The organism is Bacillus salipaludis, assembly GCF_004358205.1.
Genome location: NZ_SMYO01000004.1, coordinates 402882 through 460552 on the forward strand (window position 1 = coordinate 402882; position 57671 = coordinate 460552).

The 57671-nt window shown below is 37.1% G+C and carries 57 protein-coding genes and 1 riboswitch (2 of these 58 cut by a window edge); of the genes, 40 read left to right on the top strand and 17 right to left on the bottom strand.

The genetic code is table 11. From position 1 onward, the window contains the following. The 6 genes from E2K98_RS10085 to E2K98_RS10105 form a co-directional block, all read left to right on the top strand. Positions 1-482, top strand: the 3' portion of a protein-coding gene (locus E2K98_RS10085) for a class I SAM-dependent methyltransferase (protein ID WP_133334107.1). 298 nt of this gene lie to the left of the window's left edge; 482 of the gene's 780 nt are visible here — the last part of the coding sequence; the start codon falls outside the window, past its left edge; its stop codon occupies positions 480-482. Between the two features lie 126 nt (positions 483-608). Then, positions 609-1874: a S8 family peptidase gene (locus E2K98_RS10090; protein WP_133334108.1), complete on the top strand. Its 1266-nt coding sequence runs from the start codon at positions 609-611 to the stop codon at positions 1872-1874. 52 nt (positions 1875-1926) lie between these two features. After that, the gene (locus tag E2K98_RS30895) at positions 1927-2094 is read left to right on the top strand and encodes a hypothetical protein (protein WP_208025346.1); all 168 of its coding nucleotides are present in this window, start codon (positions 1927-1929) and stop codon (positions 2092-2094) included. Between the two features lie 178 nt (positions 2095-2272). Next, positions 2273-3757, top strand: coding sequence for an aldehyde dehydrogenase family protein (locus E2K98_RS10095; RefSeq protein WP_133334109.1), 1485 nt, complete (start codon positions 2273-2275; stop codon positions 3755-3757). A 123-nt stretch (positions 3758-3880) separates the two neighbouring features. Continuing rightward, a complete protein-coding gene (locus E2K98_RS10100; RefSeq protein WP_133334110.1) occupies positions 3881-4270 on the top strand; it encodes a hypothetical protein in 390 nt (129 codons plus the stop codon). A gap of 66 nt (positions 4271-4336) precedes the next feature. Further along, on the top strand, positions 4337-4732 hold the full coding sequence (locus E2K98_RS10105; protein WP_133334111.1) for a cytosolic protein: 396 nt from the start codon (positions 4337-4339) through the stop codon (positions 4730-4732). Positions 4733-4841: 109 nt separating this feature from the next. Here the strand turns inward: E2K98_RS10105 and E2K98_RS10110 are convergent, their stop codons facing one another. Continuing rightward, a complete protein-coding gene (locus E2K98_RS10110) occupies positions 4842-5816 on the bottom strand; it encodes a nuclease-related domain-containing protein (protein ID WP_165976236.1) in 975 nt (324 codons plus the stop codon). Between the two features lie 294 nt (positions 5817-6110). On the opposite strand from E2K98_RS10110, the gene E2K98_RS10115 reads away from it, so the two are divergent. Further along, positions 6111-6941: a pirin family protein gene (locus E2K98_RS10115; protein WP_133334113.1), complete on the top strand. Its 831-nt coding sequence runs from the start codon at positions 6111-6113 to the stop codon at positions 6939-6941. 56 nt (positions 6942-6997) lie between these two features. Here the strand turns inward: E2K98_RS10115 and E2K98_RS10120 are convergent, their stop codons facing one another. Both E2K98_RS10120 and E2K98_RS10125 read right to left on the bottom strand, forming a co-directional pair. Continuing rightward, positions 6998-7240 carry a hypothetical protein gene (locus tag E2K98_RS10120; protein ID WP_133334114.1) on the bottom strand — a complete coding sequence of 81 codons (243 nt, stop codon included), beginning with the start codon at positions 7238-7240 and terminating at the stop codon, positions 6998-7000. Between the two features lie 129 nt (positions 7241-7369). After that, positions 7370-8881 carry an MDR family MFS transporter gene (locus tag E2K98_RS10125; RefSeq protein WP_133334115.1) on the bottom strand — a complete coding sequence of 504 codons (1512 nt, stop codon included), beginning with the start codon at positions 8879-8881 and terminating at the stop codon, positions 7370-7372. Positions 8882-9023: 142 nt separating this feature from the next. On the opposite strand from E2K98_RS10125, the gene E2K98_RS10130 reads away from it, so the two are divergent. Continuing rightward, entirely contained in the window at positions 9024-9512 is a 489-nt protein-coding gene (locus E2K98_RS10130; protein WP_133334217.1) for a MarR family winged helix-turn-helix transcriptional regulator, read from the top strand. An 18-nt stretch (positions 9513-9530) separates the two neighbouring features. Here E2K98_RS10130 and E2K98_RS10135 read toward each other — a convergent pair whose 3' ends face one another. The 9 genes from E2K98_RS10135 to E2K98_RS10175 all read right to left on the bottom strand — a co-directional run bounded on the left by E2K98_RS10135 (position 9531) and on the right by E2K98_RS10175 (position 20260). After that, on the bottom strand, positions 9531-9914 hold the full coding sequence (locus E2K98_RS10135; RefSeq protein ID WP_133334116.1) for a VOC family protein: 384 nt from the start codon (positions 9912-9914) through the stop codon (positions 9531-9533). Positions 9915-9933: 19 nt separating this feature from the next. Further along, positions 9934-10497, bottom strand: coding sequence for an FAD-dependent oxidoreductase (locus E2K98_RS10140; RefSeq protein WP_133334117.1), 564 nt, complete (start codon positions 10495-10497; stop codon positions 9934-9936). Between the two features lie 93 nt (positions 10498-10590). After that, a complete protein-coding gene (locus E2K98_RS10145) occupies positions 10591-10812 on the bottom strand; it encodes a hypothetical protein (RefSeq protein WP_133334118.1) in 222 nt (73 codons plus the stop codon). A gap of 64 nt (positions 10813-10876) precedes the next feature. Then, entirely contained in the window at positions 10877-12076 is a 1200-nt protein-coding gene (locus E2K98_RS10150) for an MFS transporter (RefSeq protein WP_133334119.1), read from the bottom strand. Between the two features lie 7 nt (positions 12077-12083). After that, positions 12084-12503: a MarR family winged helix-turn-helix transcriptional regulator gene (locus E2K98_RS10155; RefSeq protein WP_133334120.1), complete on the bottom strand. Its 420-nt coding sequence runs from the start codon at positions 12501-12503 to the stop codon at positions 12084-12086. A 160-nt stretch (positions 12504-12663) separates the two neighbouring features. After that, a complete protein-coding gene (gene metH, locus E2K98_RS10160; RefSeq protein ID WP_133334121.1) occupies positions 12664-16116 on the bottom strand; it encodes a methionine synthase in 3453 nt (1150 codons plus the stop codon). Next, on the bottom strand, positions 16094-17959 hold the full coding sequence (locus E2K98_RS10165; protein ID WP_133334122.1) for a bifunctional homocysteine S-methyltransferase/methylenetetrahydrofolate reductase: 1866 nt from the start codon (positions 17957-17959) through the stop codon (positions 16094-16096). Before E2K98_RS10165 ends, metH begins: the two co-directional genes overlap by 23 nt. Before the next feature lie 2 nt (positions 17960-17961). Then, the gene (gene metC, locus E2K98_RS10170) at positions 17962-19149 is read right to left on the bottom strand and encodes a cystathionine beta-lyase (protein WP_133334123.1); all 1188 of its coding nucleotides are present in this window, start codon (positions 19147-19149) and stop codon (positions 17962-17964) included. After that, positions 19139-20260, bottom strand: a complete 1122-nt coding sequence (locus E2K98_RS10175; protein ID WP_133334124.1) for a methionine biosynthesis PLP-dependent protein — start codon at positions 20258-20260, stop codon at positions 19139-19141. The genes metC and E2K98_RS10175 overlap by 11 nt, the downstream gene beginning before the upstream one ends. A gap of 228 nt (positions 20261-20488) precedes the next feature. Next, positions 20489-20607: riboswitch (SAM riboswitch) on the bottom strand. A 189-nt stretch (positions 20608-20796) separates the two neighbouring features. Here E2K98_RS10175 and E2K98_RS30900 point away from each other — a divergent pair. From E2K98_RS30900 to E2K98_RS10270, 20 genes are all read left to right on the top strand, one after another. Continuing rightward, complete coding sequence (locus tag E2K98_RS30900; protein WP_165976237.1) at positions 20797-20955, top strand: hypothetical protein; 159 nt, start codon at positions 20797-20799, stop codon at positions 20953-20955. A 145-nt stretch (positions 20956-21100) separates the two neighbouring features. Continuing rightward, positions 21101-21454 (top strand): helix-turn-helix domain-containing protein, encoded by a 354-nt coding sequence (locus E2K98_RS10180; protein WP_133334125.1) that lies wholly within the window; start codon positions 21101-21103, stop codon positions 21452-21454. Between the two features lie 168 nt (positions 21455-21622). After that, positions 21623-22618, top strand: a complete 996-nt coding sequence (locus E2K98_RS10185) for a pectate lyase family protein (RefSeq protein WP_133334126.1) — start codon at positions 21623-21625, stop codon at positions 22616-22618. An 84-nt stretch (positions 22619-22702) separates the two neighbouring features. Next, positions 22703-23458, top strand: coding sequence for a YveK family protein (locus E2K98_RS10190; RefSeq protein WP_165976238.1), 756 nt, complete (start codon positions 22703-22705; stop codon positions 23456-23458). Beyond that, positions 23445-24083, top strand: a complete 639-nt coding sequence (locus E2K98_RS10195; protein WP_235824783.1) for a CpsD/CapB family tyrosine-protein kinase — start codon at positions 23445-23447, stop codon at positions 24081-24083. Before E2K98_RS10190 ends, E2K98_RS10195 begins: the two co-directional genes overlap by 14 nt. A 45-nt stretch (positions 24084-24128) precedes the next feature. Further along, on the top strand, positions 24129-25586 hold the full coding sequence (locus tag E2K98_RS10200; RefSeq protein WP_133334129.1) for an oligosaccharide flippase family protein: 1458 nt from the start codon (positions 24129-24131) through the stop codon (positions 25584-25586). A gap of 1 nt (position 25587) precedes the next feature. Further along, on the top strand, positions 25588-26904 hold the full coding sequence (locus tag E2K98_RS10205; RefSeq protein ID WP_235824774.1) for an O-antigen ligase family protein: 1317 nt from the start codon (positions 25588-25590) through the stop codon (positions 26902-26904). Beyond that, entirely contained in the window at positions 26879-27931 is a 1053-nt protein-coding gene (locus E2K98_RS10210; protein ID WP_133334130.1) for a glycosyltransferase family 4 protein, read from the top strand. Before E2K98_RS10205 ends, E2K98_RS10210 begins: the two co-directional genes overlap by 26 nt. Before the next feature lie 142 nt (positions 27932-28073). Beyond that, on the top strand, positions 28074-29474 hold the full coding sequence (locus E2K98_RS10215) for a sugar transferase (RefSeq protein ID WP_133334131.1): 1401 nt from the start codon (positions 28074-28076) through the stop codon (positions 29472-29474). A gap of 76 nt (positions 29475-29550) precedes the next feature. Then, positions 29551-30321, top strand: a complete 771-nt coding sequence (locus E2K98_RS10220; RefSeq protein WP_133334132.1) for a glycosyltransferase family 2 protein — start codon at positions 29551-29553, stop codon at positions 30319-30321. 15 nt (positions 30322-30336) lie between these two features. Next, entirely contained in the window at positions 30337-30858 is a 522-nt protein-coding gene (locus E2K98_RS10225; protein WP_133334133.1) for an acyltransferase family protein, read from the top strand. Positions 30859-30884: 26 nt separating this feature from the next. Beyond that, the gene (locus E2K98_RS32305; RefSeq protein ID WP_407921209.1) at positions 30885-31421 is read left to right on the top strand and encodes an acyltransferase family protein; all 537 of its coding nucleotides are present in this window, start codon (positions 30885-30887) and stop codon (positions 31419-31421) included. A 71-nt stretch (positions 31422-31492) separates the two neighbouring features. Further along, a complete protein-coding gene (locus E2K98_RS10235; protein WP_133334134.1) occupies positions 31493-32113 on the top strand; it encodes a sugar transferase in 621 nt (206 codons plus the stop codon). Positions 32114-32121: 8 nt separating this feature from the next. Further along, positions 32122-32886, top strand: a complete 765-nt coding sequence (locus E2K98_RS10240; RefSeq protein ID WP_133334135.1) for a GNAT family N-acetyltransferase — start codon at positions 32122-32124, stop codon at positions 32884-32886. Between the two features lie 78 nt (positions 32887-32964). Further along, positions 32965-34053, top strand: coding sequence for a GNAT family N-acetyltransferase (locus E2K98_RS10245; protein WP_133334136.1), 1089 nt, complete (start codon positions 32965-32967; stop codon positions 34051-34053). 49 nt (positions 34054-34102) lie between these two features. Beyond that, positions 34103-35284, top strand: a complete 1182-nt coding sequence (locus tag E2K98_RS10250) for an aminotransferase class I/II-fold pyridoxal phosphate-dependent enzyme (RefSeq protein WP_133334137.1) — start codon at positions 34103-34105, stop codon at positions 35282-35284. An 85-nt stretch (positions 35285-35369) separates the two neighbouring features. After that, positions 35370-37187, top strand: a complete 1818-nt coding sequence (locus E2K98_RS10255; protein ID WP_133334138.1) for a polysaccharide biosynthesis protein — start codon at positions 35370-35372, stop codon at positions 37185-37187. 39 nt (positions 37188-37226) lie between these two features. Beyond that, positions 37227-38456 carry a glycosyltransferase family 4 protein gene (locus E2K98_RS10260; protein ID WP_165976239.1) on the top strand — a complete coding sequence of 410 codons (1230 nt, stop codon included), beginning with the start codon at positions 37227-37229 and terminating at the stop codon, positions 38454-38456. A gap of 15 nt (positions 38457-38471) precedes the next feature. Further along, the gene (locus E2K98_RS10265) at positions 38472-39116 is read left to right on the top strand and encodes a YdcF family protein (protein ID WP_133334140.1); all 645 of its coding nucleotides are present in this window, start codon (positions 38472-38474) and stop codon (positions 39114-39116) included. 35 nt (positions 39117-39151) lie between these two features. Then, positions 39152-40273, top strand: a complete 1122-nt coding sequence (locus E2K98_RS10270) for an acyltransferase family protein (RefSeq protein ID WP_133334141.1) — start codon at positions 39152-39154, stop codon at positions 40271-40273. A 120-nt stretch (positions 40274-40393) separates the two neighbouring features. On the opposite strand, the gene E2K98_RS10275 is transcribed toward E2K98_RS10270, so the two are convergent. After that, positions 40394-41257, bottom strand: a complete 864-nt coding sequence (locus tag E2K98_RS10275; RefSeq protein WP_235824775.1) for a hypothetical protein — start codon at positions 41255-41257, stop codon at positions 40394-40396. Between the two features lie 190 nt (positions 41258-41447). Beyond that, positions 41448-42152, bottom strand: a complete 705-nt coding sequence (locus tag E2K98_RS10280; RefSeq protein WP_208025347.1) for a DUF421 domain-containing protein — start codon at positions 42150-42152, stop codon at positions 41448-41450. A 290-nt stretch (positions 42153-42442) separates the two neighbouring features. On the opposite strand from E2K98_RS10280, the gene E2K98_RS10285 reads away from it, so the two are divergent. Continuing rightward, entirely contained in the window at positions 42443-42562 is a 120-nt protein-coding gene (locus E2K98_RS10285; RefSeq protein ID WP_133334142.1) for an anti-repressor SinI family protein, read from the top strand. Between the two features lie 66 nt (positions 42563-42628). On the opposite strand, the gene E2K98_RS10290 is transcribed toward E2K98_RS10285, so the two are convergent. Together E2K98_RS10290 and E2K98_RS10295 are read right to left on the bottom strand one after the other, a co-directional pair. Then, positions 42629-43690 carry a lactonase family protein gene (locus E2K98_RS10290; RefSeq protein WP_133334143.1) on the bottom strand — a complete coding sequence of 354 codons (1062 nt, stop codon included), beginning with the start codon at positions 43688-43690 and terminating at the stop codon, positions 42629-42631. Positions 43691-43791: 101 nt separating this feature from the next. Continuing rightward, positions 43792-44115 (bottom strand): winged helix-turn-helix transcriptional regulator, encoded by a 324-nt coding sequence (locus E2K98_RS10295; protein ID WP_133334144.1) that lies wholly within the window; start codon positions 44113-44115, stop codon positions 43792-43794. A 124-nt stretch (positions 44116-44239) separates the two neighbouring features. On the opposite strand from E2K98_RS10295, the gene E2K98_RS10300 reads away from it, so the two are divergent. From E2K98_RS10300 to E2K98_RS10335, 7 genes are all read left to right on the top strand, one after another. Beyond that, positions 44240-45007 (top strand): DODA-type extradiol aromatic ring-opening family dioxygenase, encoded by a 768-nt coding sequence (locus tag E2K98_RS10300; RefSeq protein WP_133334145.1) that lies wholly within the window; start codon positions 44240-44242, stop codon positions 45005-45007. Between the two features lie 370 nt (positions 45008-45377). After that, the gene (locus tag E2K98_RS10305; RefSeq protein ID WP_133334146.1) at positions 45378-46088 is read left to right on the top strand and encodes a DsbA family protein; all 711 of its coding nucleotides are present in this window, start codon (positions 45378-45380) and stop codon (positions 46086-46088) included. A gap of 4 nt (positions 46089-46092) precedes the next feature. Then, complete coding sequence (locus E2K98_RS10310) at positions 46093-46509, top strand: disulfide oxidoreductase (RefSeq protein WP_133334147.1); 417 nt, start codon at positions 46093-46095, stop codon at positions 46507-46509. Between the two features lie 412 nt (positions 46510-46921). Next, a complete protein-coding gene (locus tag E2K98_RS10320; RefSeq protein WP_133334149.1) occupies positions 46922-48088 on the top strand; it encodes an ankyrin repeat domain-containing protein in 1167 nt (388 codons plus the stop codon). Between the two features lie 246 nt (positions 48089-48334). Continuing rightward, positions 48335-49300, top strand: a complete 966-nt coding sequence (locus E2K98_RS10325; RefSeq protein WP_133334150.1) for a DUF4822 domain-containing protein — start codon at positions 48335-48337, stop codon at positions 49298-49300. Between the two features lie 112 nt (positions 49301-49412). Beyond that, positions 49413-50870: a sensor histidine kinase gene (locus E2K98_RS10330; protein ID WP_133334151.1), complete on the top strand. Its 1458-nt coding sequence runs from the start codon at positions 49413-49415 to the stop codon at positions 50868-50870. 4 nt (positions 50871-50874) lie between these two features. Beyond that, positions 50875-51573 (top strand): response regulator transcription factor, encoded by a 699-nt coding sequence (locus E2K98_RS10335; protein WP_133334222.1) that lies wholly within the window; start codon positions 50875-50877, stop codon positions 51571-51573. Between the two features lie 61 nt (positions 51574-51634). Here the strand turns inward: E2K98_RS10335 and E2K98_RS10340 are convergent, their stop codons facing one another. Then, positions 51635-52354: a response regulator transcription factor gene (locus tag E2K98_RS10340; protein WP_133334152.1), complete on the bottom strand. Its 720-nt coding sequence runs from the start codon at positions 52352-52354 to the stop codon at positions 51635-51637. A 515-nt stretch (positions 52355-52869) separates the two neighbouring features. On the opposite strand from E2K98_RS10340, the gene E2K98_RS10350 reads away from it, so the two are divergent. The 4 genes from E2K98_RS10350 to E2K98_RS10365 all read left to right on the top strand — a co-directional run. After that, positions 52870-54345: an amidohydrolase family protein gene (locus tag E2K98_RS10350; protein ID WP_133334223.1), complete on the top strand. Its 1476-nt coding sequence runs from the start codon at positions 52870-52872 to the stop codon at positions 54343-54345. Further along, positions 54342-55811, top strand: coding sequence for an amidohydrolase family protein (locus tag E2K98_RS10355; RefSeq protein WP_133334154.1), 1470 nt, complete (start codon positions 54342-54344; stop codon positions 55809-55811). Before E2K98_RS10350 ends, E2K98_RS10355 begins: the two co-directional genes overlap by 4 nt. A gap of 117 nt (positions 55812-55928) precedes the next feature. After that, a complete protein-coding gene (locus E2K98_RS10360) occupies positions 55929-57494 on the top strand; it encodes a glutathione ABC transporter substrate-binding protein (RefSeq protein WP_133334155.1) in 1566 nt (521 codons plus the stop codon). Positions 57495-57566: 72 nt separating this feature from the next. Beyond that, positions 57567-57671, top strand: partial view of an amidohydrolase gene (locus tag E2K98_RS10365; protein ID WP_133334156.1) — the 5' portion only. Its footprint extends 1119 nt past the window's final position; 105 of the gene's 1224 nt are visible here — the first part of the coding sequence; its start codon is at positions 57567-57569; the stop codon falls past the right edge of the window.

A 57671-nucleotide genomic window follows, 5' to 3' on the forward strand; every position in this document is an offset into this window, starting at 1 on the left:
CAGATGTGCTGCTGGAGCGTGCGTTAATCCATCATTTAAAGAATCATCAATTACCGGAATGTTTCGCGGAGGCTAAGCGAATTTTAAATGAAAACGGTGTATTCATCGTTCAGGACCGGACAATTGAGGATTGCTCGTTAGCTGGAAGTAATGAGCATATTCGTGGTTTCTTTTTTGAACAATATCCGGAATTGCTGAAAAAGGATATTGCTAGAAGGCATTCAGCTGACACAATTAATTCTTATTTAACAGAGGCAGGTTTTCAGCATGTTGAGGTTCTGTCTTTTTGGGAAAATCGCAAAATTTATAATACGCTTGATGAATTGAAGCAGGAGATCACTTTGCGTAAAGGCCGTTCGATTTTGTTTGAATTAAATGATGAACAGGTTCAGCTTCTAGCTAACGGTATTGGAGAACGAGTAACGAAATCTTTTCCGTTGGTTGAAAAAGAAAGATGGACGATATGGTTTGCAAGGGCATAGACAAAATTTTGTCTATGCCTTTTTTCGTCCCTTTTTTAGGAGAATGGACTGATTATATTAAATTAATGTTCTGAATAGTTTAGATAAGCAGCGGTGTGCTGTAAATAGAAGGGGTGAGGTGTGCGAGTGAAAACGAGAAGAGTAATCGGTTCAGTAGTACTTAGCGTGGCAATGGGGGTATCCATGTTTGCAACAGCGGCATTTGGGCAGCAAACCAGCAGCCAAAGTCGGGATTCCTACCGAGTTTTAATTAATGGACCGGCCTCTGAAAAAGCGAGGGCAAAAGACAGCTACGGAAAACGTTGGGATTTTGGTAGCAAAGGATTTACTACAACGGTTAATGATCATCAGTATCAGGCGTTATTGAAAAATAAAAACTTAACAATTGAAAAAGTTCCGGAAATTCAGATGGAGAAAATTGTGGACCAAAAAGGTAAGCCTGGGGGCATTGCTAGCAGCGTTCCAAGTGATCGGACACCATGGGGAATTCAGGCAATCTATCATGATTCTGCTATAACAAAAACAACAGGCGGCAGTGGAATTAAAGTAGCAGTTTTGGACACGGGAGTTTTGAAAACGCATAAGGATTTAACTGCAAATGTCGAGCAATGTAAAGACTTTTCGCAAAGGAAAACCGCATTGGTTGAGGGCAGCTGTGCGGACGGCAATGGACATGGAACACATGTATCAGGAACTGTTTTGGCAAATGGCGGAAGTGGTAGTGGGATTTATGGAGTTGCTCCGGAAGCAAAGCTTTGGTCCTATAAAGTATTAAACGATCGAGGTTCGGGTTACTCGGATGATATTGCTGCGGCGATCAGAAGGGTTGCCGATGAATCCGTTGCGAATAAAGTTCATGTCATTATTTCGATGTCACTTGGTTCCAGCACGAAGGACTCACTAATTTCAAGTGCCGTTGATTATGCATATGGTAAGGGTGTACTTATTGTGGCGGCTGCCGGAAATGATGGTCCGGGAACAAATACTATTGGGTATCCAGGTGCATTAATGAATGTGGTGGCGGTTGCTGCTTTAGAAAATGTTCAAGCAAATGGAACTTATCGTGTTGCAGATTTCTCTTCCCGCGGGAATCCGGCAACCGATGGTGATTATATAATTCAAGAACGAGATGTTGAGGTTTCTGCACCAGGTAGAGCAATTGAATCCACTTGGAATGACGGCTCTTATAATACGATAAGCGGTACATCAATGGCCACACCGCATATATCCGGTCTAGCCGCAAAAATTTGGGCTTCTAATTTATCATGGTCCAATACTCAGCTTCGGACAGAACTGCAAAATAGAGCAAGAACTAATGATATTTTAGGCGGAACTGGCGCTGCAGCAGGAGATGACTATGCATCAGGATTTGGTTTTCCACGAGTAAATTAGCTCTTCTTGTATATAATAGAAAAAATAAAAATACAAGAGGAGGATGAATAAGATGAAAGAAAAAGAACCCCAATTTCAAAGTGGCGAAGAAATAGAACAACTGGCAAAAGGCCTCTACGGACTAGACCCAGAAATGAGCCTACTATCCGTCAACTTTGCAACCACAGAAAATCCTCTATTAAATGAACATTATCAAGAGGATCCAAAAGAAGACGATTGATTCGACAAAATTCGGGTGGTGCCTGTCACCACCCGAATTTTGTCGATAATATTTTGAATTTTCCGGTGGTTTTTGGTTGATTACTAGATTTTAACAATGATACTATAAAACTCGAGGGTTGAAAGCGTATACAAATTGCTTTTATTCTCAGAATCTTGTACATAGGGAGGAATTACATTTGAGTCAAGTAACAGTCGGTCTAAAAGAAAAGGTAGAAAAATTTCTATTAGGGAAAAAGAAACTGTATATTGATGGTCAATTTGTTGAAAGTCTCTCTCAAAAAACATTCGATACGTATAATCCTGCAACGGGTGAAGTGCTTGCTGCAGTTTATGAAGCCGGTCCGGAGGATATTGACCGTGCAGTAAAAGCTGCTAGGAAAGCCTTTGATGAAGGTCCCTGGTCGAAAATGAGTGCAGCTGCACGCAGCCGCTTAATGTACAAGTTAGCGGATTTAATGGAGCAAAATCAAGAAGAGCTTGCCCAATTAGAAACACTTGATAACGGAAAGCCAATACGGGAAACGTCTAATGCGGACATTCCGCTTGCCGTTGAACATATGCGCTACTATGCCGGCTGGTCAACAAAAATTGTTGGGCAAACCATTCCGGTAAACGGACCATTCCTTAACTATACACGCCATGAAGCGGTTGGAGTCGTCGGACAGATTATTCCATGGAACTTCCCGCTGTTAATGGCAATGTGGAAGCTGGGTGCAGCCCTTGCCACAGGCTGTACGGTTGTATTAAAACCTGCAGAACAGACTCCGCTGTCTGTTTTATATCTGGCTGAACTAGTTCAAGAAGCAGGATTCCCAGATGGGGTAATCAATATTGTCCCTGGTTTCGGTGAAACAGCCGGCCAGCCGCTTGTTGATCATCCGTTAGTTGATAAAATTGCTTTCACAGGCTCTACTGAAGTTGGTAAATCCATTATGGAGAAAGCTTCAAAGACGCTTAAACGCGTAACACTTGAGCTTGGCGGCAAGTCACCAAATATTATTTTACCGGACGCGGACTTAACAAAAGCTATCCCTGGTGCCTTAAATGGAGTTATGTTCAACCAAGGCCAGGTTTGCTGTGCTGGGTCCCGCGTATTCATTCAAAAGAAACAATTTGATAATGTTGTTGCCGATATGGTAAGCCATGCAAAAAAAATTAAGCAGGGAGCAGGTTTACATGCTGACACGGAAATCGGACCGCTTGTATCTGATGAGCAGCAGAAACGCGTGCTTGGATATATTGAAAAAGGTTTGAAGGAAGGTGCCGAATTGTTAGTGGGCGGAGATAAGCCATATGAACAAGGCTACTTTGTTTCTCCGACCATTTTCGCTGATGTCCGTGATGAAATGACGATTGCTAAAGAAGAAATTTTTGGGCCAGTTATTTCCGCAATGCCATATGAGGACCTGGATGAATTGATTAATCGCGCAAATAATAGTGAATATGGCTTAGCCGCAGGGGTTTGGACGAAGGATGTAGCTAAGGCACATTATATTGCAGGGCGACTCCGTGCTGGTACTGTATGGGTAAACTGCTACAATGCTTTTGACGCAGCATCACCATTCGGAGGCTACAAACAATCCGGAATTGGCCGTGAAATGGGTTCATATGCATTGAACAACTATACGGAAGTCAAGAGCGTCTGGGTTTCGTTAAAATAATAAACTGACTTATAAGCTAGCAAAAACGTTTATGCGTTTTTGCTAGCTTATTTTTATTGGACACCGTTTTTTAGAAATTTGAATAAAGTATTGGAAGCAGACTTCTTTTGAGGGAGTGTCTTCATGAGTAATAAGAATGGAAATTTTTCAGAGTTGGAACAAAAGAGGCTAAATATTGAAAAACAAATTTCACTTGGTATTTGGATTCAGGTGATTGGGGCAACAATCGAATTCTTAGGGATTGCAAAGTTAAGGGAGATTAGCGATAATCCAGATTCGATCCCTGAAAAAGAAGTACTAACTGGTGCCGGCATTCAAGCACTCGGAACATTTTTTGAAGCGATTGGGGTTTCCGGACAGATTACTGGAAACGACAATAAACTTAAATTAGACGCCCAAAAATTAGCAATAACAGGTGATTGGCTCCAGTCGATCGGTGCGGCCTTAGAAGCTGCCGGTGGAACTGGGGAGTTTTTGGAGGAACAAGAAAAGGCAAATTTATTTGTTCCATAAGGTAGGATTAAATGGTAAAAATGGGCATGCTAACTGTATGTGTTGATTAAATTGTAGGAGGTTATTATGCAATCATTTATCGTTAGTTTCCATCAGGAAGACAATGTAGATAGCATGCAAATACAAAAACTAAACCAACAGGATTTTGAAAAAGCAACCGAAGGTGGAACAAGACATTTATTTGATTTAGATACTAACGTTGGCTTTTTTGTCTTTTTTGATTCAGAAGATGTCGACGGCGTTGTCTCTTATTTAATGCTTCAATATGAAGAAGACAATGAAGAACCTGTTGGCTGTTACTCTTTCCGACTAGAGGATTTTTATGAATTCACGGCGCTTTACCTAAACGACCTGGAATTTAATGAAGAAACTGAGGAAGAGGAAGAAGAGTACGGACCGATACACCATTTAGCACATTTATTGTTCCATATTGTTGAAGAAGGTAAGGACATTGAGGTGTAGTTTTGGACTTATTGTTGAATCGGGCGCTTTCGAGAGCGCCCTTTTGATTGTTATCAGCGAATTTTTGCAGTTTATCAGCGAATTGGACCACTTATCAGCGAATCCATTTTTACCAAGGAATTGTCTTAGGAAAATAAGTACGATTTTTGTTCGCCCCGGAAAACTTAAGATTTGAAGCCTGTAATAATCTTTTAGCTGTATCAATTGATTTAATATGCATAAACTCCCGAAACTCTCGATTTGTTATTTTCATATCAATCAATAAAAAATAGTCTTTAAGTGCACCAATATGAGCATCTATTGAATAATGCTGACATTTAGCACAAAACCATTTCTGTTTCTTTCGAATCATAGGGAGATATTTACAGTAGGGGCATTGCACGCCAGTTAATAACTCTAACCTTTGAATACCGAATTTCTGAAGAAGATATCCTGTTGGTGGAGTGTTCATTTTCAATAGAAGGCGAGAAAGCTTACGGAGGTCTTTTGCTGTTAGAATGGGGGTAGTATAAATACCTTCAAGATCTTGAATTCTTTTTAACATCACATCCCCTTTACATACTTTTGGTTTTACTTTATAAGCATTTTTTCCCGTAATGACATACGAAGCATAACTATTGCTTATAACAACTAAATAAACAACTGGAACAGGGGGAAAATGATTCGCAGCCAATAGCTTCTTTATATATTCTTGATGCCTTTCTGCCTGCGTAATTGGATAGGAATACCCTTTTTCTTCCTCACCTTTAATTTGGATAAATTGCTCATTTTCCGTATCAAATATTAATTTTCCGGCCATATTTTTCACATCAATTATTAGGATAAATTCAGGTGTTAAGAGAAGAGTATCAATTTGGCAGTTGTAGTCACCATCTGGAAGGTTTAGATCGTGGAAAATCAGGTATTTCAGTTTGGGGAGTTCACGATAATAAAAATCTAGAGATTGTTCGCCCTCATATCCAGCTTGTCTTCTGCCTAATTCATCTGAAATTTGCTGGTATCTAGCATGACTCAAGGGAATACGCCGTAAAATAGCGGATAAAATGAGAATTTTTAATGGGATTGTTCTTTCTTTTACTAACAAAATGATCACTCCTTTTATTTTTTCTTCTTAAAATTAGCATATAAGTTCTCCAGAAAACTAAATGATTTGTAAAATCTTTATGAACAAATACCTTATCAGCGAATCACGAAGATTTATTAGCGAATCTGATACATTTATCAGCGAATCTGATACATTTACCAGCGGATTAAACCAATTTATCAGCGAATCCAAATCCCCAGAAGAATCCACCAGCATATTAATTGAAAAACCACCTATACAACGTTATAATTACCTCGAATTCAAAATAAATTCTCCACGAACGGAGGTAAGGAAATGTTACAAAGAGAAATACAACGAACCTGGACCGTGCAACATCATCAGCAAAGCCCAATCCATGCGGCAGGAATGGTGCTCGATCCGACTAACATGCATGAATTTGATCCATTTCTTTTCCTGGCCGAAGATTTTTTCAAAAAAGGTACCTTCGATTTTCATCCCCATCGCGGGATTGAGACTGTAACCTATGTCATCGAAGGAAAACTTGAACATAATGACAATAAAGCGGGCAAAGGAGAGCTAGGACCTGGCGATGTTCAATGGATGACGGCAGGAAGAGGCGTCATTCACATTGAAGACCCAGCAGAAGGCGACACCGTTCATTCCTTACAGCTATGGGTTAACCTTCCTCGTGAACACAAAATGACCGAGCCGTGCTATCAAAACCTTCGAGGTCAAGACATGCCAGTCCGCGAAGAACAGGGTGTGCTGGTTCGTATTTTTTCCGGGTCATCGGGCGGAATAAAGTCCTCGACGAAAAACTATGTTCCAGTGACATTTGTTGAAATCAATCTCGAAGCCGGAGCAACCATCTCCCAGGACTTACCTGGAGATTACAGCGGTTTTATGTATGTTCTTGATGGAAGCGGACTTTTCGGGAAAAATAAGGTAGAAGCCGAAAAAGGCCAGGCATTGCAATTAGGCAAGGGTGTAGAAGGGGACGCGAGCGAAGTGACCATTCAGGCGAAAGAAAAACTGCAAGTATTGCTCTATGCGGGAAAACCTCTAAACGAACCAATCGTTGCCCGGGGGCCATTCGTAATGAATACAGAGGAAGAAATTCGCCAAGCTTACCGCGATTATATGGACGGAAAGTTTGGAGAGTAACTAATATTAAGGATGGGAAAAAAGGTTTGGCAGATTACCAAACCTTTTACTAAATTTTAAAAACGATTCATCATTTCTTTAGAATTTGTCTCGCTCATCATACCACCGTTTCCATGACAGGTCTTGTACATGTTTTTCAACTCTTCTTTAGATGAATTAGGATGCATTTTTTCCATAAAAGGCAACATTTTTTCGAAGTTTAGACCATTACCAGAGTTGCCGTTTCCTGCTGCAAAAACTGCTGTACCTGCGCCAAGAATTAGTGCTGCACTAAAAATACTCATTGCAATTTTTTTCATTATAAACAACTCCTTTCATATCTTACCTTCATCATAAAGCAAGAATTTGCAGAAAAGATGGATAGGGAATGACGAATTCGTGAAGTTTTAAAAAAGCACTGGTTCTCTAAGAGACCAGTGCTAAGCCAGTTATCCTTTTTTCGCCACGACAACCCTTGCTTTCCCCATGAAAAAGATGGTTACAGCTGCGATTGCAATTGGAATTAATGTAAGTAAAAACGTATGTGTAATGGAATCAGACATAGCGTGAACAATTTTATCCAAGATAAAACTAGGAATTTTCGCGCGTTCACTAGCTTCGAAGATTTGACGCGGGTCCATGTTAGACATAGAAGGAGCTCCGCCTGCTCCCTGCATCCCCTTAAAAGCTTCTTTCAAGTTATCAGTAAATTCATTCGTTTGAATCGAGCCGAAAATCGTTACTCCAAGCGTCATTCCGAATGAGCGAAGGAAGGAGTTGGTGGAATTGGCCGTTCCCCGGTATTGCGGCTCCAAGTTGTGAATCGATGCAGTTGGTAAAAGGGAAAAAGAAAACCCAACGCCAAATCCGACAAGAATCATATAAAGAGTTAACATCCAGCGTGCGGTATCCGTTGTCAGATTTCCAAGCAAAATCATCCCGGCTAAATAGGAAATGATGGAGATCACCATTAAATTACGATATGAAGTTTTGGTTAAGAAAATACCACCGACAGAACTTCCTGCAACTGACCCTAACATCATAGGAGTCAAAATTAACCCTGCATTCTTAGCTGAGCCGCCATAAACAGCCTGAACAAAAATCGGAATAAACACCGTTAATATTATAAATGTACCGCCATATAAAAACGCAAGAATTTGCGAGGTGGCAAATAATCGTCTTTTAAAGAGCCAAAGTGGCAATATCGGCTCTGCTGCTTTAAATTCAGCAATAAAAAAGGCCACGAAGAAGACGAAGAAGCTAGCAAACAAGCCAATAATTTGAGCTGAATCCCAGTCATATTCCTTGCCGCCAAGCTCAAGAGCAAACATTAAACTAACGACCGAAATAACAAGTGTGATGGCACCGACCCAGTCAATTTTTTGCTTAGAGTGCTGAAGGGATTCATGGTAGAAACGAACAATTAAGAAAAGCGAAACGATTCCAATTGGGACATTGACATAAAAAACCCAATGCCAGCTAATATAGTCGGTAATATAAGCCCCTAATAATGGACCCAATACACTCGAAGCGCCAAAAACGGCACCAAGTAATCCAGTCATTTTTCCACGGTTTTCCTGTGGGAAAATATCAAAAACGATGGTAAAAGCAATCGGCATTAATGCTCCACCGCCAATCCCCTGGATGGCACGGTAAATGCTTAACTGAATAATACTTTGGGCAATTCCGCAAAGGGCAGAACCAGCTAAAAAGATGACTAAACCAAAAATAAAGAAGCGTTTGCGCCCGTACATATCAGATAGTTTGCCGAAAATCGGCATTCCGGCCATAACCGCTACCATATAGGCAGAAGTCACCCAAATAAATTTGTCGAAGCCTCCAAGATCTGAAACAATGGTAGCCATCGCCGTTGCGACAATTGTATTATCCATGGCAGCCATTAAAATAGCTAATAAAATTCCAGCCACAACAAATTTAAGATTATTATCTTTTTTAATCATGAAATGTCTCCTTCTTTTGTATGGTCTTCCTAGATCTTCTTTCATAGGGTAAAAAAGTTTGATAAGATGAAATATACTAAGGAAACCTATTATCTTGATTATCAAGATAAAGTAATTTTAAAAGGAAGGATGAAACATGTCAATGGATTTATTTAATCATCCTGATACAATAAAGAATCTAATAAAAAATTTGCGGAAACTGAGCACAAGAATGGTTCTTTTTCAACAAACTGCAGCCCATTCAATCGGCTTGGTTCATACTGATTTTAAAACAGCGGACATTCTCAATGAAGCAGGCCCGCTTACGGCAGGGGAATTAAGTAAGGTAACCGGTCTGAGTACGGGGTCTGTTACTGCTCTTATTGATCGACTCGAGCATGCGGGGTATGCCAGGAGGGAGAAAGATCCGAACGACCGCCGACGGGTCATTATTGTACCAGTAAAAGAAAATCAATGCTCCATTAAAGAGCATTTCTTACCTTTAAACAAATCGATGACTGAGCTCTGTTCTCATTATAATGAAGAGCAGCTGGCATTAATCAGCGGCTTTTTAGAAAAAACAATTGCCATCCATGAAAAAGAAATTCAGGCGGCAAGCCGATACGAAGTTAAAAAAGAGGAGCTCCAATAAAGAGCCCCTCTTAATAAATCATCTTTGAAAAAACTCAACCCATTCACCATCATGTCCGTGAAAAAAGAAATAGCGGTACCCGTTTGGAAGTGTTGTGATTTCTTCATCGATCAATTTCACATCTAATCCTTTTATAAGATTGAATTCTGCTTCAATATCATCGACCAACACAGCAAAATGATGCACTTTGCCTTCTTGAGGGAGATTATCATTATAGCCTTGAATTAACTCTAGTTCGGTTTCATCGGAGCCATTGAAACCGAGAAAGGCCAAGGTCATCGACTCATCAGAATGAATGAATTTATCCTTCAGCTCCATTCCCACAATTTCTTGATAGAATTTGATAGATGCATCGATGTCTTTTACCATAATCCCCACATGGTCAATTTTCTTTCCAGGCATTTTCGGTTTCTCCCTTAGATTATGATTTTAAGACATCATGGTCAACGTAGCGTTCGCCGTTTAATTCGCTAATTACATTGATGGCAACCTTTGCTCCGTCACCAGCAGTTATGATCGTATGTACACTCACACCAGCAACTGTTCCAGCTGCCCAAATTCCATCTAGATTTGTTTTTCCTTCAGCAGTTACATCTAGAACCGTTTTAATTCTTGGCTCTGTACCTGGCTTGGTTTTTAAGCCAACTGTTTCAGCAAGAGTAACTAACGCGCCAGTAGCAATGATAACATGCTTGGTTTCATAACTTTCACCATCAGTTTCCACTTTATAGCCATTATCTGTTTTAACGATATTGTTTACTGTACCCTGAACTAGTTCAGCGCCAAATTTACTTGCTTGCTTTTTACCAATTTCAATTAAATCTGGACCTGTGATTTCTGCTACACCATAATGATTTTCAATCCAAGCACGTTTTGTCATGCTTTTGTCATTGTCAACAACCAATGTTTTCTTTCCAGCTTTTGCGGTAAATAAAGCAGCACTTGCTCCAGCTGCACCTGCGCCAACGATCACTACATCAAACATACACATACCTCCAATTTTAATTATAATAATTCTTATTTAGATTAACTTAAATCCAAAATATTGTAAAATAAACTGCTCTATATTCGAAATCTTTCAATAGCAGTATGTCCATTTCCGAATAAAATAAAAAGAACCATCTTTTCCTTCTGTGGAATAATGGTTCTTGTACTTGTTTTTGTATAAACAATCTTTTTTCGTTTTGGTTGTTCGTGTTCTCATATCTGCGAAAACAAAGACGCTCCGTTTTAGATCAGGCTTCAGCTTTCCTTCGCGTTCCATTTTTTCGCGCAGCTTTTTGGCTTTTGATTTTGCCATTTTCATCACCTCATATATAAAGAGTAATACCATTATATAATACTCCTATATAGAGGTGAATAGATTATTGTTCCTGACTTTTTAATTTCGATGAAGTTTCGCGTTTCTTTGCATGATGAAAGAAGTAATAGAGTACAGCACCAATTAAAACATAGAATGCACATAAGAAATATAGAGAGCTATAAGACATTTTTGCAGCAACTAATCCGATGAAAAATGAACCAAGAGCAATACCGGTATCGTAGATTGATAGAAAGGTAGCCGTAGCCAATCCACGTTTATTCGGAGCAGCATCTTGAATCGCAATTGTTTGGAAGGTTGGAAATAATGTTCCCCATCCTAACCCGATTAAAGCGGCTGAAAGGAGGAAGGTAAACGCTCCATCAGCTTTACTTAATACCAAAAGCCCGATCGCAAAAAGGATAATACATGGATAGAAAAGAACGTTTGATCCATATTGATCCAACCATTTTCCGGTAAAAGGTCTTGAAAGCAAAAGGAAAGCAGCGTAGACCACAAAGAATAGACTTGCTACATTTGCCAAGTGTATTTCGCTCGCATAAACGGATACAAAGGAAAGAAGCGCCGAATAGACGATGGCTAAGAAGCCGCCAACAATCGAGATGGGTACCGCAGATGCTTCGAATAAATTCCGTACAGAAAAGGAAGATTGTACTGTCGGCTCAACTTTCTGTTCTTTTTTCGGAAGTTTAATACTAAGACCGGTAAGAAGGGCAGCAATTGCAACTACTAGTGTTAAAGTAAACAACCAACTAGAGCCCCATTGCTGAACGGCGAGCAATCCTAGAAACGGCCCTAATACCATCGCCATGTTGATTGACATCACAAAGTAGCCCATTCCTTCGCCCCTGCGCGAGGAAGGTATTAGATCAGCCACAATCGTCCCAGCTGCTGTTGTTGCTATGCCGAAGCCAACTCCATGTAATAACCGAATGATGAGAAAGCCGGTGATTGATTTTGGAAAAAAGTAAAAGAGGGAGGCACCTGCAAAAATGATTAAAGCAGTTAACAATACCTTTCTACTCCCTGCCCGTTCTAGCCATTGCCCTGCCAGCGGACGCGAAATGATGGCGGAGAGCAAAAATACAGTGGTCATTAAACCTGCTTGTGAAGCACTGCTGTGGAATTCCTTTAACGCAAATATAGGAAGAGTCACTAGCAAAATATAAAAAGTTAAAAACAGAAAAAAGTTACTTAGGGATATACTAATAAAATCCTTTGTCCACAATTTCGGTTTCGACATGTGGAAATCACTCCTTTAAAAGTTTATGTAGCCAGTCAATTTGAATCGTGCATAGTTCTTTCTGGGATGTTTCAGGAAGATGCTTTAATAACAATTTGTTTTGTTCCGTTACGGCCCGTTCCCAGTTTGGATATTCATTTAAAGCTGCATCCGTTAATTGGATATGTTTTTCGCGTTTGTCTTTACCCGGAACCTGTCTTACATACCCTTGCTTGACAAGCCTTTGGATCGTGCGAGTCATTGGAGGGGCTTCAACGAATAAATAATCACATAGTTCTTTCTGGGTTAAGGAGCCCTTCGTTTTTAAAGCAAATATAACGGCCCACTGTGATCCATATAAACCCATTGGTTTCAAGACTTCATTCAATTTATTAGTAAGATGTCTGGATAGCTGGTGAAGAGTATGGAAGAGTTCGTGGTTATACATTTAGATATGTCACTCCAGATCAAAATCGCAAATTAGTTACCTAGGTAACTATATGCCTGTTTAAAGGAAATGTCAAGGAATGTTCACAGATTGGCTACTATGAATGAATAACAAAAATCCCGTGGAATCATATTGAATTCCACGGGATTTTTAAAAAATTCTATTTCAACACATTAAAATACCTTGCTTCCGGATGGGCAAATACCATCGCCGATACTGAAGCCTCCGGTTCCATCATACAGCCATCCGTAAGCTGAATGCCGATATCCTCCGGCTGAATTAATCTAAATAATTTCTTTTGATCCTCTAAATCCGGACAGGCAGGGTAGCCAAAAGAAAAACGCTGTCCCGGATATTTGGCTGCAAAACGATCCTGCATTGTAAAATCAAGCGGGTCAGGGAATCCCCAGCGATCGCGCATTTGCCTGTGGATTAACTCCGCAAAGCCCTCAGCAGACTCTAAAGCAAGCGCCTGAAGAGCATGGCTTTCTAAAAAGCGTCCTTCGGCTTTAAATTGGTCTGCCTTCTCGCGAATACCTCTGCCAGCAGTTACAGTAAAGAAGCCTACATAATCCTTTTCTCCGCTTTCTACTGATTTCACAAAATCAGCTAAACATAGATGCGGCTCAGAATCCTGACGAGGAAAATCAAACGTTTCAATCACTTGCTCTGGATTTTCTGGATCATAAATATAAATTTTATTCCCCTCTGATTGAGCAGGGAAAAATTGATAAACTGCTGCAGGAGTAATCCAGCCTTCTGAACTTGCACCTTGAAGCAATTGATCGACAATCTCTTTGATCTTCAAAGCTTTCTCATCTTTTTCTGCAAGTAATTTTGAAAGCTTGCCTTTTAGACCAAGATGGTGTCCAATCAACATTTGCATATTGATATACGGTTCAATATGTGAAAGCGAATAAGAACGTAACAAATGGCGTTTTGTATCCTTAGGAACAAAAACAGGAACATTCGTTGAAATGGCTGGTCTCACCTTTACTGCTACAGCACTTGCTGTACGGAGATGGCTGAAATCATGAACAACCTCCGCAGCGGCCAATTTTTCCTGTCTTTCTTCCAATAACTTTTCGCGTTCCTCAGGAGTTTGTACTTGATTAGCAAGTGCTAAACCAGTCATTGCATCTTTTGCGTAAAGAACCAGACCATCGTATTCTTTGGAAATCTTTGTATCAGTAAATTTCCTAGAAAGAGCGGCACCGCCAACCAAAATCGGTAAAGAAATGCCCGCTTCTTTTAAATCCTGTGCGGTTAAGACCATTTGCTGGGCAGACTTAACTAATAAGCCGGATAATCCAACGATGTCCGGTTTTTCTTTACGAATAGCTTGAATCAAGTCTGCTGGGGTAACCTTGATTCCTAAATCCACGACTTGGTAGCCATTATTGCCGAGAATAATATCGACAAGGTTCTTCCCAATATCATGAACATCGCCTTTGACCGTTGCTAAAATTACTTTTCCTTTAGAGGCAGAGGTATCGCCTTTTTCCATATGCGGCTCTAAATGGGTCACGGCAGCCTTCATGACTTCAGCGCTCTGAAGAACCTCAGCAACAATCAATTGGTTGTCATTGAAAAGACGGCCAACCTCGCTCATTCCTTCCATTAAAGGACCATTAATAATATCAAGGGGAGCAGGATATTTAGCAAGCGCTAAATCTAAGTCCGGCAGCAAGCCTTCCTTTGTTCCTTCGACAACATAGTAGGCGAGTCGCTCTTCTAAGGTCATATCAGGAAGGGTAGATTTAGCTTCTTTCTTTTTCCCACGGTACATTTCAGTAAAGGTGGCTAATGATTCATCTGTAGTGTCAAATAACAGCTTTTCAGCTGCTTCGACTTCTTCCTTAGGAATGGAAGCAAACCGCTCAAGCTTCTCTGTATTGACAATTGCATAATCTAATCCTGCTTGTGTGCAATGATAAAGGAATACGGAGTTTAAAACTTCTCTTCCAACTGGAGGAAGTCCAAATGAAACATTACTGATTCCAAGAATGGTTTGAACTCCAGGAAGGTTTTCTTTAATTAACCGAATTCCTTCCACTGTCGCTTTTGCGGACCCAATATATTGTTCATCACCCGTTCCAACCGGGAATACAAGCGGATCAAAAATAATGTCCTCCGATTTTAAACCATATTTATGAACGAGTATGTCATGGGATCGTTTCGCAATTTCGAGCTTGCGTTCTGCAGTTACACCCATGCCTTTTTCATCAATGGTTCCCACAACAGCAGCAGCACCATATTTGTGAATCAATGGTACAACTGCTTCAAAGCGCTCTTCTCCATCTTCAAGGTTAATCGAATTGATGATTGCTTTTCCTTGTGAATATTTAAGCGCTCTTTCAATGACTTTTTCATCGGTTGAATCGATTACAAGTGGAACTTTTACTTTTTTAACGACTTCTTTAATGAACTTTTCCATGTCGATGATTTCGTCACGGTCAGGGTCGGCAAGACAAATATCGATAACATGTGCGCCGCCTTTTACTTGTGCGCGGGCAATCTCTGAAGCTTCTTCAAATTTGCCTTCGGTTATTAACCGTTTGAATTTGCGGGATCCGATTACATTCGTCCGTTCTCCTACCATGATCGGTCTTAAGGTCGGGTCATCATATATAAACGGATCAATCCCCGATACCATATGGACAGAGGAGGACTGCAGTTCACGCGGTTGATAATTCTTCATTGCTTCAGCAATTGCCTGAATATGCTCAGGTGTTGTTCCGCAGCAGCCGCCGACAATATTCAGCCAGCCATGTGCTGCAAAGTCAGAAAGTTTTTTTGCCAAGGTATCAGGTGTTTCATGGTAATGACCTTCTTCATCAGGAAGCCCTGCATTTGGGTAACAGCTGATCGCAGTAGTTGCTAGACCCGAAAGAGAACGAATATGGTCCTGCATAAATTCTGGACCGGTTGCACAGTTTAAGCCAACCGCAACTGGTTTCATATGTTCGACCGAAATATAGAACGATTCAATCGTTTGACCGGCAAGTGTGGTTCCCATTGGCTCAATGGTTCCTGAGAGCATTAATGGCAACGTTCTGCCTGTTTTTTCAAAAGCCCGGGAGATTCCGATGAAGCCTGCTTTCACATTCAGCATATCCTGACTTGTTTCAAGGAGCAAAAGGTCGACTCCACCATCAATTAAGCCGACTGCCTGCTCTTCGTAAGAGGCAGCAAGCTCATCGAAGGTGGTTCCGCCGGTCACACTTAATGTTTTCGTTGTTGGTCCCATTGAACCAGCAACATAGCGCGGCCAATCCGGAGTGGATATTTCATCAACCGCCTTTTTGGCAATTTGTGCGGCAACCTTATTCAATTCATAGGCTTTGTAGCCCAAATCGTATTCATCTAAAACAATGCTGGTTGCTCCGAACGTATTTGTTTCGATAATGTCTGCCCCGGCCTCAAGGTATTCGCGGTGGATACTTTCAATCACTGCGGGTGCAGTTAAATTCAGGTTTTCATTACAGCCCTCATATTCTTCCCCGCCAAAATCTTCAGCACTTAGGTCTGCGCGTTGAAGCATGGTTCCCATTGCGCCGTCCATGACAAGAATTCGTTTTTGTAATTGTTCACTGAATGGTGCTTTCGACATAGAAGTTCCCCCTAATTTCGTTCGCGCGCTGGTTCGTATAGGCTGCCAGCTCAGCTGTTATCTCATATCGTAAAAATGGTGTGATTAAATAAATCCCATTGAATAAATCTAATGCTGTATCAATTAATGATTTCGTTATCTCAATTCCTTCTCGAACTGCCTGCTGCGGTTGATCATTCAACCTTGCCATTCTGTCACGAATCGAATCGGCAATTTTGATTCCAGGGACTTCATTATGAAGGAACTCAGCATTTTTACTACTTGTAAGCGGCATTAAGCCGATATAGATTGGTGCACTTAGATGTTTCGTATTTTCATAGACTTCGATTAATTTTTCCTCTGAAAAAACAGGTTGGGTGATAAAGTAATCTGCTCCATATTCGACTTTTTTCTCCAAACGTTTTACCGCTTTTTCAAGGGTTCTGACATTTGGGTTAAAGGCGGCAGCAATACTGAAATCAGTTTTTTGTCCAAGGTCTTTTCCTGAAAAGGATAAGCCTTCATTTAGCTGCTTAATCATTTGAATCAATTCAAAAGAAGACACATCGTAAACAGAAGAAGCTCCAGGGAAATCGCCCACTCTAGCAGGATCTCCGGTTATCGCCAAAACATCATTCATCCCAAGAGTATGAAGTCCCATTAGATGTGATTGCAAGCCGATGATATTTCGGTCCCTGCATGCAAGATGAATCAGCGGCCGCATTCCTAATTCCGCTTTTACTCGATATCCTAATGCTTCATTAGCAATTCTTACTGTGGCAAGGGAATTGTCTGCAAGTGTAATCGCGTCAATCCCAGCTTTCTTTAATGCCTTTGCGCCTTCAAAGAACTTAGTAATCGAATCTAGTTTCCTGGGTGGATCTAATTCTACGATAACTGATGGCCGTTCCTTTACAACCTTTTCAAGAGGAGGATATTCTCTCTCTGGAGTTCGATCATCAATCGTTATTTTCTTTGGTTTTAATTTTACAACTTTTTCGACAATTGGAACAGCATTCTTTAATTCCGAAGCAAAAGCTCGAATATGTTCCGGCGTTGTTCCGCAGCATCCGCCAAGGAGGCGTACTCCTTCGTTCCGGAAGGCCTGGGCTGATTTTCGAAAATAATCGGCATCTCCTTCATAATGAAACTTTCCATCCGTATAAGCAGGAAGGCTTGCATTCGGATAAGCAGATAAAAAGGCATGTTCCGGGAGTTCAATCTGCTCCAAAGCGAGAAGCATATGGTGCGGGCCAAGCCGACAGTTCAGTCCAATTACATCCGCCCCGAGTCCTTCCAATCTTCTTAACGCATCATTGACAGGGGTTCGGTCCTGAAGAATCCCAGGCTCTTGCAGCGAAATTTGAGCAATGATGGGAAGTTTTGTTTCCTTCCTTGCAATGGTTAGGACCGTTTCTAGTTCTTCCAAATCGTAAAACGTTTCGAGCAGCAATCCATCTACCCCTTCGAGTAGAAGGCAATAAAGCTGTTCACGAAAGCTCCGTTTTAATTCTTCAATCGTTATCGAATCCGGTTTAATTCCACGATTTCCGCCAATTGTCCCCAGCACATAAGCATCCTGCCCGGCTGCCAACTTTGCGTTACGGACAGCGGCACTGTTAATTTCTTTTACCGAGTCTTCTAGTCCGTATCGCACAAGTTTTAAGTAGTTTGCTGCATAGGTATTTGTTTGAATGACGTCCGCCCCAGCCTCAATATACGCCTTATGAATTTTTTGAATTTGCTCGGAGTGGGAGAGATTCAGTTCCTCAAAACAAGAATCCTTTCCAAAGGAATAGAGCAGCGTTCCCATCGCACCGTCAGCGATCAAAATTTGATTTTTTAATTTGTCTAAAAAGCTCATTGTCATTCTCCTTGCTGCAGCACTAATTGTTCATGGCGAATTTGCGCAAAGCCTTGCGAAAAATCTTTAATTAAATCATCTGGGTTTTCGAGTCCTACTGAGAGACGGAGCAGGCTGTTCGTGATCCCGCGCTTTTCTCTTTCGTCCTGTGGCATTGCTGCATGTGACATTTTCGCTGGATAGGATAAAATCGATTCAACCGCTCCAAGACTGACGGCAAATACAGGTAATTTAACGTTTGAAACGAAAGTTCTTAGTTCTGCTTCATCATTTAATTCAAATGATAATACAGCTCCAGGCCCTTCTGCTTGAGACGCTTGAAGTTCATGCTCAGGATGTTCCTTAAGACCCGGATAATAGACTGATTTAACGAGCGGATGCGAATTTAAATATTCCGCTAGTTTAATAGCTGAATTTTGCGATTGCTGAAGCCGTACATGGAGTGTTTTAAGCCCTCTTAAAACAAGCCATGCATCTTGGACGCCAAGGATTGCTCCAAAGGAATTTTGTAAAAATCCTAGTTTTTGAGCAAGGTCTGCATCCTTAACTACGGCAAGACCTGCAACAACGTCACTGTGTCCTGATAAAAACTTAGTAGCACTGTGCAATACAACATCGGCACCAAGTTCCAATGGTTTTTGCAATGCTGGTGTTAAAAATGTATTATCAACAAATGTTAACGCTCCAATTTCCTTTGACAATTCACTAACTGCTTTAATATCTGTAACCTTTAATGTTGGATTCGAAGGAGTTTCCACATAAAAAGCTTTTGTATTCGGCTGGATTGCTGCCTTTACCTCATCTAGGTTCGTCATATCAACGAAGGTATGTTCAATTCTGTAACGTGTAAGGACCTGTGTCACCATCCGAAATGTTCCACCGTATACGTCCTCTGTGATGACAATATGGTCTCCGGCAGAAAGGAGAAGAAAGGCTGTGGAAATCGCAGCCATACCGGAGGAGAAAGCAAATCCTTTCACTCCGCCTTCTAATTCAGCAATAACATCTTCAAGTGCTTCACGAGTTGGATTTAAACTGCGGCTGTAGTCATACTTTCCAAATTGGTCAATATCATATTGGTGAAAGGTAGAAGCATGCTGAATAGGCACACTTACCGCACCAGTAGCAGGATCGAGTTTATGGCGGTTATGCAAAAGCAAAGTTTCGAAACAAATATCCTTATTTTGCATTGATAGTCACTCCTTCATGAATATTGGCAAAAGCTTTCTCTAAATCAATAATCAAATCTTCCGCATCTTCCGTTCCTACAGAAAAGCGAAGTAAACAGTTATCAACACCTGCGGCAAAACGAACTTCCTCAGGGATATCTGCATGTGTTTGTGTTGCTGGATAAGTAATGAAGCTTTCCGTACCGCCAAGACTTTCTGCAAAAGTAATTAAGGATAATCCTTGTAAAAATGGATTCACCCATGAGTCTTCTTTGACTCGGAAAGAAAGCATTCCACCTTTCCCAGGGTAAAGGACATCCTTGACATCTTCATGGTTGGAGAGATATTCCACAAGTTGCTTCGCATTTTTCTCGTGTTGCTTCATTCTGAGCGATAATGTTTTCATTCCGCGCATTAACAGCCAAGAATCGAATGGACTCAACACGGCACCTGCACCATTGTGATGGAAGGCAAGGGCTTCACATAATTCTTGTCCTTTTGCAACAACCAGACCTGCGAGCACATCGTTATGACCGCCAAGATATTTGGTCGCACTGTGAATCACAATATCTGCCCCAAGCAGGATTGGCTGCTGTAAGAGAGGGGTGTAAAATGTATTATCAACAATCAGCAAAATCTTGTGTTTCTTGGCAATTTCAGAAACAGCGGCGATATCTGATTGCTGCATAAGAGGGTTTGTCGGAGTTTCAAGGAAGATGGCCTTTGTTTTAGGGGTAATCTTACTTTCAATCTCACTCGGACAACAGGTATTTACATATTGAGCGGTTAAGCCCCATTTTTTATAACCTTGTTCCAATATGCGATAGGTCCCGCCATAAAGGTCTTCGCTGACTATCCATTCGTCACCGGATTGGAATAAGGAAAGAATTGTTAAGATGGCAGCCATTCCGGAGCTACAGGCATAGCCTTGATCGCCGCCTTCTAAATCGGCAATTGTTTTTTCAAGCAGCTGGCGTGTTGGGTTTCCGGTACGGATATAGTCAAATCCGGTCGATTGGCCGATTCCTTCGTGACGGAAGGCAGTAGAGAAATAAACCGGTGGATTGACGGTTCCTGTTACGGTTTCACTGCGGTTTCCAATTTGAGCAAGTTTCGTTTCAATTTTGTACATGATGATCACTCCATTTTAAAAAGTATAAATTATCGACTTTGAGAATTATCCAGCTCCAGGTGCCATCGGCTCGAGGTTCACAAGCGGGTCCATCCAAAAGGTTAAAAAGCAACCTTTCGGCCGGCTCGTCTTGTGCTAGTCGCCGATAAGCAGGCGCCTTCCGCTCTCAAAACAAAAAAGGTCTTCTTTAAGAAGAAGACCTTTGTCAGACGCTCACATATGTCATTCTTCTTATCTCGCAAATTATTAATGGTAATTTGCAGGACTTAGCACCTTTTCAATGAACGAAGCCATTGAAGGTTGCTGAGGTGTCTTCGGGCCATTCCCTCTACCTCTCTTGATAAGAAATTAAATTATTTGGATTATTTATAAAATTTACTACAAATTATTGGTGATGTCAATTTGTTTTTAAAATCAACAAAAATAATCAATTAAATATAGTTGACTATCATAAATTATGGTAATAATCTATAACTATATTTCTTAATAAAGAACGATAAAGTAAAATTAAAGCAATATATCGAGAGGATAGCTAAATGATTATTTCACAAAAATTGACCCAACAAAAATTACTTGAAATTTTAGTTGCCGCATATGAAATGGGACAAGAAGTAGAGAGTGTGGATTTGAAAGAATTTGTTGAAGAAATCAAGGATAAAGTTTTAATGGTCATCTATCCCTCGAATGATAAGTAGGAATTGAACATGAATTCCATGCAAAGCTAATCCAGTTATTGAAGTTAAAATTTAAGTAGATTCGACATTATATGTTCTTTACTAAGAACTTATTATTCATTATAATGGAACGAAAGGAGAGTGAATTTTATTATAGGGGGTAATTATGTTAGGTTCACAAATTCAAAAATTAAGGCAGGAAAAAAAACTTACTTTATCTCAACTAGCAGAGAAAACGGATATTTCAAAATCCTATTTAAGCCATATCGAAAGAAATATTCAGACCAATCCAACTATTGAAGTATTGGTGAAAATTGCTGCTGCTTTGGATGTCGATCTTCATACACTTTTATATCCTAATAAAGACATTTCTGAATCAACGAATACTAAAAAGGTACATGTAACAAATTGGAGTGAAATTATTAAAGCTGCTCTTGAAGCGGGATTGATTAATAAAGCTGATTTAAAGGAAATAAGTGAGGCCATCGAAAATGAGAAACAAGGCAGTAGAAAAAATTAATTTTACACGAGGTGAAGCATAAGAGTTCTAATAACAGGTGGTTATGGCCTCTTCCACTGCTGTTCACGGTCTAAATTATTTTCCATGGGCAAATTCCAATTTTAATGTTCTTAGTAAAGAATTTAAATGATTTACATCGGTAGTTATTAATTTTTGTAGGAGAAAATTATGATTCGAAGGAATAAAATTATATATTTTTCAGCAATTCTCTTAGTAATCTGTTTACTTCTATATAACAATCATGTAGAGAAAAATCAAGGGGTGAGCAAGGCAGGAAATGTTCAACCCGAATATGTTAATGTGGATGAATTTGGCGCAAATGGTGAGGATTCAAAGGATGATTCTGAATCCATACAGAGAGCAATTAACTATAGCCAAAAATCAAAGATAGGAAAAGTAAAGTTACTTGGGAATAGAAATTATATTTTAAGGAACGGATTAGTTCTAGCAGAGGGGGTTGAATTAGAATTTGGACAAAATACAAGACTAATAATTAAAGGAAACTTTCGGGTAATTACCGTGAAAAAAAATGCATCCATTTCAAATGGAATTCTAGAAGTTGTAGATGACCACTTTAATTCAGATGTTATTTATTTAGACGGAAGTCAAAAATTTTGGTCATGGGACCGGACACAAATAAAGAATGTAACAATATTAAACACGAGTGGTTCATATAAGGGTACAGGTCTTCATCTTTATGCTGGAGGCTCGGACCAGTATATTTGTTTTGTGAAATTTACGGATATGAACATAGCAGGCTTTCATACAGGGGTTAAATTGGAAGCTAAAAAGCCGCAAGATTCTAAATATAGTTTTATCAACGGTAATCGATTTAGTAATCTAACACTTGATGATTGTATAAACGGTATTGATATGAATAGTTCTGTAACCGTTCCAAATGAAAGTTCTGGTAATGAATTTAATGGGCTTCAAATCCAAGTAACTAAAAATACTAAAAAAGCTATAAAAGTTAGTGGGTCTGATAATAAATTCGAAGGTATTATATGGGACATTCATATATTGGGGGACCTTGAACCAATCATAGATTTTTCAAAGGATTCTACAAGGAGCAGCTTATTTATGAATGTGAGTTCAAACAATATTAGGGATTATGGTGAATATAATTATTATTCTTCACCCGAGGAAGAAGCAATGAAAAGATAAAGATAATTATTCATCACTATGACTCTTAATAAAAAGCATACTATAATCTTTTTGTTCGTTATATTGGATATTCAGGAGGTTATCATGAACGGAGAAATAAACTTAAAAAAGTTTTTAAGCATCATGCGAAAAAGGATATTCACGATTATTGTTACAGTGCTATGTGCTTTTTTATTAACAACCATATTATCTATTTATTTTATAAAACCAACCTATGAAGCAACTGAAAATATTTTAATTGGAAAATTAGTACGGGATAAAGGTGCGTATACTGATTCACAAGAGATTAGTATGTTACTTGCCTCGACAATGGATTTTATAAAAAGTCCCATTGTGTTAGATTCTGTTCGGGAAAAATTGAATATAAAGGACCAAGAATTAGAGAAGAAAATCGTTGTTCAAAATAATCGGAATTCCCAAATTGTGAATGTTGTCGTAAGGGATCACGATATAGAAACCGCGAAGGAACTGGCTAATACTGTGGCGATTACATCGGTTAATAAAATGAAGGAATTATTTGGTGTGCAAGACATTAAACTTTTAAGTGATGTAAATGGAAAGCCTGCGGCAAAGCAGGTAGGAAGTATGACTTTAAATATTGCTATTGGTGTTGTAGTAGGATTTTTCCTTGGAATAGGTCTGTCCATGCTTAGAGAGTATTGGGACGATTCGATTAAGGATGAGAGTGAAATTGAAGAATTGATTGGCCTACCTGTTCTTGGAGAAATTAATTTGAAAAATAAACTTAATAAATCTCGAAACAAAAGACAAATGAAGCAGCAGGCTCAAATTTTAAATGGAAAAAATGGGGGGCAAATAAGTGTATATGAAAAGGGATGAAACGAAAAAAATAATGCAAAGGCTAAAGTTGAATGAGGAGTCAGTTAGTACGGAACAAATTCGAATGATTCGAACGAAGATTGATCAAGCTTCAGATCGGAAATCGACTTTATTTATGCTGACATCCCCCCAATATGAAGCAGAAAAATCAATCATTTCCACTAAATTAGCAAAATCATATGCCGAACAAGGGAAAAAAGTGTTGTTAGTTGATGCTAATATTCGAAATCCTTCCCTACACCATTGGTTTCAGATTTCAAACGATAGTGGTTTATCAAATGTGATTTTGAATAATGAAGAGATTCACCTTTATTATAAAGAAACATTGGTACCAGGCTTAGTTGTTTTACCCGCAGGTCCAAGTCCATTAAATCTATCAGACGTGTGGGTAACGAGCAAAATAAAAGACATGGTTAGCAAATGTGAAGCAGAATTTGAGGTTGTTATTTTTGAGGCACCAGCTTTTTTAACAGCCTCGGATTCTCAAATTCTAGCAAACCATTGTGATGGCGTTATTTTAGTCGTAAAAGCTAATAAAACAAAAAAAGAAGATACGCTTAAGACGAAAGAGTACTTAGAAAGAACAAATAATCAAATAGTCGGGGTCATTTATCAAACAGGATGATGTGGATCGGGAAATCGTTAACATGTGTAATAAGGTGGCTAATTTATGGTGAATCCAAAGAAAAATTCAATTACGAAGAATATCATACATCTATTTTATAGTACAGCATTATCAAGTGTTTTAAATGCTGTGGCATTAATTATTTTAGCTTCCTATTTACACTCTTATTATTATGGAATGTTTAGCGTCGTTTTAGCATTTGCCATGATTATGGGCTATTTCACAGATGCCGGTCTTAGTACAATAGTTTTAAGAGAAGGGTCAAAAAAAGAGGTGGATACATCCATTCTAATCTCCTCCTATGTAAAAGTGAGATTGGTGCTGCTTGCTGCTACTTTTTTATGTGGTTTTCTAATTATTCACCTATCGCATTCTGGGAACCCAGAACTGATTCGAACAGCCTATTTTTTAATTATACCGATGGTTATTGGAATTGCTTTACAAAGCATTGGGACTACCTATTTTCAACTAATGGAGAAAATGCAATATTACGGATTAATTCGAATTGTCTCTGCGGTTGGTTTAGTTCTAACCCTCTCAGCAGGGATGATATTTCGTATTAATCCACTTATGATTTGCACATTATATGGTATTTCTTATTTTGTAGCAGGTATTTTTGGATTATACCTTGTTCATAAAAATGTGCAGATCTGTTTAAGTGGTCCATTTCATAAAGGATTATTACAAAATTTAGGCTCATTTACATTAGGGGGGCTGCTTTTTGTGCTGCTGCCTCAATTAGGACCGTTAGTGTTGGAAAAAACTATGAGTCTTAAAGATGTAGGGGTATTTGCCGTAGCCTACCGAATCCCGCAAGCGTTGCAGCAAATCTCATTTATTGTTGCTGGAGCATATTATCCAGTGATGTTTAGGTCCTTTAATAATAATTTTTTGGATGATCATTTAAGGCACAACTTAGCACTGATAAAAATCATTTCTTTAGTTGGAATGGCATTGACAATTCCATTTTATTATATGTCAGGTTATGTTATTCATTTGTTGTTTGGTGAAAAGTGGATTGACGCTGCATTTCCACTGAAAATTTTATCAGTAATTCTTACTTTCCAAGCGATAAATATTGCATTAGCCGATGGCTTAACAACAAGAGGATTACAATTAAACCGAACAATTGTTCAATTCATCTCTGCTTTTTCAGGTGTCTTTGTTTATATGTCAATGAGTCAATCTTTTGGTGTTTCTGGTGCGGCTTTTGCTGGAGTAATGATTGAAGTAATTGCCTTGCTGGGATATTGGATATGTATTCCTAATCGTTGGATCATGGCAAAAAAGGTAATTATCCCTTACCTATCTTTTTTTGCCATTTGTTTGGGCAGCATAGACTATTTTCTGGATTCCCTCCCACTTTTAGCAACAGGATTGAATTTTATTTTATTGGTTTTTGTAGTTCTTATCGATAAAGAAAGCATGGAAAAGATTAATAGGTATTTAAAAACAGCAGGTTTCAATCATTATTGGAAGTCGAAGAAAACTGAGGGGGGTTAAGGTGAATAACAAAATAACTTCAAAATCCGATAAATATAGCTTTACAATCTTCTCTCTTTTTTTGTTAGTGATGCTTACAAATTATTATATTTATGTAGGGTTTGCAATTAAACCATATATGATTTTTTTACTCTTGTATTTAATGATTCATATAGGTTCATTTAGCTTTCAAAGGCTTCATTTGTTTGAAATTGCAATGTTGTTCTTTTTCCTGATGTATAGCTTCTCCGGGGCCTTTTCATTATATCCTGCCTCGAGTATTAGAGCAATTTGTGGAATAATTCTGTTTCTATTTTGTTATTTTATTATGAAGTCAGTTATTCAAAAGGCAAATGATTCTATGACTGAAAGAGCTATTTCAGATGTTGGAATATTTTTCAATATGGTTAGTTTAATTCTATATTTTGTAGGCCTAAAAAGCTTTGGGTTTGTGTTCGATGGAGATAGGGTCTATCAATTTGGCGTGATGTTGGATAGAGATTACCCACGTTTAATCGGATTATTAGAAGATCCTAATTTCTTTGTTTTTTATAATACGATCTTTTTTTCTTATTATCTATGTAATGCTAATTCCATGAAAAATAAGCTGGGATTGTTTTTATGCATCATTACAAACATCTTAACCTTTTCAAGAGGCGGCTTATTAGTTATGGCATTCCTTTTGGTTATTTATATCCTTATAAAAAACCCAATTAAACAATTAAAATTACTGGTCGGTATTATCGCTTTATTATTTGTTTCAGTTTATATCGCAATTGTTTATATGAAATTTGATATTTACGGAATCATACAATCGAGAGTTGAGGACCTTTCTCAGGATGGTGGAAGTGGAAGGATAGAATTATGGGGTAGAGCGTGGGATTACTTTACTTCACATATGGTTATGGGGATAGGTGCTTTTAATTTTTCAGAGTACAACTTATTTCAATATGGAGATAGTTTGGAGGTACACAATACATTTATAGCCATTTTGTCAGAGTCTGGATTAGTTGGAATAACATGCTACGGTCTATTTATTATTTTAGTGTTTGTACAATTATTCAAAAGCAATGTGATTAAAAAGAAGCTTTACCTACTTTTAACTTTTGTTGGAATGATTCTTCAAATGGCGTTTCTTTCGTTAATTATTAATGACATGTTTTTTATGTATTTAGCGATTTTATCAACGTACTTTCATACTACAGAGAACGCGTTTAAAAATGAAAAGAAAAAAATTGTTTTATTCTCGTCTTTATTTTCCCATAAACAAAAAATAAAATTGAATGTTCATTATAAAGGAAGTGATGTAATCCATGAATATTCTAATCATAACAGATAAGTTAATATTTGGTGGAGCAGAAATGTATTTTTGTAAATTAGAAAATCAATTGCAACATCCTGACATTACCTTTCACTATGCGGCAGGCTCAGGAGAGTTATATGAAAAACTAAAGCATAAATATAATTTTAGTGAAATGAGTAGAACGAAGCATTATCAAAATATAAAAAAGCTTAGAGATTTGATTACTTTTAAACAAATAGACGTTATCCATGCCAATAGTTTGAGGATGGTTCTTTACTGTATAATTACCCAGAAATTAACAAAAAGGAAATTCAAGATTGTCTACACAAAACATAATGTTACTGTTCTGGAAGAAAAGAGTCCATTTATTTTCGCACATTTATTAAATAAATATGTTGCGAGAATCATCACGGTTAGTGAATTCGAAAAGAGGAATCTTGTTAAAGCAGGGATAGATCCCACTAAAATCACGACCGTATATAACGGCGTAGATTTAAATCAGTTCGTTTTTCACCGTAAAGTACAGGGGGAGTCCTTTAATGTTGGAATATTAGCAAGATTATCAGAAGAAAAGAATCATGAGTTATTTATTAACATTGCTAAACAGCTTCGCAACAATCCTAATATCATGTTTTACATTGCAGGAGACGGACCAGAGAAAGAAAATATAAAGAATATGATTAAATCACATAGTCTTCATCACAAAATAAAAATGGTAGGAGCTGTTCACAAACCAGAGGAGTTTATAAAGGAAATGGATCTCTTAGTACTAACATCCTATCGGGAAGTCTTCCCTATGGTTGTCTTAGAAGCTATGGCAGTTGGGACACCAATTATTTCTATTGATAGAGGCGGGGTTGGTGAAGCGATAATCGGAAATAAGACCGGTTTTCTTATAAATGACCATTCAACAGAAGATTTTTGTAATAAAATCTTGGCTATTGAGTCAGATAGGGAGATTAGAGAGCATATTATTGAAAATGCCAGAAGAAAAGTCCAAACTGAATTTTCATTAGAGCAAATGGTAAGTAATACTTTAAAAGAGTACTTAAACTGCAGCTGATGGTACAGCATTTTAAACGATACATCCTATATTTTTTTGTTTTCCTATTCTTTATTGGGAATGGATTATTCGTCTAAAAGAACATTTTTTCTGTATTACTCTAATTTGTAGACTTAAGAGTATTAAAGAAAGGAGAAATGAAATGAATGAAGATTTTGGGAGAAGAAGGTATGTAAAAATGTTCCTAGCAGTAGTAGATATCACAATAGTGTTTACAGGTTTCATTTTGGCAAATGGCATATTGCAACAATTTTCAATCATGAACATGGAACTTATTGTCGATTATTCTTGGTTAATAGTAGTTTCGGCTGCGTCGGTTGTACCTTTGTATCTATATGACCTTTATACAGATTGGCGAAGGAAAGGCATTCATCATTTGGTCTATTCAATTGTATTATCGATGATTATCTTCTCAGGTTTGGAATCAATAATTTCATTATTGACTCCTTATTTACCTTTCCAGCCAAGCTACATTTTAGCAGCATTTCTTATTCAAACGACTCTATTAACCTGTTTCCATGTATGTGTTTGGTATATAAATAAGAAATTATTCGGTAAGAAAAAAGTCTATATTATTGGTGAAGCATCCAATGCCGGCCTTTATTTGGCCGGAAAATTACTAAATCATCATAATGGGTGGTTTGAAATTGAGGGATTTATCCCTTTAGAAAAAAAAAGGAACCTTCATGAATACGTCAAAAAATGTGATCTATTTCTGCTTAGTCCTGCTATAAATAGAAAGGATTGTGAGGAAATAGCGAGAGTATGCATCAGATACGGAAAAGAAATATTGATGGTTCCACAATTATTTGAGTTGTCCTTTATTGGGGCAAATACACAACAAATAGATGATATGCTGGTTGTTTCGATAAAACCTCCCCTTTTAAATGTATCACAAAAGATTTCTAAACGGATCTTTGATGTGATGGTATCAGCAGTGTTATTAGTTATAGCCAGCCCATTCTTCATGATTTTATTCTTTTTAATCCCGCTAACCTCAAAGGGACCAGCTTTTTTTAAACAGGAGCGTATTGGACTAGATGGGAAACCTTATTGGATTTATAAGTTTAGGAGCATGATTCAAGATGCAGAAAAAAGAACAGGTCCAGTATTAGCAACAGATAAAGATCCAAGAATTACTTTAGTTGGAAGGATTATTCGAGCAGTTCGTTTAGATGAGCTACCGCAATTAATAAATGTCTTAAAGGGTGAAATGAGCTTAGTTGGACCAAGACCTGAGCGGGAATATTTCATCAATCAATTTAAACAAACTCTCCCTGATTATCCCTATCGGTTAACTGTAAAGCCGGGAATAACAGGATTAGCCCAGGTATTAGCAAACTATACCACCCCTGTCGAAGATAAATTGCGTTTCGACCTACTGTATGTTCGAAATTATTCTTTTACGCTAGATATAAAAATTCTATTTCAAACCATCAGGGTTGTTCTTCAACGTGAGCAGGCCCAGGGGGTGAAGGAAGGGAGTATTTATAATCAAAAATTACTAAAAAGGCTTGAAAAAAACAAGGTTATGAATCATTAAAATTAAATGCTTTATAAGTTAACAGCGTATATTCAACATACAAAAGTCTAATTGACATGGAGGGACTGTGAATTAAATGAGATTCGCTACACAAACAGTTGTTTCAATTATCACTCCAACCTATAACGCTGCAAGATTTATTACTGAAACCATTCAATCTGTTAAGGAACAAACTTTTTCAAGTTGGGAAATGATTATCGTGGATGATTGCTCTTTAGATAACACGGTGGATATTGTAAAGAAAGAAATTGAGAAAGATTCAAGAATCAGGTTAATTGAACTAAAGAATAATAGTGGCCCGGCGAATGCGAGAAATAGGGCTATTACTTCTGCAAAGGGAAACTTTCTAGCCTTTTTGGATAGTGATGATCTCTGGCAACCTCAAAAGTTAGAGCGGCAGCTAATGTTTATGGAAAAAAATAATCTTGCTTTTTCATATACGGATTACAGAATTATGACCGAAGTTGGTGAAAAAACAGATATTGTGTTTCAAGTACCAGAGAAAATGGATTATAAGGACCTTTTAAAGAATACAATAATTGGAACATTAACCGTGATGCTTGATAAAAGAAAAATAGGAAAAGTACAGATGCCATTATATCGCGATTGCTCAGAAGATTACGGACTTTGGCTTTCAATATTATCGAAAGGGATCCAAGCGTATGGTCTGAATGAGGAGCTGGCAATCTATAGAAAATGTGAAAACTCCCTTTCTAGTAACAAACTAAAATCTGCACGAAAAACATGGAACACATATAGGAAGGTTGAAAAAATCAATATCCCATATTCTTTATGGTGCTTTGTAAATTATTCATTAAATGCTTTAAAAAAACATTCTAGGGCATAGCACGTGAGGAAGAGGATGATTTTAAGAAAAGGAGAGAAAAGTATAGAAAGCGGAAGAAGAAAATTATTATATATACAGGTATCAAGGGCAATAGCCATCTTATTTGTACTTTTAGGGCATGTAAATATTTTGTTTTATACAGAGTTTAAGTACAATTGGTTTCATTTAGGGGAATGGGAAAGAACTGGCGGTGTAGATTTCTTTTTTACTGTAACTGGTTTTATGATTTATTATATTTATCATGGTAAAGCGGGTAATTCAGGAAAGGCAACTGAATTTTTCTTGAAACGTGTGATTCGAATTTACCCGTTATATTGGTTGTTTACTTTATTAACGATTGCGGCATCTATTATTTTTCCTTTTATTGATGAACCATACTCTTTTGATCTTATCATTAAATCAATGCTTACCTTACCTACAGATCCTATTCTTGCATCAACTTGGTCACTTAGTTATGTAATGTTTTTTTATATCATATTTACTGCGTTTATATTCAAACCAAAAATTTTTAAACCAATTATTTTTTATGGATTATAATTTCAATTTTACTAGAGCTTAAAGTCATTCCAAAACAAGGAAATTCATTTTTTACCAGCTTTAGTAATTTAGAAATTTTATTTGGATGCTTAGTAGCGCATCTAACCCTCAATTACAGATTTAGATATTCTTCCTTATTGATAATACTAGGCATGGCCGGTTTTCTGGCTGTTTGGATCAATAATATTTACCACCTAATTGAACTACAGGCACCGATATTCTATTCGCTATCTTCAATGATTCTAATGCTTGGTATTTCGGAAAAAGACAAAAAGAATCGAAAGGTTCCAAAAGCGCTTTCTTTCCTAGGCGACGCCTCTTATTCAATATACATTGCACATGGGCCTTTTTTACAATTTTATATCTTGATTTTTAAGAAATTAAATTTAATGGGGTCAATTGGCTACTTCTTTTCCATGTCAATGGTAATTTTATTAGCGGTGGTTTCTTCCTGTTTAGTCTATATCTTACTTGAAAAGCCTATGTCTAATTATTTAAGGGGGGTTGTTTTCAATGGGAAAAAAATTACATCTTTAAAAACGGCTGTAAAAGTTGCAAAATAAACCATTTTTGACTATTTGTTCTTATTTAAGAACAATGAGTAATTTTATAATGAAAACATGTAGGAGGCACTATGAAAAGACTTTTTGATATTTTTGTGAGTTTACTACTGTTGTGCCTCTTTAGTCCCATCATTCTGGGGGTTGCAATCGTGGTCAGGTTGAAACTTGGTTCACCAATTCTATTTAAACAAAAACGAGTCGGGTATCAGGAGCGGATTTTTACACTATTTAAATTTAGAACAATGACAAATGAAAAGGATGAAGCGGGAAACGATTTACCGGATTCTATTCGCTTAACAAAAGTAGGGCTTTTAATCAGACGATTAAGTATGGATGAGTTGCCACAATTACTCAATGTGCTAAAAGGCGATATGAGCCTGGTTGGACCCCGGCCGCTATTAGTTCGATATTTGCCCTACTACTCTCAAGAAGAAAGAAAAAGGCATACTGTTCGGCCTGGAATTACCGGGTATGCACAAGTAGAGGGGAGGAACGAACTGGACTGGAACACGAGACTGGCATTAGATGTAAATTATATTGAAAACCATTCTTTCCTCTTAGATTTAAAAATTATTTTAAAAACAATTAGCAAAACATTAAAACGCGAAGGGATTGCCAATGTCCCTGATCAACAAATGTTGGATTTTGACGTAGAACGACAGATAAAAGCAAAGTCTTTAAAAGGTGGATAAAAAAACCAATGGAAATACGAATCGAAGCCTTAAAAAATAAAGATGTTCATCAAATACCCAAGCTAATTGAATCTGGAATGGATAAAGATATTTTTCCACTTACCATTTTTAGTTCAATTGGCTATGAGGCATACTTAAAAAAATTGCTTACCATACCTGAGGAATTTCGAAGAGTGAAGCTTTACGGAGCATTTATTGAAGACCAATTAGCAGGATATACGGAATGGCGTATTTTAAAGAATCATCTTTTTTTAAATAATATTTATGTATTGCCTGAATATCAGGGATTGGGCATTGGAAGATCCCTTCTGGTAAAACACGGGTATAAGTTGTTGGATGAAAATAGGAAATCGAACCTATCCCTCGATGTTTTTAATAATAATACTAAGGCAATGAATTGGTATGAGAAAATTGGCTTTGTTAAAAAGGATTCGACCTACTGGTATGTTGGTGAGCAGCCTTTTGTAACGGCGTCGAATTGTTTTAATGAATGTTATATAGAGAACTATCCGAATGCTGAGGTTGAGCAAAAGGCATTTGGTTTTTCAATGCTAACATGTACAACTAGAAATGGAGTTTATCAAATAGGTAGAATAAATCATCAATTATATCGGCTAACAAATGCTAAATCTTTTCATGATGATGATTTACTACATTTTCTTAATAAGTTGGACTCAAAACGAAAACTTCTTTTAATGGCAAGTGAAATTCTCTCAAGTCAATTCCCGGCCAGATTGGCTTGTCAAAGTAACAGGATGGATCTAAAGATTTAAAAAGAGTAATTTACTAGCTCGGTTATAAAAAAATAAATCGAATTTAAACATTCTATATAGGTTTTAGGGGGAAAAATAGTGGTTTATAAAGTATTTGATTTATCTCAAAAAGAGAGTTGGTATGAATTTTTAGGAAAAACTGTAAGTCAGGATATATACTTTACACCTGAATACTTTGAAATTTATGAGAGAAATGGGGAAGGGGAGGCAAGGCTTTATATTTATGATAATGGCCAGGATTTTGTCTATTACCCGTTCTTAATGAGAAGGCTTAAAACCTTGCCCAGTTCAAAGGATATTTCAAAAAAATATGGGGAATTGTATGATATTACAACTCCTTATGGTTATGGAGGTCCAATTACCAACACGAAAGACGAATCTAATAAAAAGCAGCTATTCAGAGAATTTGAGGATTCATTTCATTCTTATTGTTTTCAAAATAATATTATTACTGAGTTTGTTCGATTTCATCCATTAATTCGGAATGATCAAGATTATAAAGATATAGAATCTACCTTAAACCGTCATACTATTTACATTGATTTGTCATTGGATTTAGAAGAGATCTGGGCCAATTATGATAATAAAAATAGAAATAGGCTACGAAAAGCAAAAGCAAATGAATACTTTAGAATGGTCCATCGAAATCCAAGAGAATTGGATAACTTTATTAATCTATATTATAAAACGATGGATAAGAAAAATGCATATGAATATTACTATTTTCAGAGGTCCTTTTTTGAAAATAGTGTTGAACTTTTGAAGGATCACCTGGAATTAATAGAAGTCGTGATGGACGATAAAGTGATCATGTCATGTTTTTTTATGCACTATGGTGATTTCATTCATTACCATTTGTTAGGTTCAGACGAAGAATATTTAAATTTCTCACCTAATAATTCATTAATTCATTACGTAGTGGAATGGGCAAAGACTAAAGGGAAAAAAGCTTTACATTTAGGTGGAGGATACACCGGGGATAGTGATACCTTATATCGGTTTAAAAAGCGTTTTAATAAATATGGAGATGTACCTTTTTACATTGGGAAAAGAATCCGTAATGAGAAGATTTATTATGAGTTAGTTAAAGACCTGCCAGTTTCCGAAAATTATTTTCCCCTGTACAGGCACCCGGATTTGACCTTTCAAAAGCAGCTTAGTAAATAATAATTTTTTATGTTTATATTTCAGAATTTTTAGAGAATAGGGTGGGTTCATGGAAAGTAATAAGAAGAGAATTTATCTATCATCACCACATATGACCGGAAATGAACAGAAATACATTGATCTGTCTTTTAAAACAAATTGGATTGCTCCATTAGGTCCAAATGTTGATAGGTTTGAGGAGGATATTTGTCAATATGTTGGAGTAAACGATGCATTGGCAGTCAGTTCAGGAACAGCGGCTCTCCACCTGGCATTAAGATTGCTTGATGTAAAAGCTGGGGATAAAGTTTTTTGCTCCACACTTACATTTATTGCTAGTGTAAATCCAATTCTGTATCAACAAGCTGAACCAGTTTTCATTGATTCAGAGTTTGATACATGGAATATGTCGCCAGATGCTTTAAAAAGAGCATTCATGGATGCTGAAAAAGAAGGGAATTTACCTAAAGCGGTAATTGTAGTTCATCTTTATGGACAGAATGCCAAAATGGACGAAATAGTAGAAATCTGTAATTTTTACCAGGTACCTATAATTGAAGACGCAGCTGAATCACTTGGTTCCACCTATAAAGGGAGAAAAAGTGGCACGATAGGTAAATTTGGTGTGTTTTCCTTTAATGGAAACAAAATTATTACCACATCTGGTGGAGGAATGTTAGTTTCAGATGATAAAACAGCAATTGCTAGGGGGAGGTTTCTTGCTGCACAAGCAAGAGACAATAAGCCTTATTATCAACACAGTGAATTAGGTTACAATTATCGGATGAGTAACATCTTAGCAGGAATTGGGATTGCCCAACTATCTGTAATTGAAGAAAGAGTAAAACAAAAACAGGCTATTTATCAGCGGTATATTAGAGGATTAAGCGATATTAAAGAGATTGTTTTGATGCCTGAATACAAAGGAACACGACACAATCGTTGGTTAACTACTTTTTATATAGATTCAGAACAACCATTGTTTACGCCATTTGAGTTAATTCAAGAATTAGAAAGAGAAAATATCGAAGCAAGACAAGTATGGAAACCAATGCATTTACAACCCTTACTTAATGAATACAGATTTTATTCTCATTCAGAACATTTGAATGTCGCAGAAACTTTATTTGAAAGAGGGATCTGTTTGCCGTCGGGGACCAACATGACCGAAGATGAACAATCACGGGTAATACAAATTATTCAATCCTTTGTAAGTCGAAGAAGGGAACAACACTTTATTGCTAATTTTTAAAAATTAGTAAACCATTTTATGTCCGGGTGTTCTCTAAAAAGAACAAAATGGTTTCTTTAAATAGAAAAGAAAGGAGTGTCCACCCATGAGTTTTCAGAAACGGCTACTTTCTTTAGTAGTAGTTGATTCCTTAATCGTGTTTGCATCCGTATATATCTGCAGCTTTCTACTTTTCTCTGGCTGTGTTGTTCCTAAAGTACCGTTAACACTTGTATCAACAACCCTTCTTGTAAGTCATCATTTATTTGCCTCTAGATATAGGCTGTATAAGAGGGCTTGGGAGTATGCAAGTGCAGATGAAATGGTAACCGTTCTTAAAGCTGTAACCTTTTCCGTCATTACCGCAGCGATTATACAATGGATTATTGGACAGCAAATTTATTTTCGAATTTTAACCACAACGTGGATGATGCATTTATTTTTAATTGGGGGTTCCCGGTTTTCATGGCGCATCTATAAAGAAAAACACTTTTCCGGAAATAAAAAGGTTAAAAAGCGGACGCTTATTATAGGTGCGGGGTCTGCGGGTATGCTGGCAACAAGACAATTAAAGAATAGTAAGGATTGTGATCTAATTCCTGTTGCCTTTATTGATGACGATAAACAAAAGCAAAATCTTGAAATTTTAGGTCTTCCCGTAATTGGTGGTTTGAGCAGGCTTAAAGATATAGTTAGGGATCTAAAAATTGAAAATATTATCATTGCAATACCCTCTCTAACAAAAAAAGAACTACACAGTATTTATTTGGATTGCATCAAAACAAAGATTAATACACAGATGATGCCGATGTTCGAGGATTTAGTAACAGGTAAGGTCTCTGTTAATGAAATTCGCAATGTCGAACCGGGTGATCTATTGGGCAGGGAGCCTGTTGAATTGGACACAAACTCGATTTCAAAATACATTACTGACAGTGTTGTACTGGTAACAGGTGCGGGTGGATCCATTGGTTCAGAAATTTGCAGGCAAATTTCTCTGTTTTTACCGTCAAAACTTATACTCCTTGGTCATGGCGAAAATAGTATCTATACCATTGAGATGGAATTGAAGTCCTCCTTAAATCATCATTTTGAAATTGTTACTGAAATTGCTGATATTACAGACCGGGATAAAATTTTTACGATTATGAATCAATATAAACCAAGGGTTGTATTTCATGCTGCAGCTCATAAACATGTTCCATTAATGGAGAGAAATCCAGAGGAAGCTATTAAGAATAATGTAATCGGGACAAAAAATGTTGCAGAGGCGGCAGGAGAAAATGGTGTGGAAACATTTGTCATGATTTCAACGGATAAAGCAGTAAACCCAACGAGTGTTATGGGTGCTACGAAGAGAATAGCCGAGATGATTGTTCAGGAACTAAATCATAAAAGCAATACTAGGTTTGTAGCAGTCCGTTTTGGAAATGTATTAGGAAGCAGGGGGAGTGTCATTCCATTATTTAAGGAACAAATTTCAAAGGGCGGTCCCATAACAGTAACACATCCTGAAATGACAAGATATTTTATGACCATTCCTGAGGCGTCCAGGCTCGTTTTACAAGCTGGAGCAAATGCACAAGGTGGAGAAATATTTGTCCTAGATATGGGAGAACCAGTAAAAATTGTAGATCTTGCTAAAAATTTAATTCGATTATCAGGTTATTCTGAGAACGATATAGAGATAACCTTCTCCGGAATAAGACCAGGAGAAAAACTATTTGAAGAAATTCTTAGTAAGACTGAAGTACAGGATTTTCAGATCCATCCTAAAATTTTCGTAGGTAAGTCGGTGAATGTAGAAGTAACAAAAATAACAAAATTACTTGAGGTTTATAACCATCTAGATAGAGATGAGCTAAAGGAAGTACTTTTATATATGACGAATCAACCGAAAGAAATTATGCAAGTGGTTATCTAGCAGTTTAAGAAAACCTGAAATTGGATGGAGAGTGTTCGGATGTTAACAAATAGTAGAGAGATTCTTTTAGTTGCTCCCTTTACAATTCTTCCAGGAGAAAAGGGGTTTAATAGATTCACGTATATTGCTGACAAATTAAGTTCTAAAGGGCATAGGGTTACCTTACTTACAAGTAATTTTAAGCACAGCGATAAAAAATTTAGGGATAATGCGAAAATTGAAATGATCAGTAAGAGCCTAAAATATAAAATCGTTATGTTAGAGGAACTGGGATACCAAAAAAATATTGGGATTGATCGTATTCAAAGCCATAGACAATTTTCTAAACAATTGGCGTTTTATTTAAAAAATATAAAACATAACCCGGATGTGATTTACTGCGCTTACCCTATGATGGACGCTGCTTTTATTGTTGGGAAATATGCCAAGAAATTTGAAATCCCATTTGTTATGGATATCCAGGATGTCTGGCCAGAGGCAATCAAGAATGCCATTCCGCTTCCAGAGATATTAGTGGATGCCCTATTATACCCTCTTACCATCTATGCCAATAAAATTTATAGTTTAGCAGATTATGTTGTGGGCGTATCTAAAAGTTATGTGCAGCGTGTAAAAAAAGTTAATCTGGATGCCAGAAGTTACTTGCCTATTTTTATTGGAACAGACCTGGGTGTTTTTGATCGGTATAAAGATAATCCAGTTAACAAAGAGCCTAATGAATTTTGGATTACCTATATAGGAACTATTAGCTATAGTTATGACCTGGAAACAGTCATTCGCGCAGTTTCAATTCTAAAAGATAAAGGGTTCACTAATATCGTTTTTAAAGTATTTGGGTCAGGCCCATTACAAGCGAAATTTGAGAATTTGGCCAATCAATTAGGAGCCCCCGTGGATTTTATGGGTCACTTTACATATGAAGAGATGATTCCATATTTAGTGAAATCTGATATTGCAGCAAATGCAATTAGTAAAGGTGCTCAACAAAGTATTACCAACAAAATTGGAGATTTTCTATCCGCTGGATTACCTATATTAAATAGCAGCCTTAATAAGGAATTTATGGACATGGTAACAAGCGAAAATATTGGTCTTAACTATAATCCTGGTGATGCGGTTAAATTAGCCGCATTAATTGAACAGCTTTATACAAATAAAGGTTTGCGCGCAGCATATGGGGAAAACGCTAGGAGATTGGCAGAAGAAAAATTTGATCGAAGACATTCGTATAAAGAAATTTATAGTCTTATTGAACGTGCAACGGTTTAAAGAGGCCATTACACTATGTTTTCAATAATCAGACGACAAGGAACATTGTCCATTAAGAAACGAAAAAAAATAAGAAAAAGAATTTTTTTTATAATCGTTTTATTATTCACTTTTTTCCTATTGTTTGCAGGCAGATTTCTTGTGGTGGATGAAGCACCAAAAGCAGCGGACGTAATTGTCGTATTAAGTGGAGGAGAAGGACGTCTTGAAAAAGCATATGAACTTTATCAATCGGGATATGCAAGAAAAATGATTGTATCCAATGGACTGGCAGACAATCTATGGGAAAGCGCTATAAGACTTTTGCCAAGGAAATCCGTAATATTGGAGAGAAAGGCAGATAGCACATATGAAAGTGCAGTCTATGTAAAAAAAATTATGAAAAAGCATAAATATCATTCTGCACTGATCGTCTCATCTGACTACCATATGAGAAGGGTGAAATATAATTTCAGTAGAGTCTATAAGGATAGTGATACGAAACTAATTTATGTTGCCAGTAATACAACCTATGACCCAAAGGCATGGTGGTTAAGTAAACACAATGTTGGCATCACTATTAGTGAATATATAAAAATAATTGGCAATACCTTTGGAATTTACGGAAATGATGCAAAGAGGAAATTATATCAATATATAGAAGTGTTTTTTTATGAATAAGGAAAAAATAATAATTATACAAAGGAGAGATAATTTTGCCTAAAAAATTAATAAATGAAATCTTCTTAATGAGAAGTATTTCATGTCTAAGTATATTACTTCTTCATTCATTGGCGAGGGCCTATGCTGACGAAAATAATACTGTCAATTTAGTCAGGGTTTTATTAACTTTCGGTACGCCAGCCTTTATTTTTATTTCTGAATTTATCTTATCACGTTCGTATCCGCAAGAACTTCCATCTAATTTTTGGTCGAAAAGGTTAAAGTTTATTATGGTGCCATATGTTTTGTTTGGCACATTTTATGCTTTCTTAAAAGCATTCGAACAATCGATAAGCTCTGGCAGTGATTTAATGGGGTCCTTTATAAATTTTTTATGGAGGCATCTTTTGTTAGGGGATTATCATGGTTATTTCATACTAGTTATCTTTCAATTTTACCTGCTTCATTATTTCTTTGATAAATTTTTAAAAAAGTGGAATCCAGCCTCGGTCATGGGAAGTGCACTTTTAATAAATTTAATTTATTTAGGATTTTTCAATTTTGTTAAACCATATCCATCTGAAATCGGTGCATACATTTGGGATAAATTCTATTGGATTCCCTTTTTTGGCTGGTTGTTTTATTTTACACTTGCCTATTACTGTGGTAGAAACTTTTCATCATTCATTAATTTTTTAAATAAATATTCCAAGTGGGTGATTGTAAGTCCACTACTATGCGGAGGAATGTGTTTATTTTTATATGATTCACATCTAATCTCTAGTATTTCATCCAAAAGGGTCGATATGGTGTTTTTTACTACTAGTATGATTTTGCTGATTTATTATATTGCTACGAAACTTCCTAAGGTTCCTAAAATTTTCGTTTGGATTAGCCAATATTCGTTTGGAATTTATTTAATCCATCCTGTTTTCTTAGCTTTAATGTACGTATTTTTCAACCGACTTTCTCTTGATATGAATCCATTATTCCAAACCATATTCTATTTCATCGGCAGTCTGCTCTTATCAATCGTAGTTACCTTCGTCTTGAATAAAATTCCATATGGATATTATTTTGTTGGGAAAATAGGGATAGGATTGAACAGCAAGAAAAGTAGAAATCTAAAAGATTCTGATCTAAAAACAGTGCATGGCAGATCTAAATATATATAAGTTCAAACAAAAAAGAACCATTAATGATCCTTGTAATAGTGGTTTTAGCGTCTAGAAGGGCATTCCGTGATAACAGTTTGTTAGTCATGGAATGCCCTGTGTTTCCTTAGAGAAATAGTTTTAAAAAGTTTCAAATCTATTTTTTGTTTTCCCGCTATTAAGAATACGATTCGCTGGTATTGATTTCATATCCAATTCATTATAGTTACTTTCTGGCTTAAATATAAAAATAGGATTCGAATTTTGAATGAGTTGCAAGTCCCAACACATACCATCTATCTTGTTATATTGGCCTTGAATAGACATGATGAGTTTCGTATTCGATGAAGGTTGGATTTGTAAATTTGTAAAAGAATTCCCGCTGCATTCATTGGGGATGGTTTCACTGCCTTCTAAAACAATATTTTCAATACAATCTTCCAATGAGATTTTATCAAAACGATTAGCATTAACATATGCAAATCCACTAGCGGGTTTAACCGCCTTTAAATAAATACCTTTTTCAAAAGATACAATTTTGATATCTGTGAAGTTTACATATGAAATCTCATGGCCGCTCCCACCTGAGTATAGCCGGATCCCAATACCTGAAACTGTCCCTGTCCAATTCACCAAGACAAGATTTTTGAGTGCAGTATTATTCCACGTATTGTAGTATTGGTATTTTCCATCCAAGTAAATAGCTTCTTTGCTATAACCTTTATAATCAATCATAATACTAGCATTACACAATGAAGAATCCTTTTGTAGTTCAAACCCCCGGACATTTGCGCCCATAATAAACCTTGTCGCGTAACTTCCTTGTAATTTTACCCCTTGTTTAATAATAATTGTACCGGTTAAATAATAATCTTTATCGGATGCAATGACTGTTTTTTTAGAGTTTTGCGAGGCGAAATCAATCGCTGCTTGAATTTTGGCTTGGGGTGTATTACCTGTAAAATCCTCAACATAAACATTTGGATTTTCAGCTATTCGAATCACTCCCTTAAAAATTGGTAGAATCTATTAGATTCTTACTCTATTCTATGATTAACGAAAGATAATGGAATAATAAAAAAGCACATTTATTTCCTAAAAACTCAGATGTACTTAAATCTCCATTAGGAAAAGTGATAAATATTTTAATTTAAATGGAAAAATCCATCTCTTTTTAATGATGGATCTTTTAATCTTATTTATATAGAAGAATATTTAATTGACTTTTTCTGTCAATTGTTGCTAGTAATACATTTGATACATCAGTTTGATGGAAATTTCTCAGGTGATTATATAACCATTTTTCATCTCTTTTGATTTGCTGAAGTACATGGAAATTTATTTTCCCCTCCGAAATAATGGTCTTTGGTAAATCAAAAGGTTCAGTTTTCATTTGGTAGTTCGATGGTGTAAGCGGCTCAAACTGAGGATCCAAAAAAATAGACATTTGACCGTCTGCTTCCCATAGTGCCAAAGCTACTTTTTTTACATCCTCCACTTTCTCTTTTCTTAATTCAGCCAATAAGTAATCTACTGAAATTCTTGCTTTTAATAATCCTTTATTTAGAATCTCTCCATCCTTAATGAGCGGGATAGGATCAGAATCCATAAACTTGCGAAAGCGAGGCCATTTTAAGGATATAGAAATACAAATCATATATAAGACAATGATAATCATCGTTGAGATAATCGAACCTTTCATCCCAATGCTATGGTCTGATAGTGGATGTGCAATGATATTCCCTAACATTAAAGCCATAATGAAATCCAACAATCTTAATTGAGAAATGGCACGGCTGCCCATAATCTTTGCAGAAAAAAGCATAAAGAAAAAAGTAATGATCGCTCTTAAACACCATTCCATTATTGTTAATGATTCTTGCCCATGGAAAAAATGCACTATTCACACCTCAAATAAATAAAACTATTTTTATTTAATATGGCTTTTATATAAAAAATAAAAACCGAATGAGTTGGATATTTCTTGAATTAAAATTTTGTCGGAATTTTTGGGACTGTTCTTGTTCGATATAGTGAATTTTCGTGGTAATATTTTCTTAACGAAATAAGGATTTATAAGATAAAGGGCACACGTTTTAAAAGAGTGGGAGTAAAGCTTGAGTGCAAAAGTAAAATATATTGACCACTGAGCTACCTAAAATACCTATATTTTAGGAGGGAAATTTAAACATGGGAATCCATCAAATTGGCGAAAAAGAACTAGATAAAGAATGGTTATACTTGATTATTCAGGCACGTAATTTAGGAATTACGATTGCAGAGATCAAAAAGTTTCTAAAAATCCCCTAGGGAAAGGACCTGCTTCAAAGCGAGCAGGTCATATTTGGAGGGGGAGTTTGGGTCATTCAATTTTTATCAATAATGCAAAAACTTCACACATACTGGAAAAGGAACCTCGATATTTCTTTCAATCAAAGTAAGTTTTCCTGTCTCAACATCTCGGCGATAAAGGACAAGATTGCCTGATTCCTGGTTAGATCCGACCATATATCTGCCGGTTGGGTCAATCGAAAAATCTCTTGGCCAATCTCCTTCAGAGGAAACTCGATAGACAAAGCTTAACTCACCAGTAGTCTCATCCACACTAAACACAGCAATGCTATTATGCCCGCGATTCCCGGCATAAACAAAGCGGCCGTCAGCAGAAATATGGATGGCACTGCCTTGATTGTTTTCCTTAAAATCGTCAGGAAGTGTAGAAATAAATTGGTTCGCTATAAAATGACCATCTTCAGCGTGATAAGTAAGGAAAATGACCTCTGAGCTAAACTCCGTCATCACATAAGCAAATTTTCCGTTTGGATGGAAAGTAATATGTCTTGGACCGTTTCCTGCAGGGGTGGATAAACGGCTAACCTCCGTTAATTCTCCATCAATGTTTACTTCATATGTAAGAAGTAAGTCGGTGCCTAATTCAACCACTACGATATATTTTTCATCAGGAGTGATTCCCGCAAAATGGGTATGGGCCTTTTCTTGTCTTGGATCTGGACCAGAACCTTCATGTTGTATAACGGAAGCAGGCTGCTGAATGAAACCTGTTTCAGAGTCAAGCAGATAAGATTCAACGGTTCCTTTATGATAGTTTGCACTAAATAAATATTGATTTTTGCTGTCCATGCTAACATGGCAAGGAGACGAACCGGGAGCTAACTGGGTATTCATTGGGGTAAGTTCACCGGATTCGCTATCAAGCGAAAAAGAAGCCACTCCGCCTTCTTCACCTTTTTTTATAACGGCATATAAATATCGATTATCCTGACTGATGTTAAGGTAAGTAGGGTTGTCCAATTCAGCAACTGCTTTAATATCGGTTATTTTTTCATTTTCAGTATCTAATTTAAATGTGTAAATTCCTTTGCTGTCACCTTTTGTATAAGTGCCGATGTATCCGGTGTATTCGCTTTTTGAAATCATTTTCGCCTCTCCTTGTGTATGATTTTCCGTTTTATTTTACCATAGTAGGGAAAGTTTATTTATTTTCACTTATCAGAACACAAATAAAAAAGCATGGAAACTCATGCTTCTTCATCGGTCTTAACCCATTCCCCCGACCACTTCTCTATTTCCCTTATGATGGACTCCATCGCCATTCCTTTTTCCGTTAAAGAATACTCAATTCGTACCGGTGTTTCAGGAAAAACTTCTCTTTTTACAATCCCTTCATGCTCTAGGTCCTTTAATCGTTCTGATAAAAGACGTCCACTGATGGGAAGAGAGGATTCGATTGTACAAAACCTCTGTGGGCCAGATAAAAGTTGATAAATAATAAAACCAGTCCAACGCTGGCTGAGTAATTTCATAGCCTGCTCAAATTTAGGGCACAATGTTGATGGATTCATACTTATTCACCTCTATGATCTTTATTATACATATGGTGATTGTAAACAATCAATTTAATTACTTGACGTAAATATATTACGTTATTATAGTTAGTTACATAAAGTAAGTAAAGGAGTGAAAGATATGCTTCCATCTTTATTTTTAGCGCATGGTTCACCGATGTTAGCAATTGAAGATAACAATTATACAAGATTTTTAGAAAAACTTGGCCAGCAATATCATCCAAAAGCGATTGTCATTTTTACTGCTCACTGGGAAGCTGAAACATTAACCATTTCTTCTTTAGATGAATCGTATGAAACCATCTATGATTTCTACGGATTTCCACCGGAGCTTTATGAAATTAAGTATCCCGCAAAAGGTTCCACTAAACTCGCATCATATTTAAAAGACCGATTAGCACAAGCAGGAATTCCCTCTAATCTGGATACGAAGAGAGGGTTAGATCATGGTTCTTGGACGATGTTATCAAAAATGTATCCAAATGCCGATATTCCTGTTATTCAAGTTTCTGTTCATCCCTTCCTGCCTCCAGAAATGCAATACAAAATCGGTGAGGCATTAAAAGGCATTGGGCAAGAAGAGATTCTTGTTATTGGAAGTGGGGTAACGGTCCACAATTTGCGAATCGTTCATTGGGGACAGAAAGAACCGGAACCTTGGGCTGTCGCCTTCGATGGCTGGCTTTTAGAAAAAATTGAAAAGCAAGATTTAGCTAGCCTTTTCGAATATGAAAAACAAGCACCGAATGCCAAGACTGCTGTACCAAGGCCGGAACACTTTGTTCCATTTTTCATTGCGATGGGCAGCGGAAACGGTTTGGACCAGGTACAACCAATCTATCGCGATTATGAATTCGGAACACTGAGCTATCTGTGTATGAAATTCTAAGGCAGTTTTTCAAAGATTGTTGTTTTTAAATAGGTTATTTTGAGAAGTTGATTGGAGCGGAAGGTGCGAGACTCCAGCGGGAGCACCGGGACAGGTGAGACCCAACAGTCGCTAAAGCGCCGAGGAGGCTCAACGCCCGCCCCGCGGAAAGCGAGCATCCTGGAGCGGAAATCAACCACACTTTTTTTAGTAAAGAGCTACAAAGTTTACGAAAAAATGCAAATCTAAAATAGTGAAGTGCCATTTTTCGATGGCATTTTTTTGGTGTAATATTAACATTTTGTGAAGGTGTTTCCTTTTGTTTCACATTAGAGGACAGGTTTAGTACAATTAAACCTATCTTAGAGAATAAATGAGGAGTTTAAATTTTATGGCAAATAACAAAAAAAATACGAAACAACAGGGGAGTTCATCTAAGTTCACCTTTTGGATGATCGGCTTAATAGCGGTATGTATTCTTGGCTTTATTTTTCTAGGAAATCACAATAAAAAAGTTGAAAAACCAGCGTCTAAGTCGGAAGTCGCAATTGATTATTCTGGCCAGCCATTCCTTGGAAAAAGTTCAGCACCAGTCTCCATTATTGAATTTGGCGATTATAAATGCCCAAATTGTAAAAACTTTGCTGAGGGTGTGATTCCAGTAATTCAAAAAGAGTTAGTTGATACTGGAAAAGCAAAACTATATTTTTTTAACGATTCTTTTATTAATGTAGACTCAGAGCGAGCTGCAAAATTTGCTGAAGCAGTATACCACGAGCTTGGAAACGATACTTTTTGGAAATTCCATGACCTGCTTTATAAAAAGCAGCCGGAAGATCCTAAATATGAAAAAATGGATGTTTATGACAAGAAATTTTTGACGAATACACTAAAAGAAGTAGCGAAAGAGGATGAGGTCAACAAAGTCGTTGCTTATTTTGATGCCAACAAGGCAAATGCTGCTTGGCAAAAGGATATGGATTATGTTACAAAACTTGGTGTAACAGGAACTCCAACTATCTTTGTGGACGGAAAGATGTTCCAAGGGAAATCACTTGATGATTTGAAGGATATGGTTGATAAAGCAGCAAAGGGGAAATAGGTAAATGAATAAATCCTTATTACTTGCTTGGGTTGCTGCAATTATCGCCACACTTGGGAGCTTGTACTTTAGTGAAGTCCGTCATTTTATCCCATGCACACTTTGCTGGTATCAAAGAATTTTCATGTACCCATTAGTGATTATTCTTGGAATCGCCGGCTATCGAAATGATTTAGCCATCTATCGATATGTTTTACCATTATCCATCATTGGGATGCTTATTTCTGGATATCATATGGTGCTGCAAAAAATACCGTACCTGCAACAGTTTGAAATGTGCACTACAGGTGTTCCTTGTTCAAAGGATTATCTGAATTGGCTTGGTTTCATAACCATTCCGATGCTGGCGTTTGTTGCGTTTACCATTATTACGATAAGCCTCATATTTCTTGCTAGAGAAAGCAAAAAAGAGACAATTTAGTCTCTTTTTTTATTGGCACTGTTAAACTGGGTTGTTGATTTCCGCTCCAGGCACTTCGCTTTCCGTGGGCGGTCTGGGGAGCCTCCTCGTCGCTTTGCTCCTGTGGGGTCTCCCCTACCCCGTACTCCCACAGGAGTCTTCGTGCCTTCCGCTCCAATCAACTTTGTTTAAAAATCAATTTTGTTCTTTAACATAGCCTTTTTATTAAAGATTTACGGTAAAAATTTTCAAAAACTCGAAATGTTGATTTGCGGTTCTAGTAAAGATAATTTAAATATAGGTAAATATTTTTAAATTAAATTATCGTAATATTTTGTATAATCCTGGATACAATGATTGCGCAAAGTGGAGTAGAAGAAACTATTTTTGAATAATGGGTAGTTTGGATTTAAGAATGTAAAGGAGAATATTAATGGAAAATCAATCCTTAAGCCAAAATCTTATTCATGCTAGTGAACGGGGAGAATATGATCTTGTCGAACAGCTTTTAAAAGACGGTGCAAGTGTAGATTATAAAGATGCGGATGGCAGAACTGCTTTAATGGCGGCAACACAAAAAAATCAGGAAGATGTTGCAAAGCTATTAATTGGGGCCGGAAGTGATGTTAACGCAAGAGATATTACCCAACTCTCTCCGTTTATATGCTCCGCAGCAAATGGTTTTCATAAAATTTTGCGTTGGATGATCGATGCAGGTGCTGATGTAAAAAGTGTGAATCGGTTTGGCGGAACAGCTTTATTGCCTTCGAGTGAAAAAGGATATTTGAAAACCGTACAAATTTGTTTGGATGCAGGAGTTCCGGTAAATCATGTCAATAATCTAGGATGGTCTGCACTACTTGAGGCAGTTATTTTGGGAAATGGAGGCAGATTATATTCTGATATCATTCAAACCCTTATAGATGCAGGTGCAGATGTTCATTTGGCTGATAGAGACGGTAAGTCGTCCCTTCAACATGCAAAAGAGCTTAATCAGCAAAAAGTTGTAAACATTCTTAACATGGAATATAAAGAAAGTAATGATTCTATAAAAAAAGCAAAAGCTTTAGCGTTAACGGATAAGTATGAAGATGCGATTTTGGAAATTGATAGAGGACTTGAATTCGATTGCAATAATCTTGATCTAATCTATTACAAAGGATATTTCCTGCTAGAATTAAAGAAACATGTTGCTGCTTTAACTGAATTCAATAAAGCACTAACGCTTGACCCAAAGGATCTAGACTTTTATTTTTACACCGCAAATTGTTTCAGATTAATGAAAAAACCGGAGCAAGCTCTGAATGAATATGATAAAGCATGTAATTTGGATCCGAAGGGAACATTTTACCGCTACCATAAATCAAATTATTTAAGAGAGCTTGGAAGGCATGCGGAAGCTGTAATTGAAATGGATAAGTTACTTGCTCTTCAGCCGAATAGATACGATTTTTCTTTTCATAAGGCAAATAGTCTAAGATCACTCGGCAAGCATGAAGAATCAATGGAAGCAATTGAGAATGCGATTGCAACAGATCCAACGAATCCATTGTATCATTTGCATAAAAAGCAATCTCTTGAATTGCTGGAACAGAAGTGAACTAGGTTAGGAAAAAAACTAATTAGAACACTTTCTCGTATTAAAAACCGCACAGCAACAACTGTGCGGTTTTTAAATTAGCTTAAGATATCAAACTTAAAAGTTAAGAATTTGATAATGTTTTTTATATGGGGAGTTAAGTTCTGTTAGGTACAATCAGTGTACGTCGACGAAATCATAAATCAGAATACAAAAGAAATACTATTTTATTGAGAAATGCCAAAAATGAATTAGGAGATGAAATAAATGATCAAGAAAGCAAAAATATTTACACCTTTACTTGGATTGTCAATAGCATTAGCTGCGTATAACACAATTGCACAAGCCAAAGTAAGTAAACAAAAGAACGACACAAAAATAGAACAAACGAATATTCAATCCGAAAATAAACTGACTAAAGGTCAGAAAATGGCTAACATCCTTAGCAGTACAAATTGGCAGGGTACAAGGGTATACGACAAAGACCATCATGACTTAACAAATGAGAATGCAAACTTCATTGGTCTTGCAAAATATGATGCGAAATCAGGAAGATATGAATTTTTTGATGCGAAAACTGGTAAAAGTCGTGGCGATAAAGGTACTTTCTTTATCACCAATGATGGGAAGAAGCGAATATTAATTTCAGAATCAATGAATTACCAAGCTGTTGTTGATATGACAAAACTAACTAAAGATGTTTTTACCTATAAAAGAATGGGAAAAGATGCTAATGGCAACGATGTAGAGGTATTCGTTGAACATGTTCCATATAAAGGAAAGGAACTGTCTTTTACGGATCCAGACAAGCAGTTGGACACTACTACAGGGGATATTGTTAAAAACATTGATGGGGATAAAATTTTAGGCAGCACTCTTTGGCACGGTACAAAGGTATTAGATGAAAACGGCAATGATGTTACAAAATATAATTCAAATTTTATAAGTCTGGCAAAATTTGATGACAAGACGAATAAATATGAGTTTTTCAATGCTCAAACGGGCGCAAGCCGTGGTGATTATGGTTACTTTGATGTTGCACATGAAAATAAAATAAGAGCCCATGTTTCAATTGGAGCTAATAAGTATGGTGCCGCTCTTGAACTTACTGAGCTTAATAAAAATAAATTTACTTATAAAAGAACTGGTAAAGACAGTAATGGCAGGGACATAACGGTATTCGTTGAACATGAGCCTTATAAAGGTGAATTTAAACCAAAATTTAGTTTTTAAAAACAACTATTGAAATAATTGAATTCAAAACAAGGTTGTCTACAAAAAGGTGGCAACCTTGTTTCCTTTACGGTAAATTTAAAAAAACTGTACCTCGGCAGGAGGCACGCTTATGTCCATTCGGTGGCGATTATTCATTTCACATACAACGATGCTAATCGTGACGCTAGTACTTTTTTTAATAAGCGCTTTGTTGATTCCGGTGGCAATTACAGGGGATATTCGAAGTATTAAAGATTTGTATACACGTCAATATGCGCTTAAGCCCTTAACAAAACCAGAGGAAAATGTATTCCTGGATGTTAAATATTTAGCGAAAAAACAGCCAAATCAATTGTTAAATCAAACCATGCTTAAACAATATGATCAAAAGTTAGATTCAGTTACCTCTGGATTAATCGTCCGTAAAGGAGATAAAATTGTCCATTCCTCAAAAATTTTAAACTCTATAAAGGATGAAAAAAAGCTTCCTCCATTTGAACCGGAAAATATTAAAGTAAGAGATACCATCAGTATCGATCATCAATTTTTTTTATATGTAAAGTTCGATTTTTATTTTCCGAATCAAGAAAAAGGCAGTGTTATCATTATGAGAGAAGTAAGTCCATTTGTTGAGCTTTCGAGAAGCTTATTTCCATTAATATTCGGGCTATTATTTCTTTCATTAATTCTTGTAAATGGTTTATTAAGTTATTTTGTATCCAAGAGTATTATTAAGCCGTTATTTTCTTTGAAAAACGCAACAGAACAAATGGGTGAAGGGAATCTGAATGTTAAGATTGAGTATGATAGACAGGATGAGATTGGTCAGCTTAATCATGCATTTGACAAAATGAGGACAAAACTAAAAGAATCCATTAAACTTCAGCTTCAGTATGAGGAAAGCCGAAAGGAGTTAATTTCGAACATTTCACATGATTTAAAAACACCGATTACAGCGATCAAAGGGTATATTGAAGGAATCCAAGATGGTGTTGCAGAATCACAGGGGAAGACGGAGAGATATCTTTCAACCATCAAACGAAAAGCGACAGATATGGATCAATTAATTGACGATTTATTTCTATTTTCCAAACTTGATTTAAAAAAGATGCCCTTTTCCTTCGAGGACATTGAAATCATCCGTTATATCATCAATTTTGTTGAGGAAATAGGTTTTGATTTAGAGGAAAAGGATATAAAAATTTTTGTTAAAAATAGGACAGAAAACGAAGTAAGGGTCATTGCCGATCGTGATAAGTTAAGAAGAGTATTGTCAAATATAATTAATAATTCCATAAAACATATGAAAAAGGCAGAAAAACAAATAGAGATTTATATTCAAGGTAAAGGGGATTTTGTAGAAATTGAAGTCCGTGATAATGGTTCAGGAATTGAACAAGAGTCACTCCCTTATATTTTTGAACGTTTTTATCGCGTTGATACGTCAAGAAATAAATCAACCGGCGGGAGCGGTCTTGGCCTTGCAATAGCAAAACAGATTATTACAGAGCATGGCGGCGATATTTGGGTGGAAAGTAAATTAGGGATCGGTACAAGTATCTTTTTTACGCTGAAGAAGACAATTTAGAGTGGTGAATACATTGAAAAAAATTTTAATCATTGAAGATGATCTTGATATTGGGGAATTACAGCAAGATTACCTGGAGATTAATGGACATGATGTTGAATTACAAACCTCAGGTAAGGAAGGGCTAAAACGTGCATTAAATAAAGAGTATGATCTATTAATCATCGATATCATGCTTCCGGAGGTGGATGGCTTCGAAATTTGTAAACAAGTTAGAGCTGTAAAGAATATCCCGATTTTAATTGTCTCTGCCAAGAAGGAAGATATTGATAAAATAAGAGGCTTGGGTCTTGGGGCCGATGATTATATTATTAAGCCGTTCAGTCCAAGTGAGCTGGTTGCCAGGGTGAAGGCCCATCTGGCACGCTATGAGCGTTTAATAGGAAATATGGATACGGCCAAAAAGGAAATAAGAATCCGAGGGCTTGTCATTGACGAAATGGCTCGGAAGGTTTATGTGAATGATAAGAAGATATCTTTAACTGCGAAAGAATTTGACTTATTGCTTTTCTTAGCTCTGCACCCAAATCGGGTTTTTAGCAAAGAAGATCTATTTGAAAGCATATGGGGAATGGATTCATCGGGGGATATTACCACCATTACGGTGCATATTAGAAAAATCCGCAATAAAATTGAAAAAGACCCATCCAACCCTCAATTTATTGAGACAGTTTGGGGCGCTGGTTATATGATGTCGGTTTGAGCTAGTATTAACTTCAGACAGAAATGCTTTAATAGTAAATCACTTTCTTTTATCCCTGTTATTATTGGGAAGAAGAAAGTGATTTATTTTCTCTTTCACGGAATTCTGTAGGAGATATTCCTACAATTTTGCGAAATAACGTACTGAAATAGTGCTGGCTGCTGAATCCGGATTTTTCGGCAATATCCGATATCGTCCAATTTATGTTCGTAATCAAAAATTGTTTGGCTGTTTGAATCCGATATTGGATTAGATACTCAGAAAAGGATACCCCGACTTCTTCATGAAATTTCCGGCTCAAGTATGTCGGATTAACATGCACCTGATTCGCAACAGTTAACAAGGAGATCTTTTCATTGAATTTTTCATGGATCAACTTTAGTGAACTGTCTATAAGACTGGAATAACCCTTTTCTTGCTGTTTGTCCTTATATTTTGCTAGAACACTTAATAATTCACTTTCAATAATAGGCTTGGTTAAATAATCAACTACTCCGATTCGAATGGATTGTTGTGCATAGTTGAAATTCTGACAGGCTGTCACCATAATGATGTCCACTTCCTGATTGATTTTCCGCAATTCTTCTCCGAATTCCAATCCTGATTTTCCTGGAAGGTTTATATCTAAAAAAGCCAATTGGATAGAAAAATTCTGATTAATCTCATGTGCTTGGTTTGCATCGGCAGCTTTGTAAATCTTCCAATTGGGGCATTCTGATTGAAGCATATATTCCATTTGTTCCAATTCTAATGGCTCATCATCAACAATTAAAACATTCATTTCTTCATGCCCCCTCATTAAGAGAATAATAAAGTATAAATTTTGACTTCGAGAATTTGTCTAGCTCCAGCGCTTAGCCCCTCTAGGGAAAAAATGAACTGCTTTTTTCCTAGGTTGCAAATCTGCTCCTGCGGCAAAGCATATTCAAGGAAGTACCGTTTACTCCTCGCATGCCTGCAAAGATGAAAATTCAGTGATGTAGGCATGCCGATGAAGTCAAAGAACCACTTCACCGTCAGGCCCTCCAGCACTTGTTGGGGCTGTTCAAGACACTTCCGCTTTTCGTTTTTCACTAAATTTTAATCAAAATCAATATTTTAAGTAAATACAACAAGAGGATCTAGTAAAAAAAGTTTAAAAAATAGTATGAATTCTGAAAATATAAAAAAGACCTTTTTTTTATAATTTAAATAGGTGTTGTACTCGTTCAAGGGTATTTCTTGAACAAGTCTGAGAGGAAAAGGAGGCGGACCTATTTGATTGACTTACTGCTTATACATGGAACCGTGATCACCATGGATAAAAATAGACGAATTCTTCAAGATGGTGCAGTCGCCATAAATAAGGGAAGAATTTTAGCTGTAGATACAACAGAAAGGCTAATGGGAAAATTTGAAGCTAAAAAAGTGTTGGATTGCAGCCATCAGTGTATTTTACCAGGATTAATTGATGTTCATGGTCATGGCGGACATTCGATGTTTAAAACGATTGCAATGGAGAATATTGACTTTTGGATGCCAATTATGACAAATACGTATAACCATTTTGTAACAGATGATTTTTGGTATTACGAAGGAAAGCTTTCTGCTTTAGAACGATTAAAAGCTGGAATCACGACTGGAGTTTCCGTTTTAGGTTCGATGCCGCGGTCAGATGATCCGATTTTTGCAATCAATCATGCTAAGGCTTATGCCGAAGTTGGTGTTAGAGAGGTGGTTTGTACTGGTCCTTGCAATCCCCCTTGGCCGCATTTATTCAGCCGCTGGGTTGATGGGAAAAGAGTAACTAGAGAAGTAACTTACGAGGAAGTAATCAAGGGTGCTGAAGCAGTCATCGAAGCATTGAATCATGCGAATCAAGATAAAACAAGAGCCTTTATTACACCATTTGTAATCGTTACTTCCGTAGACCCTTCCAGTCCAACTTCACCGGCGAGGCTTTATGGTTTAACGGATCATGACCGCTTACAAGCGAAAAAGATTAGAGAGATTGCGAGAAAATATAATACAAGAATTCACTCGGATGCCTTTGGTGGAATGATTCATTTGGCCGTCAAGGATAAGGAAAATGCACTTTTAGGTCCCGATGTTCACCTTCAGCATTGCCGTGGAATTTCTTTTGATGAGGCAAAAATTTTAGCTGAAACAGGTACAAATGTGAGTGCGTCACCAGGATTTACACAGGTACATGCACGTACACCCATCATCGAATTACTTGAATTGGGAGCTACAGTTGCTATTTCTACTGATGGAACTTCTCCATCCACAAGCTTTGATCTCTTTCAAGCAATGAGGAAAACTCAGTTTATTCATCAAGCAGCATTAAGAGACGAATATTATTTACCTCCTGGAAAACTATTGGAAATGATTACAATCGATGCCGCGAAATGCATTGGCTGGGATGACGAATTGGGATCGCTGGAAGTCGGGAAAAAAGCAGATGTTATTACCGTCAACCTAAATCAGCCCCACCTAACGCCTGAATTTATGCATGTACATCGACTTGTCTATCAAGCTGTAGCAAATGATGTAGAACATACAATTGTAGATGGAAATCTAATCATGGAAGGGCGAAGCGTTCTAACCGTTGATGAAGGTGCGATTTTAACTGAGGCCAATGAAGAGGCATGTTCCACCATCAAGCGTGCCGGTCTTGAAAAATACATGCAGCCAACAAAATATTTTTGGGGACATGCACGTGCCTATATTGATGAAAAGAGATATAACGAGGAAGATTATGATTTTACTATAAAGAAAGGAGCATTTGAATGAAAACTAAACTAAAAGGAAAATATGTTATCGGCTATGATGGATATGATCATGTCCTCCTTAAAAATGCGGAGGTTGTTTATGAAGATGATACCATCATCTATGTTGGGAAAAACTTTCCTGGAGAAGTAGATGAAATGATTGACACTGGTAACGCAGTGATAAGCCCTGGTTTTATCGATTTAAACGCACTTGGAGATATTGACCACGATATCTTACATTTAGAGGCAGGGGCGAACAGACAGAAAAATCTGCTATGGTCGGAGCGTTATATCGAAAAGGGTCATCATGAAGTAATGACAGAAGAAGAAGAGGCTTTTAAATCCTTATATGCCTATTCACAGCTGATCCTTCATGGAATTACGACCGCCATGCCGATTACGTCTGTTTTTTATAAGAGATGGGCCGAAACGTATGAAGAAATTGCGGCAGCTGCTCAGCATGCAGGTAACCTAGGACTTAGATTATATATCGGGCCAAGTTATCAATCCGGGATTAGAGTGGTTCAGCCTGATGGAACGATAAAGCTTTACTGGGATGAACAAGCAGGGAAAGAGGGTTTACAAAAGGCTGTAAAGTTTGTTGAGGAATTTGATGGTGCTTTTGATGGCTTGGTAAGAGGAATGCTTGCACCGGAACGAATTGAGTGCCAAACAGCAGAAAGCTTGAAACAGACCAAATATTATAGTGAAAAATTAGGGGTTCCCATAAAACTCCATGCTGCTCAAGGAAGTTTTGAATATCATACAATTGTAAAAGAACATGGAGCAACTCCTATTCAATATTTGTATGATCTTGGTTTCTTAGGTTCACAAACGGGAATTCCGCATGCACATTTTATATCTGGATATAGTGAAGCAATGGCTGGCCAAGGGGATGATTTGCGTTTATTAAAAGAGACGAATACAACGGTGATTCATTGTCCTTTAATCATCGGCAGGCATGGTTCAGCACTTGAAACTTATGCAAAATATAAACGGGCAGGAATCAATTTGGCACTTGGAACAGATACGTTTCCGCCTGATATGTTTCAAAATATCAGAACCGGCAGCATGCTGTCACGTATACAGGAAAGGGACGTGGATGACTGCTCCTATGCAGATTTCTTTCGTTCTGCCACTCTCGGTGCTGCTAAGTTTCTTGGAAGGGAAGATCTTGGTCGCATTGCTGTTGGAGCGAAAGCGGATATCATTGCTATTGACTTAGATGGATTTTATATGGGAGTTTTAGATGATCCGATTCGAACCATGTTTGCTAGTGGGACAGGAAGGGATGTTAAATTATCGATTATCAATGGCAGGGTCGTAATGAAGGACCAAAAGATTCCAGGCCTTAATTTAAATGAAATCAAAGACAAGGGACAGCTCTATTTTGACAAGATGAAAAAAGGATATTTAGAAAGAGATTATCAACAGCTGTCCGAAACTGAATTGTTCCCAGCTTCCCTTAAAATTGTAGAATCTATCTGATTAAAAAAGTAGTAAAGATATTGCAAATTTAAGTAAAGATATTTGAAATAAAATCGTCAGAATATTTTTTATAATTAGACAAACGCCAATAAAATAAAAAATAAGGGGCTATGTCTAATGAATGTAAAAAAAGTGTTAGGAAAGTTTTTTCTCGTTTTGTTGATGGCCATGATGATTGCTGGCTGTTCAACAAATAAAAATGTAAGCACAAAAGGAAATGAAACGAGTAAAGCTTCAACTGAAGGTAAAACATTAGTGATTGCGCGTCTATCAGATGCAGAAAATTTAGACCATCAGTTTATGTCAACAATTAATGCAGCAAGCGTAACACATGAAAAAATTTATGAGGGTCTGGTTGGAAGAGATAAAAATTCGGAAATTCAGCCATTACTAGCTGAAAAGTGGAAACAGTTGAATGATACTACATGGGAGTTTTATCTTAGAAAAGGTGTTAAATTCCAAGATGGTTCACCATTTAATGCACAGGCTGTAAAAGCGACATTTGATCGATTGTTAGATCCAAAGGTCGCTTCGCCGAGAGCGGTTGTATTTAAAATGGTGAAAGAAGTAAAGGTCGTAGATGATTATACGGTTCAATTTATCTTAACAGAGCCATTTTCACCATTACTTTCTATTTTGGCTAACCATGAAGGAGACATTATCAGCCCAAAAGCGATTGAGAAATATGGAAAGAAAATTATTCAGGAACCAGATGGAACCGGTCCTTTTGCCTTCAAATCTTGGACACCAGGGCAGGAAATTGTTTTAGTTAAAAACGAGAATTACTGGGGAACAAAACCAAAGTTAGATAAAGTCGTATTTAAGGTAGTTCCAGAAGAAACTACAAGAGTCTCCATGCTTGAAACAGGTGAGGCTCAAATTGCTGAACCGCTTTCAGTTGAGATGATTGACACGGTAGAAGGTTCACAAGCATCCGAAGTATACCGCAGTGAAGGATATGGAACCGAATATATTGGTTTTAATGTTAAAAAGAAACCTTTCACAGATGTTCGGGTTCGAAAAGCAATCGCACATGCCATTGAAATGGATTCCATTATCAAGGGAGTTTATAACAATGTAGGTAAAAAAGCCAATTCCCTCATGGGGCCAAAGGTTTTGGGCTACAGCGCTGACCTAAAAAGATATGATTACAACCTTAATGAAGCGAAAAAATTACTTGCTGAAGCGGGTTATCCAAATGGATTTGAGACTACTTTACTAACAATGGACGACAAACAAAGAATAAATCTTGCTGAAGTTGTTCAATCTCAATTAAAAGGAATTGGGATTAAAGTGAAGGTTCAGGTTATGGAGTATGGTACCTTTGTTCAACAAGTAAATAAAGGGAATTCGGAAATGTTTATTCTAAGCTGGAGAAATGCAACCGGGGATGCAGACTATAATCAATACAATTTAATGCATTCCGCTTCTCAGGGACCTGCCGGGAACACTTTCTTTTATAGTAATAAACAAGTTGATAACTTGATTGACGCAGCCCGCAAAGAAAAGAATGAGCAAAAACGAATCGAGCTTTACAAAGAGGCTCAAGAATTGGAAATGAAGGATGCTCCATATATTCCGGTAAGGGTAATTGAAAATGTTGCCGCAGTTGCTAAGAATGTGTCAGGCTTTTCGATTAGTCCATCTGGTTATTTGGAAATAAATGATGTAACGATTAAATAAGCAGTGGATAAAAGGGATATTCCTAATAGGTATTCCCTTTTGTCTTGTCTTAACGCACAAAGGAGAATGAATATGAACAGCAGTTATTGGTTAATGAATGCGAGATTAGAAGTTGGCTTTAAAAACGAGAATGGAAAAGTAGTCGGTACAGAAACTGAAACGTTCAATTTATTCATT

Bases quoted from the DNA above. Each gene is read 5' to 3' on its own strand.
- E2K98_RS30895 (WP_208025346.1), top strand. From the start codon at position 1,927: ATGAAAGAAAAAGAACCCCAATTTCAAAGTGGCGAAGAAATAGAACAA.
- E2K98_RS10100 (WP_133334110.1), top strand. From the start codon at position 3,881: ATGAGTAATAAGAATGGAAATTTTTCAGAGTTGGAACAAAAGAGGCTA.
- E2K98_RS10105 (WP_133334111.1), top strand. From the start codon at position 4,337: ATGCAATCATTTATCGTTAGTTTCCATCAGGAAGACAATGTAGATAGC.
- E2K98_RS10115 (WP_133334113.1), top strand. From the start codon at position 6,111: ATGTTACAAAGAGAAATACAACGAACCTGGACCGTGCAACATCATCAG.
- E2K98_RS10120 (WP_133334114.1), bottom strand. From the start codon at position 7,240: ATGAAAAAAATTGCAATGAGTATTTTTAGTGCAGCACTAATTCTTGGC.
- E2K98_RS10125 (WP_133334115.1), bottom strand. From the start codon at position 8,881: ATGATTAAAAAAGATAATAATCTTAAATTTGTTGTGGCTGGAATTTTA.
- E2K98_RS10130 (WP_133334217.1), top strand. From the start codon at position 9,024: ATGGATTTATTTAATCATCCTGATACAATAAAGAATCTAATAAAAAAT.
- E2K98_RS10135 (WP_133334116.1), bottom strand. From the start codon at position 9,914: ATGCCTGGAAAGAAAATTGACCATGTGGGGATTATGGTAAAAGACATC.
- E2K98_RS10140 (WP_133334117.1), bottom strand. From the start codon at position 10,497: ATGTTTGATGTAGTGATCGTTGGCGCAGGTGCAGCTGGAGCAAGTGCT.
- E2K98_RS10145 (WP_133334118.1), bottom strand. From the start codon at position 10,812: ATGGCAAAATCAAAAGCCAAAAAGCTGCGCGAAAAAATGGAACGCGAA.
- E2K98_RS10150 (WP_133334119.1), bottom strand. From the start codon at position 12,076: ATGTCGAAACCGAAATTGTGGACAAAGGATTTTATTAGTATATCCCTA.
- E2K98_RS10155 (WP_133334120.1), bottom strand. From the start codon at position 12,503: ATGTATAACCACGAACTCTTCCATACTCTTCACCAGCTATCCAGACAT.
- metH (WP_133334121.1), bottom strand. From the start codon at position 16,116: ATGTCGAAAGCACCATTCAGTGAACAATTACAAAAACGAATTCTTGTC.
- E2K98_RS10165 (WP_133334122.1), bottom strand. From the start codon at position 17,959: ATGAGCTTTTTAGACAAATTAAAAAATCAAATTTTGATCGCTGACGGT.
- metC (WP_133334123.1), bottom strand. From the start codon at position 19,149: ATGCAAAATAAGGATATTTGTTTCGAAACTTTGCTTTTGCATAACCGC.
- E2K98_RS10175 (WP_133334124.1), bottom strand. From the start codon at position 20,260: ATGTACAAAATTGAAACGAAACTTGCTCAAATTGGAAACCGCAGTGAA.
- E2K98_RS30900 (WP_165976237.1), top strand. From the start codon at position 20,797: ATGATTATTTCACAAAAATTGACCCAACAAAAATTACTTGAAATTTTA.
- E2K98_RS10180 (WP_133334125.1), top strand. From the start codon at position 21,101: ATGTTAGGTTCACAAATTCAAAAATTAAGGCAGGAAAAAAAACTTACT.
- E2K98_RS10185 (WP_133334126.1), top strand. From the start codon at position 21,623: ATGATTCGAAGGAATAAAATTATATATTTTTCAGCAATTCTCTTAGTA.
- E2K98_RS10190 (WP_165976238.1), top strand. From the start codon at position 22,703: ATGAACGGAGAAATAAACTTAAAAAAGTTTTTAAGCATCATGCGAAAA.
- E2K98_RS10195 (WP_235824783.1), top strand. From the start codon at position 23,445: ATGAAAAGGGATGAAACGAAAAAAATAATGCAAAGGCTAAAGTTGAAT.
- E2K98_RS10200 (WP_133334129.1), top strand. From the start codon at position 24,129: ATGGTGAATCCAAAGAAAAATTCAATTACGAAGAATATCATACATCTA.
- E2K98_RS10210 (WP_133334130.1), top strand. From the start codon at position 26,879: ATGAATATTCTAATCATAACAGATAAGTTAATATTTGGTGGAGCAGAA.
- E2K98_RS10215 (WP_133334131.1), top strand. From the start codon at position 28,074: ATGAATGAAGATTTTGGGAGAAGAAGGTATGTAAAAATGTTCCTAGCA.
- E2K98_RS10220 (WP_133334132.1), top strand. From the start codon at position 29,551: ATGAGATTCGCTACACAAACAGTTGTTTCAATTATCACTCCAACCTAT.
- E2K98_RS10225 (WP_133334133.1), top strand. From the start codon at position 30,337: ATGATTTTAAGAAAAGGAGAGAAAAGTATAGAAAGCGGAAGAAGAAAA.
- E2K98_RS10235 (WP_133334134.1), top strand. From the start codon at position 31,493: ATGAAAAGACTTTTTGATATTTTTGTGAGTTTACTACTGTTGTGCCTC.
- E2K98_RS10240 (WP_133334135.1), top strand. From the start codon at position 32,122: ATGGAAATACGAATCGAAGCCTTAAAAAATAAAGATGTTCATCAAATA.
- E2K98_RS10250 (WP_133334137.1), top strand. From the start codon at position 34,103: ATGGAAAGTAATAAGAAGAGAATTTATCTATCATCACCACATATGACC.
- E2K98_RS10255 (WP_133334138.1), top strand. From the start codon at position 35,370: ATGAGTTTTCAGAAACGGCTACTTTCTTTAGTAGTAGTTGATTCCTTA.
- E2K98_RS10260 (WP_165976239.1), top strand. From the start codon at position 37,227: ATGTTAACAAATAGTAGAGAGATTCTTTTAGTTGCTCCCTTTACAATT.
- E2K98_RS10265 (WP_133334140.1), top strand. From the start codon at position 38,472: ATGTTTTCAATAATCAGACGACAAGGAACATTGTCCATTAAGAAACGA.
- E2K98_RS10285 (WP_133334142.1), top strand. From the start codon at position 42,443: ATGGGAATCCATCAAATTGGCGAAAAAGAACTAGATAAAGAATGGTTA.
- E2K98_RS10290 (WP_133334143.1), bottom strand. From the start codon at position 43,690: ATGATTTCAAAAAGCGAATACACCGGATACATCGGCACTTATACAAAA.
- E2K98_RS10295 (WP_133334144.1), bottom strand. From the start codon at position 44,115: ATGAATCCATCAACATTGTGCCCTAAATTTGAGCAGGCTATGAAATTA.
- E2K98_RS10300 (WP_133334145.1), top strand. From the start codon at position 44,240: ATGCTTCCATCTTTATTTTTAGCGCATGGTTCACCGATGTTAGCAATT.
- E2K98_RS10305 (WP_133334146.1), top strand. From the start codon at position 45,378: ATGGCAAATAACAAAAAAAATACGAAACAACAGGGGAGTTCATCTAAG.
- E2K98_RS10310 (WP_133334147.1), top strand. From the start codon at position 46,093: ATGAATAAATCCTTATTACTTGCTTGGGTTGCTGCAATTATCGCCACA.
- E2K98_RS10320 (WP_133334149.1), top strand. From the start codon at position 46,922: ATGGAAAATCAATCCTTAAGCCAAAATCTTATTCATGCTAGTGAACGG.
- E2K98_RS10325 (WP_133334150.1), top strand. From the start codon at position 48,335: ATGATCAAGAAAGCAAAAATATTTACACCTTTACTTGGATTGTCAATA.
- E2K98_RS10330 (WP_133334151.1), top strand. From the start codon at position 49,413: ATGTCCATTCGGTGGCGATTATTCATTTCACATACAACGATGCTAATC.
- E2K98_RS10340 (WP_133334152.1), bottom strand. From the start codon at position 52,354: ATGAATGTTTTAATTGTTGATGATGAGCCATTAGAATTGGAACAAATG.
- E2K98_RS10350 (WP_133334223.1), top strand. From the start codon at position 52,870: ATGGATAAAAATAGACGAATTCTTCAAGATGGTGCAGTCGCCATAAAT.
- E2K98_RS10355 (WP_133334154.1), top strand. From the start codon at position 54,342: ATGAAAACTAAACTAAAAGGAAAATATGTTATCGGCTATGATGGATAT.
- E2K98_RS10360 (WP_133334155.1), top strand. From the start codon at position 55,929: ATGAATGTAAAAAAAGTGTTAGGAAAGTTTTTTCTCGTTTTGTTGATG.